At 52.8% G+C, this 57671-nt stretch carries 53 protein-coding genes, 3 tRNA genes and 1 pseudogene (1 of these 57 running past the window's edge); 32 read left to right on the top strand and 25 right to left on the bottom strand.

What is annotated here, in order from left to right:
* The 6 genes from opgB to ACK5JN_RS02510 all read right to left on the bottom strand — a co-directional run.
* On the bottom strand, positions 1-80 hold the beginning of the coding sequence (opgB, locus tag ACK5JN_RS02535; protein WP_416868709.1) for a phosphatidylglycerol--membrane-oligosaccharide glycerophosphotransferase. 2215 nt of this gene lie to the left of the window's left edge; 80 of the gene's 2295 nt are visible here — the first part of the coding sequence; its start codon is at positions 78-80; its stop codon lies beyond the left edge, outside the window.
* A 186-nt stretch (positions 81-266) separates the two neighbouring features.
* Positions 267-758: a DUF2501 domain-containing protein gene (locus tag ACK5JN_RS02530; RefSeq protein ID WP_416868708.1), complete on the bottom strand. Its 492-nt coding sequence runs from the start codon at positions 756-758 to the stop codon at positions 267-269.
* Between the two features lie 69 nt (positions 759-827).
* On the bottom strand, positions 828-1565 hold the full coding sequence (gene dnaC / locus ACK5JN_RS02525; protein ID WP_416868707.1) for a DNA replication protein DnaC: 738 nt from the start codon (positions 1563-1565) through the stop codon (positions 828-830).
* A gap of 2 nt (positions 1566-1567) precedes the next feature.
* Positions 1568-2107: a primosomal protein DnaT gene (dnaT, locus tag ACK5JN_RS02520; RefSeq protein ID WP_416868706.1), complete on the bottom strand. Its 540-nt coding sequence runs from the start codon at positions 2105-2107 to the stop codon at positions 1568-1570.
* 113 nt (positions 2108-2220) lie between these two features.
* Entirely contained in the window at positions 2221-2694 is a 474-nt protein-coding gene (locus ACK5JN_RS02515; protein ID WP_416868705.1) for a threonine/serine exporter, read from the bottom strand.
* Positions 2685-3461 (bottom strand): threonine/serine ThrE exporter family protein, encoded by a 777-nt coding sequence (locus ACK5JN_RS02510; RefSeq protein WP_416868718.1) that lies wholly within the window; start codon positions 3459-3461, stop codon positions 2685-2687. The genes ACK5JN_RS02515 and ACK5JN_RS02510 overlap by 10 nt, the downstream gene beginning before the upstream one ends.
* A gap of 279 nt (positions 3462-3740) precedes the next feature.
* On the opposite strand from ACK5JN_RS02510, the gene pobA reads away from it, so the two are divergent.
* The 4 genes from pobA to bglJ all read left to right on the top strand — a co-directional run bounded on the left by pobA (position 3741) and on the right by bglJ (position 7471).
* Complete coding sequence (gene pobA / locus ACK5JN_RS02505; protein ID WP_416868704.1) at positions 3741-4925, top strand: 4-hydroxybenzoate 3-monooxygenase; 1185 nt, start codon at positions 3741-3743, stop codon at positions 4923-4925.
* Between the two features lie 3 nt (positions 4926-4928).
* Positions 4929-5819: a helix-turn-helix domain-containing protein gene (locus ACK5JN_RS02500; protein WP_416868703.1), complete on the top strand. Its 891-nt coding sequence runs from the start codon at positions 4929-4931 to the stop codon at positions 5817-5819.
* Positions 5820-6101: 282 nt separating this feature from the next.
* Positions 6102-6827 (top strand): helix-turn-helix transcriptional regulator, encoded by a 726-nt coding sequence (locus ACK5JN_RS02495; protein WP_416868702.1) that lies wholly within the window; start codon positions 6102-6104, stop codon positions 6825-6827.
* Positions 6828-6835: 8 nt separating this feature from the next.
* Complete coding sequence (bglJ, locus tag ACK5JN_RS02490) at positions 6836-7471, top strand: DNA-binding transcriptional activator BglJ (RefSeq protein WP_416868701.1); 636 nt, start codon at positions 6836-6838, stop codon at positions 7469-7471.
* Here the strand turns inward: bglJ and ACK5JN_RS02485 are convergent.
* On the bottom strand, positions 7468-7938 hold the full coding sequence (locus ACK5JN_RS02485; RefSeq protein WP_416868717.1) for a YbaK/EbsC family protein: 471 nt from the start codon (positions 7936-7938) through the stop codon (positions 7468-7470). The two genes, bglJ and ACK5JN_RS02485, sit on opposite strands and share 4 nt — an antisense overlap.
* Positions 7939-8275: 337 nt before the next feature.
* Here ACK5JN_RS02485 and ACK5JN_RS02480 point away from each other — a divergent pair, with 337 nt between their 5' ends.
* Positions 8276-9619: a PTS sugar transporter subunit IIC gene (locus ACK5JN_RS02480; protein WP_416868700.1), complete on the top strand. Its 1344-nt coding sequence runs from the start codon at positions 8276-8278 to the stop codon at positions 9617-9619.
* Positions 9620-9654: 35 nt separating this feature from the next.
* Here ACK5JN_RS02480 and fhuF read toward each other — a convergent pair whose 3' ends face one another.
* A complete protein-coding gene (gene fhuF / locus ACK5JN_RS02475) occupies positions 9655-10443 on the bottom strand; it encodes a siderophore-iron reductase FhuF (protein WP_416868699.1) in 789 nt (262 codons plus the stop codon).
* 102 nt (positions 10444-10545) lie between these two features.
* Complete coding sequence (locus ACK5JN_RS02470) at positions 10546-11610, bottom strand: GGDEF domain-containing protein (RefSeq protein ID WP_416868698.1); 1065 nt, start codon at positions 11608-11610, stop codon at positions 10546-10548.
* A gap of 191 nt (positions 11611-11801) precedes the next feature.
* Here ACK5JN_RS02470 and ACK5JN_RS02465 point away from each other — a divergent pair, with 191 nt between their 5' ends.
* Positions 11802-12080 carry a DUF1435 domain-containing protein gene (locus ACK5JN_RS02465; protein ID WP_416868697.1) on the top strand — a complete coding sequence of 93 codons (279 nt, stop codon included), beginning with the start codon at positions 11802-11804 and terminating at the stop codon, positions 12078-12080.
* A gap of 36 nt (positions 12081-12116) precedes the next feature.
* Here the strand turns inward: ACK5JN_RS02465 and ACK5JN_RS02460 are convergent.
* The 4 genes from ACK5JN_RS02460 to rsmC all read right to left on the bottom strand — a co-directional run bounded on the left by ACK5JN_RS02460 (position 12117) and on the right by rsmC (position 13648).
* Positions 12117-12203 (bottom strand) — tRNA-Leu (locus ACK5JN_RS02460).
* Between the two features lie 35 nt (positions 12204-12238).
* Positions 12239-12324: transfer RNA gene (locus tag ACK5JN_RS02455), tRNA-Leu, on the bottom strand.
* 27 nt (positions 12325-12351) lie between these two features.
* A tRNA-Leu gene (locus ACK5JN_RS02450) sits at positions 12352-12438 on the bottom strand.
* A gap of 178 nt (positions 12439-12616) precedes the next feature.
* The gene (gene rsmC / locus ACK5JN_RS02445) at positions 12617-13648 is read right to left on the bottom strand and encodes a 16S rRNA (guanine(1207)-N(2))-methyltransferase RsmC (RefSeq protein WP_416868696.1); all 1032 of its coding nucleotides are present in this window, start codon (positions 13646-13648) and stop codon (positions 12617-12619) included.
* Positions 13649-13874: 226 nt separating this feature from the next.
* Between rsmC and ACK5JN_RS02440 the strand changes: the two genes are divergently transcribed.
* From ACK5JN_RS02440 to ACK5JN_RS02400, 9 genes are all read left to right on the top strand, one after another.
* Positions 13875-14282 (top strand): DNA polymerase III subunit psi, encoded by a 408-nt coding sequence (locus ACK5JN_RS02440; RefSeq protein ID WP_416868695.1) that lies wholly within the window; start codon positions 13875-13877, stop codon positions 14280-14282.
* On the top strand, positions 14251-14697 hold the full coding sequence (gene rimI / locus ACK5JN_RS02435) for a ribosomal protein S18-alanine N-acetyltransferase (RefSeq protein WP_416868694.1): 447 nt from the start codon (positions 14251-14253) through the stop codon (positions 14695-14697). The genes ACK5JN_RS02440 and rimI overlap by 32 nt, the downstream gene beginning before the upstream one ends.
* Positions 14698-14714: 17 nt before the next feature.
* Positions 14715-15392 (top strand): pyrimidine 5'-nucleotidase, encoded by a 678-nt coding sequence (yjjG, locus tag ACK5JN_RS02430; protein ID WP_416868716.1) that lies wholly within the window; start codon positions 14715-14717, stop codon positions 15390-15392.
* A gap of 92 nt (positions 15393-15484) precedes the next feature.
* Complete coding sequence (gene prfC / locus ACK5JN_RS02425; protein WP_416868693.1) at positions 15485-17074, top strand: peptide chain release factor 3; 1590 nt, start codon at positions 15485-15487, stop codon at positions 17072-17074.
* A gap of 399 nt (positions 17075-17473) precedes the next feature.
* Positions 17474-18070 (top strand): molecular chaperone OsmY, encoded by a 597-nt coding sequence (gene osmY / locus ACK5JN_RS02420; RefSeq protein ID WP_416868692.1) that lies wholly within the window; start codon positions 17474-17476, stop codon positions 18068-18070.
* 128 nt (positions 18071-18198) lie between these two features.
* The gene (locus ACK5JN_RS02415) at positions 18199-18360 is read left to right on the top strand and encodes a DUF1328 domain-containing protein (RefSeq protein ID WP_416868691.1); all 162 of its coding nucleotides are present in this window, start codon (positions 18199-18201) and stop codon (positions 18358-18360) included.
* Positions 18361-18482: 122 nt separating this feature from the next.
* Entirely contained in the window at positions 18483-19544 is a 1062-nt protein-coding gene (locus ACK5JN_RS02410) for a patatin-like phospholipase family protein (protein WP_416868690.1), read from the top strand.
* Entirely contained in the window at positions 19541-20320 is a 780-nt protein-coding gene (locus ACK5JN_RS02405; protein ID WP_416868689.1) for a TatD family hydrolase, read from the top strand. Before ACK5JN_RS02410 ends, ACK5JN_RS02405 begins: the two co-directional genes overlap by 4 nt.
* Positions 20321-20467: 147 nt before the next feature.
* The gene (locus ACK5JN_RS02400; RefSeq protein ID WP_416868688.1) at positions 20468-21745 is read left to right on the top strand and encodes a NupC/NupG family nucleoside CNT transporter; all 1278 of its coding nucleotides are present in this window, start codon (positions 20468-20470) and stop codon (positions 21743-21745) included.
* On the opposite strand, the gene ACK5JN_RS02395 is transcribed toward ACK5JN_RS02400, so the two are convergent.
* Together ACK5JN_RS02395 and ACK5JN_RS02390 are read right to left on the bottom strand one after the other, a co-directional pair.
* Positions 21740-22603 (bottom strand): YjjW family glycine radical enzyme activase, encoded by an 864-nt coding sequence (locus tag ACK5JN_RS02395; protein ID WP_416868687.1) that lies wholly within the window; start codon positions 22601-22603, stop codon positions 21740-21742. The genes ACK5JN_RS02400 and ACK5JN_RS02395 overlap by 6 nt on opposite strands.
* On the bottom strand, positions 22575-24125 hold the full coding sequence (locus ACK5JN_RS02390) for a YjjI family glycine radical enzyme (RefSeq protein ID WP_416868686.1): 1551 nt from the start codon (positions 24123-24125) through the stop codon (positions 22575-22577). The genes ACK5JN_RS02395 and ACK5JN_RS02390 overlap by 29 nt, the downstream gene beginning before the upstream one ends.
* Positions 24126-24383: 258 nt before the next feature.
* Here ACK5JN_RS02390 and deoC point away from each other — a divergent pair, with 258 nt between their 5' ends.
* From deoC to ACK5JN_RS02365, 5 genes are all read left to right on the top strand, one after another.
* A complete protein-coding gene (gene deoC, locus ACK5JN_RS02385; RefSeq protein ID WP_416868685.1) occupies positions 24384-25163 on the top strand; it encodes a deoxyribose-phosphate aldolase in 780 nt (259 codons plus the stop codon).
* 137 nt (positions 25164-25300) lie between these two features.
* Complete coding sequence (gene deoA / locus ACK5JN_RS02380) at positions 25301-26623, top strand: thymidine phosphorylase (protein WP_416868684.1); 1323 nt, start codon at positions 25301-25303, stop codon at positions 26621-26623.
* Positions 26624-26675: 52 nt separating this feature from the next.
* A complete protein-coding gene (gene deoB, locus ACK5JN_RS02375; protein ID WP_416868683.1) occupies positions 26676-27899 on the top strand; it encodes a phosphopentomutase in 1224 nt (407 codons plus the stop codon).
* Between the two features lie 58 nt (positions 27900-27957).
* Entirely contained in the window at positions 27958-28677 is a 720-nt protein-coding gene (gene deoD, locus ACK5JN_RS02370) for a purine-nucleoside phosphorylase (RefSeq protein ID WP_416868682.1), read from the top strand.
* Positions 28678-28889: 212 nt separating this feature from the next.
* Entirely contained in the window at positions 28890-29381 is a 492-nt protein-coding gene (locus ACK5JN_RS02365) for an REP-associated tyrosine transposase (protein WP_416868681.1), read from the top strand.
* A gap of 84 nt (positions 29382-29465) precedes the next feature.
* Here ACK5JN_RS02365 and lplA read toward each other — a convergent pair whose 3' ends face one another.
* Positions 29466-30482 carry a lipoate--protein ligase LplA gene (gene lplA, locus ACK5JN_RS02360; RefSeq protein ID WP_416868680.1) on the bottom strand — a complete coding sequence of 339 codons (1017 nt, stop codon included), beginning with the start codon at positions 30480-30482 and terminating at the stop codon, positions 29466-29468.
* Positions 30483-30500: 18 nt separating this feature from the next.
* Positions 30501-31163 (bottom strand): YtjB family periplasmic protein, encoded by a 663-nt coding sequence (locus ACK5JN_RS02355; RefSeq protein WP_416868679.1) that lies wholly within the window; start codon positions 31161-31163, stop codon positions 30501-30503.
* A 104-nt stretch (positions 31164-31267) separates the two neighbouring features.
* Between ACK5JN_RS02355 and serB the strand changes: the two genes are divergently transcribed.
* The 8 genes from serB (at position 31268) to ACK5JN_RS02315 (ending at position 43173) form a co-directional block, all read left to right on the top strand.
* A complete protein-coding gene (serB, locus tag ACK5JN_RS02350; RefSeq protein WP_416868678.1) occupies positions 31268-32239 on the top strand; it encodes a phosphoserine phosphatase in 972 nt (323 codons plus the stop codon).
* 10 nt (positions 32240-32249) lie between these two features.
* On the top strand, positions 32250-33632 hold the full coding sequence (gene radA, locus ACK5JN_RS02345) for a DNA repair protein RadA (protein ID WP_416868677.1): 1383 nt from the start codon (positions 32250-32252) through the stop codon (positions 33630-33632).
* Between the two features lie 107 nt (positions 33633-33739).
* Positions 33740-34966: a multifunctional transcriptional regulator/nicotinamide-nucleotide adenylyltransferase/ribosylnicotinamide kinase NadR gene (gene nadR, locus ACK5JN_RS02340; RefSeq protein ID WP_416868676.1), complete on the top strand. Its 1227-nt coding sequence runs from the start codon at positions 33740-33742 to the stop codon at positions 34964-34966.
* A 468-nt stretch (positions 34967-35434) separates the two neighbouring features.
* Entirely contained in the window at positions 35435-36211 is a 777-nt protein-coding gene (locus tag ACK5JN_RS02335) for an ABC transporter permease (RefSeq protein WP_416868715.1), read from the top strand.
* Positions 36208-36879 (top strand): ABC transporter ATP-binding protein, encoded by a 672-nt coding sequence (locus tag ACK5JN_RS02330; RefSeq protein ID WP_416868675.1) that lies wholly within the window; start codon positions 36208-36210, stop codon positions 36877-36879. Before ACK5JN_RS02335 ends, ACK5JN_RS02330 begins: the two co-directional genes overlap by 4 nt.
* Positions 36880-36921: 42 nt before the next feature.
* Entirely contained in the window at positions 36922-38013 is a 1092-nt protein-coding gene (locus ACK5JN_RS02325) for a stealth family protein (RefSeq protein WP_416868714.1), read from the top strand.
* A gap of 30 nt (positions 38014-38043) precedes the next feature.
* Positions 38044-41880, top strand: coding sequence for a CDP-glycerol glycerophosphotransferase family protein (locus tag ACK5JN_RS02320; protein WP_416868674.1), 3837 nt, complete (start codon positions 38044-38046; stop codon positions 41878-41880).
* A gap of 27 nt (positions 41881-41907) precedes the next feature.
* Positions 41908-43173 (top strand): hypothetical protein, encoded by a 1266-nt coding sequence (locus ACK5JN_RS02315; protein ID WP_416868673.1) that lies wholly within the window; start codon positions 41908-41910, stop codon positions 43171-43173.
* Between the two features lie 81 nt (positions 43174-43254).
* Here ACK5JN_RS02315 and ACK5JN_RS02310 read toward each other — a convergent pair.
* The 5 genes and pseudogenes from ACK5JN_RS02310 to ettA form a co-directional block, all read right to left on the bottom strand.
* Positions 43255-44506: pseudogene (locus ACK5JN_RS02310) on the bottom strand (capsule biosynthesis protein).
* An 18-nt stretch (positions 44507-44524) separates the two neighbouring features.
* Entirely contained in the window at positions 44525-46546 is a 2022-nt protein-coding gene (locus ACK5JN_RS02305) for a capsular polysaccharide biosynthesis protein (protein ID WP_416868672.1), read from the bottom strand.
* Between the two features lie 62 nt (positions 46547-46608).
* Positions 46609-48279: a polysaccharide biosynthesis/export family protein gene (locus ACK5JN_RS02300; protein ID WP_416868671.1), complete on the bottom strand. Its 1671-nt coding sequence runs from the start codon at positions 48277-48279 to the stop codon at positions 46609-46611.
* Between the two features lie 31 nt (positions 48280-48310).
* Entirely contained in the window at positions 48311-49480 is a 1170-nt protein-coding gene (locus ACK5JN_RS02295; RefSeq protein ID WP_416868670.1) for a capsule biosynthesis protein, read from the bottom strand.
* Positions 49481-49922: 442 nt separating this feature from the next.
* Positions 49923-51590, bottom strand: a complete 1668-nt coding sequence (gene ettA, locus ACK5JN_RS02290; protein WP_416868669.1) for an energy-dependent translational throttle protein EttA — start codon at positions 51588-51590, stop codon at positions 49923-49925.
* Between the two features lie 213 nt (positions 51591-51803).
* On the opposite strand from ettA, the gene sltY reads away from it, so the two are divergent.
* Positions 51804-53741: a murein transglycosylase gene (gene sltY, locus ACK5JN_RS02285; protein ID WP_416868668.1), complete on the top strand. Its 1938-nt coding sequence runs from the start codon at positions 51804-51806 to the stop codon at positions 53739-53741.
* Between the two features lie 62 nt (positions 53742-53803).
* On the top strand, positions 53804-54127 hold the full coding sequence (trpR, locus tag ACK5JN_RS02280) for a trp operon repressor (protein ID WP_416868667.1): 324 nt from the start codon (positions 53804-53806) through the stop codon (positions 54125-54127).
* Positions 54128-54206: 79 nt separating this feature from the next.
* Here trpR and yjjX read toward each other — a convergent pair whose 3' ends face one another.
* Positions 54207-54725 carry an inosine/xanthosine triphosphatase gene (gene yjjX / locus ACK5JN_RS02275; protein ID WP_416868666.1) on the bottom strand — a complete coding sequence of 173 codons (519 nt, stop codon included), beginning with the start codon at positions 54723-54725 and terminating at the stop codon, positions 54207-54209.
* A gap of 53 nt (positions 54726-54778) precedes the next feature.
* Between yjjX and gpmB the strand changes: the two genes are divergently transcribed.
* A complete protein-coding gene (gene gpmB / locus ACK5JN_RS02270; protein ID WP_416868665.1) occupies positions 54779-55426 on the top strand; it encodes a 2,3-diphosphoglycerate-dependent phosphoglycerate mutase GpmB in 648 nt (215 codons plus the stop codon).
* Here the strand turns inward: gpmB and robA are convergent.
* Positions 55423-56292 carry an MDR efflux pump AcrAB transcriptional activator RobA gene (gene robA / locus ACK5JN_RS02265; protein ID WP_416868664.1) on the bottom strand — a complete coding sequence of 290 codons (870 nt, stop codon included), beginning with the start codon at positions 56290-56292 and terminating at the stop codon, positions 55423-55425. The two genes, gpmB and robA, sit on opposite strands and share 4 nt — an antisense overlap.
* Before the next feature lie 211 nt (positions 56293-56503).
* On the opposite strand from robA, the gene creA reads away from it, so the two are divergent.
* Positions 56504-56986, top strand: coding sequence for a protein CreA (gene creA / locus ACK5JN_RS02260; RefSeq protein ID WP_416868663.1), 483 nt, complete (start codon positions 56504-56506; stop codon positions 56984-56986).
* A 39-nt stretch (positions 56987-57025) separates the two neighbouring features.
* Here creA and arcA read toward each other — a convergent pair.
* The coding region (gene arcA / locus ACK5JN_RS02255) for a two-component system response regulator ArcA (RefSeq protein ID WP_416868662.1) at positions 57026-57671 on the bottom strand (646 nt) is incomplete at its 5' end.

Genomic DNA, 57671 nt, shown 5'->3' with positions numbered 1-57671 from the left:
CACCATTTATTGCGCCCCGCCTTCCAGGCATAAATTGCGATGGAAGCCAGGAACAGAACGAGGGATAACAACTCTGACACTACACGTCCTCAACAGCGCCAGTTTTTCTGGCTGCACACAAAGTAACTTCACAATGTAATTGTGCCGTCATCTGTCTGCAATTCTAACGTAGTGAAAGTGTGCTGTTATTCAGAATTGGTTTAGAAATGGACGATATTTGAGCGGTTTTTGACGGCGGGTGCGAAACCCGCCGCGAAAAGAGGCGATCAGGAAATGTAGCTAACGCCTTGTTTCAGAACGAAATCACAGGCTTTGGCTTTCACTTTTTTACCCAGTTCGGTGTTACCCAGGCTGTCGAGGTCGAGCTTCTGGCCGTCTTTGGCGTTCAGCAGCCCCTCAAGCCCTTCCATATAGCCGGTATCCTGCTTCTGCTCTGCCGCCGTGTTGAGGCCGAGCTTATCCAGCACCTGGCTTTTTACGTTATCCACGTTAGCGACGGAGGTCAGTTTCTGTTTGGCGCAGTACCCCATGATCCCGGCGGCGTTGTTCATGCTGCTGGAACTCAGCGACTGGCTGCCGCCGTTAAGCAGGCTGGTCAGCGAAGAGAGGGAGGTCCCGCTGCTCTGTGACGAACTGCTGCTGCCCGCCAGCGAACTGGCCGCGCTGCTCAGGTCATTCAACGATACGGCGCCCGCAGCGGTAGAAACAAACGCGCTGGCAATGATTACGCGGCAAAGCATCGATTTTACAGATTTCATGGGGTCTACTCGTGTGTGCAATTATAAATGGACATGATGAGTATACGCCTGTCATTCATAGGATGTATCTTAATACTCTTTCCCAGTGACCCGGCTGCGGTAACTTTCCCAGTTAAAAATCACCCACAGGCTGTTGCCGAGACGCATGCGATCCATCACTCGCTCGCCGAGCAGCTTGTTCATTTCATCCAGATTGCTGTTGGTCAGCATCCCGGTCGGGCGCTTGGACGACGAACGGCGGTCGACGATCTGGTTAATGATTACCTTCTCATAGCGCGATTCGGTCTGCATGCCGATTTCATCGATGACCAGCAGGTCAACGTTGCTTAAGTCGCTCAGCAGCTGTTCTTCGCTGGTTTCACGATTGCCGAAGGTCTCTTTCATCGCCGACATAATATCGGCGACGGTGATAATCAGCACCGACTTGCCGCGCAGCAGCAGCTCGTTGCAGATGGCGGCGGCGAGATGGTTTTTACCGGTGCCCGGCTTGCCGGAGAAGATAAAGCTCGCGATATTGCCGTCGAATTCGTCAACGTACTGTCGCGCCTTCGCCAGCGCGTTCATCTGGCCTTCATTTTCCACACGATAGTTATCGAACGAGCAGTTCTGATGCAGCGGGCGAATACCGGAGCGGTTAAAGGTGCGCTGCATTTTCATCGCGCGGTTTTCGCGCGCCAGCGCCGCCGCGCGGATCTCGCCCTGCTCTTTCTGCCAGGCCAGCAGCTCTTCGCCCGTTTTAAAGGCCGGTTCAATATGCGCCGGCATCATCTTCTGCAGGCGCTTCATCAATTCGCCAACGTCTTTCATGCTCAACCTCTGAAACCCGGTGGAATCTGACGGTCAGGTTCGCTGACCGCGTTCACGTCACGCCGCATCTGGCCATTATTATTCGCCCGGCCCATCTGTATGCTGCGCGCTAATTTTTGCTGCCACTGTACGTGGTGGAACACTTTGCCCTCGGCCTGCCAGTAGGCGACGAACGAGGCCAGCTCTTCCGGCGTGACCGGCTCGCTTAAGGCGATGCCCCATAGCGCGGAAAGGCGCAGGAACTCGGCGTCGGGCTGCCAGCCCGCGTACATGGCGAATTTCCCCATCGGCACGGAGACCGGCGCCGCCGTCGGTTCTTCAAAGAACTGGGCATCCAGCGTCACGTCGCTGCCCGGGCGGGCGAGTTTTTCTTCCAGCGCCAGCAGCTGCGCCAGCCGTTCCGGCGTGACGGCATAGAACGCGGGCGTATTATTGGCAAACACGGCCACCGCGCCGTTCTGGGTTTGCGCAAGAATGGCCGCGGGATCGGCGACGAAGGCGTCAATACCAATCACGTTGGGCGTTAAAATACGAGAAGACATAACACTATCTCAATACTGAAAAAAACGGGAAGGGTGCGTGAAATCCGCACGAATACTGCACATAGTAGCACAAGCCGGGGGAAGGGCGGCACTCTCCCGTACCGCCCTCAGGATCATACCCGCGGGCGCTTGCGATACAGCCACAGCCCGGGAATCGACAGGCCGATGGAGAGCGCGCCAACGATCGACGACGCCTTCAGGAAGTTGCTTAACAGGGTGATCATCATCTCTTCAGAATAGCCAAAATGGCTGATTTTGACCGCCGAGATCATTGCCGTGTAGGCCGAAATTCCCGGGAACATCGGGATCACGGCGGCCACGGTGAATATTTTCGGATGCGCCAGATACCAGCGCGACCACTGAATGCCGATGCTGCCCACCAGCATGGCGGCCAGGAAGGTGGCCCATTCGATATTGAATCCCGCGGTCATCATGCAAAAGCGCGAAGCGTGGCCGATGGCCCCCAGCAGCGCGCACCACGGCAGCGCGCGGTGCGGCACGTTAAAGACCATGGCGAAACCGACCGCCGGAATGGCCGACAGCACCATGTCCTGCGCCAGCAGCAGTACAAAATCGATCACACCCATCCGCGCAGCCCCCATAATGTCATGGCCATGACCACGCCGACGCAGGTCGCCAGCGTTAACAGGCTGGCAATCGCCCAGCGCGCCAGGCCGGTGTTGATATGCCCTTTGAACATGTCGGCGACGGCGTTAATCAGCGGGAAGCCCGGCACCAGCAGCAGAACGCTGGCCGCCATGGCGACGGTCGAGGTCTGATGAAAGGCGGGCAGCTGTAGCATCAGGCCGGAGACGGTGGTCGCGGCGAAGGCGGTCAGGCCGAAGTTGATCTGCGGATGCATGGAGCGATGCGTGAGCAGCTGGCGAATGTACATGGCGATCGTGCTGGCGCAGAAGGTGACCAGCGCGCCGTCCCAGCCGCCGTTGTTCAGCTTGCAGAAGCAGGCGCATGACAGCCCAACCATCAGCACGACCAGCCAGCGCGGGTAGCGCAGGGGTTTTATCTGCGCAAAGCGTTTACCGACATCTTTGTAGTCCAGCAGCTTGTGCTCGGCCATGATGACGATGTGCTGAACTTCGGTGACCACGTGCATGTTGATGCCGCGGTCGCTGTTTTTGCGCGTGGAGGTGAGGCAGAGCCCGTCCTTGATGGTGGTCAGCACAATGGCGTTTGAGGAGATGGCGCTTTCGACGCTATCCATCCCCAGCGCGTGCCCCAGCCGCGTGGACAGCTCCTCTACCAGGGCGCTCTCTGCGCCATGCTGTAATAAAAAAAGACCGCACTGAATACATAATCGCGTGACGATACGTTGTTCTGACTGATCGACGTCTATAAAGCCCCTGGTACCCAAAACGCCTGCGTAATGACCTACTTGTACCCGAAGAGTTGCTTTGCGCTCTCCGCGCCGGATCAAACAATGTGCAAAAATTCGACGTCCGCTGCGAAGGCGCAAAGAGTTGATGTCGCCCACACTTTTGCAAAACTGTTCGAAAGTGCAAATTTTGAACGGATTCTGGCCTTCTTTTTCGTTACTGACTTATCAAAAATGCATCATGAAACTTTATTGATACACAAAACAAACAAATAATTAACCATTACGTGAGGTCACCCTATGAACACGCAAGTCGCCATTATCGGTGCCGGGCCTTCGGGGCTGCTGTTAGGCCAGCTGCTGCATAACGCCGGGATTAAGACCGTCATCCTCGAACGTCAGACGCCGGAGTATGTGCTGGGGCGTATTCGCGCAGGCATCCTGGAAAACGGCACCGTCGAGCTGCTGCGTGAAGCGGGTGTCTCTCGCCGGATGGATGCCGAGGGGTTGATTCACCACGGCGTGGAGTTTCTGTTTGCCAATCAGCGCATCCCGGTGCCGCTGAGTGAACTGACGGGCGGTAAAAGCGTGATGGTGTACGGCCAGACCGAAGTGACGCGCGACTTAATGGAAGCGCGCCAGGACTGCGGCGCCCAGACCATTTACGGCGTTGAGCAGGTCGAGCTACACGATCTCAAGAGCGATAAGCCCTTCGTCACGTTTGTGAAAAACGGCGAAACCTGCCGACTGGAATGTGATTTTGTTGCGGGCTGCGACGGCTTCCACGGCGTTTCTCGCCAGAGTATCCCACGGGAGATTTTGCGCGAATATGAAAGCATCTGGCCCTTTGGCTGGCTGGGGCTGCTGGCGGATACGCCGCCGGTCAACCCGGAGCTTATCTACGCGCACCACGATCGCGGGTTTGTATTGTGTAGTCAGCGCTCACTAACCAGAAGCCGCTACTATCTTCAGGTTCCGCTCAGCGACAAGGTGGAGCAATGGTCTGATGAACGCTTCTGGGAGGAGCTGAAGCGTCGCCTGCCGGACGATTTGAGCCAGAAGTTAGTGACTGGTCACTCACTTGAGAAGAGCATTGCGCCGCTGCGCAGCTATGTGGTCGAGCCGATGCAGTATGGCCGCATGTTCCTCGTTGGCGATGCGGCACATATCGTGCCGCCGACGGGGGCCAAAGGGCTGAACCTGGCGGTGTCAGACGTGAACTATTTGTGGCGAATTTTGCGTCAGTACTATCGTCATGGCCGTGAAGATCTGCTTAGCCATTACTCGCAGCTGGCGCTAAATCGGGTGTGGAAAGGCGAGCGTTTCAGCTGGTTTATGACCCATCTGCTCCACGATTTCCAGGACAAGAGCGCCTTCGACAGAAAAATGCAGGAAGCGGACCGCCAGTATTACCTGGGGTCGCGCGCCGGACTGACAACCATTGCGGAGAACTACGTTGGGCTACCTTATGAAACGGTGGAATAAAACATGAAGCGGGCGGGTGTGGCGACACCGCCGCCGGACATCGTGCCGGTCTTTAAGCTCTATGGCGAGCAGATGGGCTGGCCCACGCCCGACCTGCTGCACTGTGAGTCGATACTTCAGCGTAGCAGCCTGTATGAGTGGCATATCCGCGTGCATCAGCATGCCGAGCTGGTGCAGCTGTTGTATCTGCACAAAGGGCAGGCGGAAATTGAAGTTGAAGGCGAGCGGCACCTGGTGAGCGAGTCGAGCATCCAGGTTGTACCGTCGCTGTGCGTGCACGGTTTTCGTTTTTCGCCCGGTACGCAGGGCTACGTGCTGTCGCTGGCGCTTCCGCTATTGAGCCAGCTGGAGGCGCAGTTTGGCGGCCAGCTGGATGTGCTCAGCCGGCCTGGCTGTATTCCGGTTAAGCGCTCAAGCCGCCATATTCGCTCGGTGTTCGCGACGCTGCTGGAGGAGTATACCCATGAGAACGACGCGCGTGAGATGATGCTCTATTCGCTGCTCGGCGCGCTGCTGGTCTGGCTCAATCGTCAGGGCACGCCGCCGAGGCCGCTTGAGGACAAAAGCGAACGCAAACGCGGGGTATTGCGGCAGTTTGCGCGACTCATTGAAAGCCATTACCGTGAACACCTGTCGCTGGCGGAATATGCGCAGCGGCTTGGCGTATCAACGACCCATCTGAACTGTCTGTGCCGCGAATTCCACGGCACCAGCGCGCTCGGCGTGCTGCATCAGCGGCTGCTGCTGGAGGCGAAAAGAAGCCTTCAGTACACCAGCATGAGCATCACCCAGGTGTCCGACTATCTGGGGTTTAGCGATGTGACCTACTTTTCGCGCTTTTTCAGAAAACGAGGCGGCATGACGCCAAAAGAATTCAAAGTGAAAATGGAATAGCGGCGAGAAAATATTAACCGTGAATTTTTAATTTTTCTTATAACTTAATTAATATTTTCTAAGTTAGTGCTTTTCAGACAGCATGCCATACTGCTCTCGTCAATCCTGCCAGTACATCCATGTAGCAACATTTTTTATTGGTTCGGTAACGACAAGATAATAATAATATTATTGCGTTAAAGGGAATAGAAACGGATGGGTTCAGTTTCCTGTTAATACTTCGCACAGTATTAAATAATTTTATATTCAGGAAATGAATCTTCGAATGGATACGGAGGTTTTATGTCGCCAGAATTCTGCAAGTTCGCGGTGATTATCAGCAAAATACCGGTAATGCAGTCTGGGCTCAGCACGATAATGGGAACGCATTTTCCGGATTATGAGCTCAATTTTTGCCAGTCTCTGGAAGAGCTAACGTTACTTCAGCTTCGGCGAACAGACGTCGTTATTATTGATTTTTCAGGAGAAATAAGGCATCCACGTGCGCTATGCGAACAGTACTATACGCTGTTGTCACAGTATCGGGATATTCACTGGATCTTTCTGATTAGCCGGCAATATTATGCGCTGGCCGTTGAGTTTTTAATGCGCCCGGAAAGTACCTTACTTTCAGATTCAGACTCCATTGAGCGCGTCATCAAAGCCGTCCAGCAGGGGGGCGTCAGCACGGAAAAAATTAGCCAGACGCTGCTATCTATGCAAAACAGCGATGATATTGATGGCGAAAATGACCGACTAATTATGCTGACGCTGTCAGAACGCAAGGTACTGCGTCTGCTGGCCAAAGGCTGGGGAATTAATCAAATTGCCGCCTTGCTGAAAAAGAGCAACAAGACGATCAGCGCGCAGAAAAATAGCGCGATGCGTCGACTGTCTTTACGCAGCAATGCGGAAATGTATGCCTGGATTAACAGCAACCAAGGGATGAAGGAACTGAATCTCTACTCAGCTTACGGAGAACAAGCGGAATGGAAAAGCACAGCAGGAAGCAGTGCGTCGCTATCATAGAACATTGCATGATGACGGAGATGGGGCTGCGTCATCTGTTAACGCATTCTCATCATGGGAATTTTACGTTGCACTTTTACCGCTCTATCGGCGAATTCAAGCTGGCGCTTCGTCAGACTCCGTTTGATATGGTGATTTGCTGTCTGCCCGGCACGCGGGAGCCACGCATTGAGTGCCTGTTTACGATGGAGGACGTTGCGCGTCATCATGCCGGAATGGTCCGTATTATTCTGGCGAACGACAGCGTTGAAGCGGAGCTAATTAAGCACCTTTCACCCACCTACCTGCACGGCGTGCTGAGCAAATCCAGCCCGTTAGCGGAGCTGCAACAGAGTATGCTGGAGCTGCTGCAAGAGGCGGCGCTGGGGCATGTATGTGCCGATGCCTCTTTATCACATCAAGAAAGCCGTTTTTTGAGCCCGACCGAGAATATGATCCTGCGCTACATGACCTACGGCTATTCGCTGATGGAAATTGCGCAGCGGCTCGACAGGAACATCAAAACTATTCGCGCCCATAAATTCAATGCCATGACCAAGCTTGGTGTGAATTCGGACGTTGACCTGCTGAGCGCCGCAGACCTGCTGGTTTCTCTACCCGACAGAAACATCGCCTACCGGCAGACGCTGCTTCGCTCTGCTTAGCTGGGTGATGATAGACAGACGTCAACCCACGTGGCGTCGGTGAGGCTGGCCAGCCTGTGCGGCGAAATACGTACTGCGCTATGAATAGCGCCTGCGGCTGGCAGGACCTCATCATACGCCTGCAGCGAGATATCGCAGTAGACGTCCAGCGGGTTTTCCAGGCCAAACGGGCACACGCCGCCGACCGGGTGTCCGGTCAGCGTGACCACTTCGTCGCTGCTGAGCATCCGCGCCTTCGCCCCGAAGGCCTCTTTAAGCTTTTTATTGTCCAGGCGGGCATCGCCTTTGGCGACGACCAGAATGACGCGGTCTTTGACCTTCAGCGACAGCGTTTTAGCAATTTGTCCGGGTTCAACCTGATGAGCGGCTGCAGCCAGCGCGACGGTGGCAGTACTTTGCTCAAGCTCAATAATATTGATGTCGGGCGCGCGCTCGGCAAAGAATTCTCGTACGGACTGTAGGCTCATCATGCTCTCCTGATTTTTCGGCGAGTCACTCTGTCATAAAGCTACCTGAGTTGTAAATAAAGCGACGAAGTTGTGCAAAAATTGTTTGATTTCTGGATCTCCTTCACAATCACTGCAACCGGTTACTGTAACCGGTTGCGGTTCATCTTCAGGCGATTGATACTGCGAGGGTAACTTCCTTTGTATCCATAATAAGAGCCATATATGAACGGTATTCCTATGAACATGATGTCGGGTCGCGTTGCTGCAACCGCAGAGCGTTCACAGTTTGCCCAGTCGTATGTCGGCAAAATTGTTGTTGCTGTGCTTACGTCTAAAGCCTGTCAGGAGGGCTGCTATGTCTGCTAATCACGCTGCATTTAATCTGATATTTCGCTTTGTAGAAAACTATGTTAGTCCAGTTGCTGGCCGTATTTCATCTCAGCGCCACGTCATGGCCATCCGTGACGGTTTTATCTCTGCTATGCCATTTATGATTGTGGGGTCGTTCCTGCTGGTCTTCGCCTATCCGCCGTTCTCGCCGGATACCACCTGGGGCTTTGCCCGCGCGTGGCTGGATCTGGCGAAACAGTTTGAAGGCCGAATTCTGACGCCGTTTGATATGACGATGGGCATCATGTCTATCTATATCTGCGCCGCCATCTCCTATAACCTTGGCAAACATTACGAAAAGAGCAATCAGCTCGATCCGTTTATGTGCTCCATGCTGTCAATTATGGCGTTTCTGCTGGTTGCCGCACCGAAAACCAACGGCAACCTGCCGGTGGATAGCCTCGGGGGGACCGGGATCTTCACCGCCATTCTCGTCGCCGTTTACTGCGTGGAGATGATGCGTTTTCTGAAAATCCGCAACATCGGCATCCGTTTACCGGACCAGGTACCGCCGATGATCAAAAACTCCTTCGACCTGCTGATCCCGGTGCTGGTGGTGGTGCTGACGCTCTATCCGCTGAGCCTGTTTATTCAGAGCCAGTTCGATATGCTGATCCCGCAGGCCATTATGTCGGTGTTCAAACCGCTGGTCTCCGCGGCTGATTCCTTACCGGCGATTCTGCTGGCGGTACTGATTGGCCACCTGCTGTGGTTCGCAGGCATCCATGGCGCGGCGATTGTCTCGGGTATGCTGCAAATGTTCTGGCTGACCAACCTCGGTCTGAACCAGACTGCACTGGCACAGGGCGCGCCGCTGCCGCATATCTTTATGGAAGCCTTCTGGACGTTCTTTATTGTGGTGGGCGGTTCTGGTGCCACTATGGGCCTGGTGTTCTGCTATCTGCGTAGCCGCTCGGCGCACCTGCGCTCCATTGGCCGTCTGAGCGTGGTGCCGAGCCTGTTCAACATCAACGAACCGGTGATTTTTGGTACGCCTATCGTGATGAACCCGGTGTTCTTTATTCCGTTCCTGCTGGCCCCGATGGTGAACGCCATTCTGGCCTGGGCGGCAATGAAGCTCGATCTGATTGGCCGCGTGATCTCCGTTGTGCCATGGACCGCACCGGCGCCTATCGGCGGCGCGTGGGCGCTAGGCTGGGATTTCCGCGCGGCGATTCTGGTGGTGGTGCTGGCCTGCGTCTCGGCGATTATCTACTACCCGTTCTTCAAAGTGTACGAAAAACAGTTACTGGCACAGGAAGAGGAAGAAGCGCAGCGTGCGGCTGAAGAGAGCCAGCAGGTTGCGTAATCAGTAGGATATCGGCGGGGCGTTTGCCCCGTCGGTTATTTCAGGGTGCAGTCACCGCACTGCTGAACGTCAGGCAGGCGGTAGCGCTGGCAGCAGGTTCGGCGCACCAGGCGGCCTTCACGTACCACGACGGTACGCCACAGCGGGTTATCCTGGCCATCGGCCAGCGTTTTGCCAAAGAAGTAGCGCTGGCGCAGCTGGTTCACCTGATCTTCGCCCAGCAGCGCAATCATCTCTCCGAGATACCAGTTAATCAAATAGCCGGTATTGCTCCAGATAAGCTTAGCGTTAATCTCGCCCGTGGCCTCCAGCGCCGCAATCACCGGCATAATGCCTTGCGTCACCAGGTTATCCATACGTTCGACGAGCGGTTTCTGCGTGGCGCGCAGATCGTGGCGTACGTCAACCCAGAAGCAGGCCGCGCGGCCGGTTTCGTGGAACTCGACGTGGAAATGCTCGGGGGAGACGGCGATGGCGGACTCTTCGGTCAGCAGCGCCAGCATCAGCGGCGGCACCATCAGGCCGATATACCACTGGGCCCACAGCGAAATCAGCGGCTTGTTTTCACGCGCCTGCGTCGGCTGGTTGCGGTAGATATGATCGGAGTAGATAGCCAGCAGAGAGCTCAGTTCCGTCGGCTTAGACCATTCGGCCAGCGTTCTGGCATTGTCCGGGGCGGTTTCATCCAGACGAAACAGCTCCAGCATGTGCGGGCGATGCTCGGCGATTTTCGCGCGTACCGATTCCGCGAACGCATTTTCCCTGCCGGGAAGCGGCGTACGCCAGATGAGGTCATCAGCGATCGGTGCGGAGCGATAGGCCATAGGATTAGCTAGATACAAAACTAAATGATAATGATTAGCAATCCTAGCGATAGATAAAAGCAAGCGCAAGCGGTTTGTCGCCTGCGCTTGCTTTTTGTGAACTCAGGCGGCGGGCACCCGTTCGCCGATCAGCGTGTTGTTGCGCCCCTGTTTTTTGGCCTCATACAGCGCGTTATCCGCCATGCGGATCGCGGCGTCAATATCGTTATCCTCAAGCGGCGCCACGCCGATGCTGACGGTAACGTGGGTCGCTACCGTGGCATTAAACATATGGGGGATCTTCAGATCGTAAACCTGCTGGCGGATGCGTTCTGCCGTCAGCATGGCGTTCTGAATATCACACTGCGGCAGCAGCACCATAAACTCCTCGCCGCCGTAGCGGGTAACAATGTCGCGAGAGCGCACGGCGTTGCGAATGGCGGCCGACACGCGCATCAGGGCCTGATCGCCCATCATATGGCCGTAATGGTCGTTGTAGGCCTTAAAATGGTCGATATCCAGCAGCAGCACCGAGTGCTGGGCCGGGCCGAGCGCTTTTAGCGAATCCAGACGGAACTGAAAACCACGCCGGTTATACAGGCCAGTGAGGGGATCGAGCATGCTCAGGCCGTTCAGCGTCTCGCGCTCTTCCAGCAGTTTATACATCAGCCCCTGGGCAAATCGGTCGTTGCGGCGCTGGATGACGTGCTGAATCGCAATGCCGATTAACGGTAGCGCGAAGCAGTAGGCCATTCGCCACCACTCCTCAGAATTGCTGGTGAACAAGCAGATAATAAAGGTGGGTAATGAATGCAGGGCAAACGCGATGATATTATTTGAAAAGGCAATAGTTCCCACGAATAACACGCTAAATAGTGCCACCATTTGAAAGTTTTCATTAACGGTCGGCAGCACAAAAGTTTTACTTAAAATATGCCAGCCCCACAGACAGCCAAATATTGCTGAGACGATGGGCAGGTTCAGCTTTATGCGGGCGTATCGCCAGTTCCACAGCAGCATAGCACCGCTACCCACCGCGATGAGCATTGCCGGCAGGGGAAATATATGTACATCATATATCGGGCTGAACACTGACAGCGCCGATGAAACCAAATTGAGAAACAAAAACAGCCGGAACGTGAGCTGATATTTTTGTGCACGCAGGGCGCGCCAGGATTGTACAGTCATTGTTTGAAGTTGTAGTCAGCCTTAAATAAATAAGTAACTGCATCAAAAGCAACAATAATGCAGGAAGAGTTGTGCGCTTACTTTATATTTGACATGTCGGTTATTCAGACAACTTAACACCATATAATAATCATGTCATTAATGAATATGAAACCTTAGCGCAAGAGCAGACAAATGACAAAAAACCTTATATGATATTGGTAATCATTATCATTTGGAAAGGTAAGGTCATGTTGCGAAACACGTTGGGCAGCGGCTGGGGCGTACTGCTTCCGGGCATCGTCATTGCGCTAATGAGCACCATGGGACTTTCAGCCGACGTCTGGCGTGCAGTGATTGTGTGTGGGCTGCTGCTGAGCGGTGGCATGATCTGGCATCGTCAGTTGAGACACTTTGTGCTGTTGCCGTCTTGCATTGCGTTAATTGGCGGTATTGTACTGATTACGATGAATTTAAAGCTGATGGGATAAAGCAGGAGAAGAAAACCAGGGAAGGAACGAGAAGACTGGTGCGAGGGGGGGGACTTGAACCCCCACGTCCGTAAGGACACTAACACCTGAAGCTAGCGCGTCTACCAATTCCGCCACCTTCGCACAGATATCTCATTACTTTTGTTATATCGCCTCGTTGGTGCGAGGGGGGGGACTCGAACCCCCACATCCTAAGGACACTAACACCTGAAGCTAGCGCGTCTACCAATTCCGCCACCTTCGCACAGTGCGAGCGATATAACGTGGATTATGGTGCGAGGGGGGGGACTTGAACCCCCACGTCCGTAAGGACACTAACACCTGAAGCTAGCGCGTCTACCAATTCCGCCACCTTCGCATACCATCGACTCTTTATGAAAGAATCGTTACCACGGAGGCGAATTCTAGAGATTTTACGCCGGGCGTCAACAGTTAATTAGCGAACTCAGCGTGATTGCCGAAAAAAAAGACGTTTCTGCGGGGTTTGCTGTTTTTGCAGGCCGGATGGCGCTAACGCCCGATCCGGCCTGCAACAATCAGGCTTTTTTCGCCTGACGGGTCATCACGGTGCGGTACACCTTGAAACGACCGGTTTGGGCAATCACTTCGTGGAAGCCAAAGGTTTCGTCGAGCACCGCCGGATACGGCAGGAAGGCGTTAGCCACGATGCGCAGCTCGCCGCCGCTGTTCAGATGGCGAACGGCACCGCGAATCAGCGTTTGCGCGGCGTCCAGGCTGGTCTGCATCCCATCGTGGAATGGCGGGTTGGAGATGATCATATCAAAACGCCCGTTGACCTCAGAGAAGACGTTGCTGGCCAGCACTTCGCCTTCAAAACCGTTGGCGGCAAGCGTCGCACGGCTGGCTTCAACCGCGGGTGCGCTGACGTCGCACAGGGTCAGGCGAACCTTCGGCGAGTGGCTCGCCAGCGTCGCTGCCAGCACGCCCGCGCCGCAGCCGACGTCCAGCACCTTACCTTTGGTGTGCGGCGTCAGGGTCGAGAGCAGCAACTGGCTGCCGACGTCCAGACCGTCGCGGCTGAAGACGCCCGGCAGGGTCTTAATGGTTAAGTTTTCGAGCTGATATTCGCCCCAGAATTTTTCTGCATCGAACGCGGGCTGTTTCTCCAGACGGCCGTGATACAGGCCGCAGCGGCGGGCGCTGTCGACTTTGTTCAGCGGCGCGAATTCGGCCAGCATCTGCTCGGCGCTGCGCACGCCGCTGCGGTTTTCGCCAATGACGAAAATATCGGTGCCCACTGGCAGCAATGACAGAATGTTCATCAGCTGGAACTGGGCTTCCGGCTTGTTTTTCGGCCAGTAGTAGATAAACGTGTCGCTGTCGGCCACGTCTTCCGCCTGAGCCACAAGGCCAAAGCGGACGCTGTCGCCCATCTGGCGGCTCAGCATCTGCCAGTGGTGAAACTGCTGGGTATGCGCGCGACTTGCGGCGGTCTCAAGGCGTGCGGGCAGGTCATCCTGCAAATCGCCGGCAAAGAAAATACGGCTCTGTTCGAAATCGTCACTGTGGCGCAGCAAGACTTCACTTGCCGGGGTAAAAGCAGACATGAATGGTTCCTCATTAAACTCAGGCCGCGATTATACACGTCATCCTTCAAGTTGCCTCTATGTTGGCTGCACTCATTCACCCCAGTCACGTACTTTTGTACACTCCTGGGGTTCATTCGCTTGCCGCCTCAATGCAACTCGAATGATTTTGTGTAGATAGAGTGTAATTGGCGCAGTTTCGATGAATTTGCTATATTTGCGCCCTTGATAGACAGGAGCGTTGCACATGACATCCCGGCGGGACTGGCAATTACAACAGTTGGGTATTACTCAGTGGTCACTACGTCGCCCTGGGGCGCTGCAGGGTGAAATTGCGATTACGCTTCCGCAGCACGTTCGTTTAGTGATTGTCGGCGAGGATCTACCCGCGCTGACGGAACCGCTGATGGGCGATATTCTTCGCGCGCTGCGCCTGACGCCGGACCAGGTTTTACCGCTGACGCCCGACCGCGTGGCGATGCTGCCACAGCAGAGCCGCTGCCACTGCTGGCGGCTCGGTAACGATGCGCCCGTCATGCTGGAAGGGGCGGTGATTTCCACGCCGCCGTTTAATGAACTGCAAGCCAGCGCGCGCGCCGCGCTTTGGCAACAAATTTGCGCCCATGAACACGATTTCTACCCTCAGCTCGACTGATTTACCCCGCGCCTTTCAAATCGAAACGCGCGCCCATGCGTTTCCCTGGAGTGAAAAAACCTTCGCCAGCAACCAGGGCGAGCGCTATCTGAACTTCCAGATGTCGGTCGACGGTGAAATGGCGGCCTTCGCCATCACCCAGGTGGTGCTGGATGAAGCCACGCTGTTCAATATTGCGGTTGACCCGGCGTATCAGCGCCGCGGCCTGGGGCGCGAGCTGCTTGAACATCTCATTGATGCGCTGGAAGCGCAGGGTGTGGTGACGCTATGGCTGGAAGTGCGCGCGTCGAATCACGCGGCCATCGCCCTGTATGAGAGCTTAGGCTTCAATGAGGCGACCATTCGCCGCAACTATTACCCCACGGCGGAAGGCCGTGAGGATGCCATTATTATGGCGCTGCCCATCAGTATGTAAGACAAGGTGAAAAGATGATGAAGTGGGACTGGATTTTCTTCGATGCCGACGAGACGCTGTTTACGTTTGACTCGTTTAGCGGCTTACAGCGGATGTTTCTCGACTACAGCGTGACCTTTACCGCGGAAGATTTTCAGGACTACCAGGCGGTGAACAAGCCGCTGTGGGTTGATTACCAGAACGGTACGATCACCTCGCTTCAGCTCCAGCATCAGCGTTTTACCAGCTGGGCGGAGCGTCTGAACGTTCATCCGGGCGATCTGAACGACGCCTTTATGAACGCGATGGCCGAAATCTGCGCGCCGCTGCCGGGTGCCGTGTCGCTGCTGAACGCGCTGAAAGGCAAGGTGAAGATGGGCATCATCACCAACGGTTTTACCTCGCTGCAGCAAATTCGTCTGGAGCGCACTGGCCTGCGCGATCACTTTGATCTGCTTGTGATTTCTGAAGAAGTCGGCGTCGCAAAACCGGATCGCCGAATCTTTGATTACGCCCTTGAACAGGCCGGTAATCCGGACCGTTCCCGCGTGCTGATGGTCGGCGATACCGCCGAGTCTGATATTCGCGGCGGGATGAACGCCGGTCTGGCAACCTGCTGGCTGAATGCGCACCAGCGCGCGCTGCCGGAAGGCATTACGCCTGACTGGACGGTGACCTCACTGCCTGAACTGGAGCGACTCCTGTGTAAACAGTGATTGCCAGCCCCCCTTTGATGGGTAAAATAGCCGCAATTTTTTCGTATTCAACATGCGCGGCGCGTCGTCGCGTTTACTAAGAAGATTGAATTATGACGTTGTCTCCTTTTTTGCAGGAGGTGGCCAAGCGCCGCACTTTTGCCATTATTTCTCACCCGGATGCCGGTAAAACGACGATCACTGAAAAGGTCCTGTTATTCGGACAGGCTATTCAGACCGCCGGTACGGTAAAAGGCCGTGGCTCCAGCCAGCATGCGAAATCCGACTGGATGGAGATGGAAAAGCAGCGTGGTATCTCCATTACCACGTCGGTGATGCAGTTCCCGTACCGCGATAGCCTGGTGAACCTGCTGGACACCCCGGGGCACGAAGACTTCTCCGAGGATACCTACCGTACGCTGACGGCGGTGGACTGCTGTCTGATGGTTATTGATGCCGCAAAAGGCGTTGAGGATCGTACCCGCAAGCTGATGGAAGTTACCCGTCTGCGCGATACGCCGATCCTGACCTTTATGAACAAACTCGACCGCGACATCCGCGATCCGATGGAAGTGCTGGATGAAGTCGAGCGCGAGCTGAAAATCGGTTGCGCGCCGATCACCTGGCCAATTGGCTGCGGCAAGCTGTTCAAGGGCGTTTACCATCTCTACAAAGATGAAACCTATCTGTATCAGACCGGCCAGGGCCACACCATCCAGGAAGTGCGCATTGTTAAAGGGCTGAACAGCCCTGAGCTGGACGCGGCGGTGGGTGAAGAGTTGGCCCAACAGCTGCGCGACGAGCTGGAGCTGGTGCAGGGCGCGTCGAACGAGTTCGATAAAGAGCTGTTCCTCGCGGGCGAAATCACCCCGGTCTTCTTCGGTACCGCGCTGGGTAACTTCGGCGTTGACCATATGCTCGACGGTTTAGTGGAGTGGGCGCCAGCGCCGATGCCGCGTAAAACCGACACCCGTCTGGTGGAAGCGCAGGATGAAAAATTCTCCGGCTTCGTGTTTAAAATTCAGGCCAACATGGACCCGAAACACCGCGACCGCGTAGCGTTTATGCGCGTGGTGTCGGGGAAATATGAAAAGGGCATGAAGCTGCGCCAGGTGCGTATTGGTAAAGACGTGGTCATCTCCGACGCGCTGACCTTTATGGCCGGTGACCGTTCGCACGTGGAAGAAGCCTATCCGGGCGACATCATCGGTCTGCACAACCACGGCACTATCCAGATTGGCGATACCTTTACGCAGGGCGAAATGATGAAGTTCACCGGTATCCCGAACTTCGCGCCGGAACTGTTCCGTCGTATTCGCCTGAAAGATCCGCTGAAGCAGAAGCAACTGCTGAAAGGGCTGGTACAGCTGTCGGAAGAGGGCGCGGTGCAGGTGTTCCGTCCGATCGCCAACAACGACCTGATCGTTGGCGCCGTCGGCGTGCTGCAGTTCGACGTGGTGGTTGCGCGTCTGAAAAGCGAATACAACGTTGAAGCGATTTACGAATCGGTGAACGTCGCCACCGCCCGCTGGGTGGAAGGCAAAGACGTGAAGAAATTCGAAGAGTTTAAGCGTAAAAACGAAGTGCAGCTGGCGCTGGACGGCGGCGATAACCTGACCTATATCGCCCCAACGATGGTGAACCTGAACCTGACTCAGGAACGTTATCCTGACGTTGAGTTCCGCAAAACTCGCGAGCACTAATATTCCCTCCAGGGCACGGCTCCCGCCGCGCCCTGACACTTTTCCTTCCTTTTTAGCCGGTTAAGGAAAGTTCTTAATTCCTCCCCTTTTTCCACTAACTGTCTATTTTTTGCGCAACGAAGCGGGCGATATCAAAATTGTGATCTATATTTAACAAAGCGATGACATTTGTGTCGGCTTTAAATTCTGATGGTCACTCGCTTGATAGTGCTTAAAGCTGATACTTATTCATATCGCAATATTAATAACTGGATAAGGACGCCATTTCACGGTGATTGATGATCCCGCTGTGTTGAGGGTAACCGTGATATTACGTGGTCAGGGGCTTCGTTCCCTATTCAGCAATGCAACCTGCGTGTTGCACATGCTCAAATTGCGGGCAAAACATACAGGAATATATTGACGATGAAAAAACTGACGATCTCTAAAACGCTGCTTGCCGTGATGCTGACTTCTGCTGTCGCCACCGGTTCCGTCTACGCTGAAACGTCTACGATGGATAAGGCGCAGGCGAGTGCGGAAAATACAGGGAATAAAGTGGGTAACTTTATGGATGACAGCACCATCACGGCAAAAGTTAAAGCTGCCCTGCTGGATAACGACAGCATCAAGAGCACCGATATCTCGGTGAAAACCGACAAAAAAGTGGTGACGCTGAGCGGCTTTGTACAAAGCCAGGCGCAGGCCGAAGCGGCCGTCGCGGCGGCGAAAAAGGTTGAGGGCGTCACCTCTGTCAGCGACAAGCTTCACGTCCGTGACAGCAAAGAAAGTTCGATGAAAGGCTATGCCGGCGATGCGGCAACCACCAGCGAAGTGAAAGCGAAGCTGCTGGCTGATGACATCGTACCGTCGCGCAACGTAAAAGTTGAGACAACTGATGGCGTTGTACAGCTGTCGGGTACCGTGGAATCTCAGGCGCAAAGCGATCGTGCTGAAAGCATCGCCAAAGCGGTTGACGGCGTGAAAAGCGTCAAAAACGATCTGAAAACGCAGTAATAAGTGGTCATTTTGTCTCCTGATATTTGGCAGGAGACAAAATGTGCACCACACTAAAAAAAGTACCGATGAGTGGCCTGGACGCTCATAGCAAGCGGTCGACATTAACTATGGTAAAGGAGAAGCTTATGTTACGTTGGGGCATTATATTTCTGGTTATCGCGTTAATTGCCGCCGCATTAGGATTTGGTGGACTGGCAGGTACGGCTGCATGGGCAGCGAAAGTCGTGTTCGTTGTGGGGATTATCATCTTCCTGGTGAGCCTGTTTACCGGGCGTAAACGGCCCTAGAGCACCACGCGCAAAGTAGCATGCACGCAAAGCCAGTCCAGAGGACTGGCTTTATTAGTTTTAGCCGACGTGAATTTAGGCTACTTTGTCAGTCTGAGGAATAACAAAACAGGTAGGCAGAGGTGGGGCAGCGTATACCCGTCACGCTTGGCAATATTGCGCCATTATCACTAAGACGTTTCACTCCTGGTCGCATGGCGCTGGTCTGCGAGGGGGGGGGGCAGCGCGGTATCTTCACGGCCGGGGTGCTTGACGAGTTTATGCGGGCACAGTTCAACCCCTTCGATCTCTACTATGGTAGCTCGGCGGGGGCGCAAAATATTTCCGCCTATCTGTGTAACCAGCCGGGGTACGGGCGCAAAGTCATTATGCGCTATACCACCCGGCGGGAGTTTTTCGACCCGGTACGTTTTGTCCGCGGCGGCAATCTGATCGATCTCGACTGGCTGGTCGGCTCTACCGCAGGGCAAATGCCGCTCGCAATGGACACGGCCGAGCGCCTGTTTGAGCGGGGGAAATCCTTTTATATCTGTGCCTGCCGCAGCGATGACTATACGCCCAGCTACTTCTCACCCACCCGACAGAACTGGCTCGATATTATTCGCGCGTCCAGCGCCATTCCGGGCTTTTATCGCCCCGGCGTCGCGCTGGATGGCATCAGCTACCTTGATGGCGGCGTGAGCGATGCGATCCCGGTTCGCGAGGCGGCAAAGCAGGGGGCAAAAACGCTGGTGGTGATCCGTACCGTGCCGTCGCAAATGTATTACACGCCGCAATGGTTTAAGCGCATGGAGCGCTGGCTGGGGGAAAGCAGCCTGCAGCCGCTGGTGAATCTGGTGCAGCATCATGAAACCAGCTATTCCGAAATTCAGAAGTTCATTGAGAACCCGCCGGGGAATCTGCGTATTTTTGAAATTTACCCGCCGAAACCGTTGCTGAGCATGGCGCTGGGCAGCCGCATTCCGGCGCTGCGGCAGGATTACAAAACAGGGCGCCTGTGCGGCCGCTATTTTCTGGCGACTATTGGCAAACTGTTAGCGGAAAAGCCGCCGATCGCCCGCCATCTCTCGCTCGACGCGGGCGTTATTCCCGCGCAACCGGCTGCCAACGATATCCCTGCGGCGGCGATGAACGCCGCGCCGCCGGTCAACGATACGCTGTTTAATGATAAGGATCTGGCGTGAACGGCAGCTTCATTGATACCCATTGCCATTTTGATTTTCCGCCGTTTACCGGTGATGAAGCGGCCAGTATTCAACGGGCGGCGGCGGCCGGAATCGACAAAATCATTATCCCCTCCACCGAAGCTGACAATTTTTCCCGCGTGCTGGCGCTGGCCGAACGGTTTCCAGCGCTGTATGCCGCGATTGGGCTGCATCCGATTGTGGTGGAGCGCCATACCGATGACAGCCTGGCGCAGCTGGAGGCTGAACTCGCGCGCAAGCCGCCCAAATTGGTTGCGGTGGGGGAGATTGGCCTCGATCTCTACCGGGAGAACCCGCTGTTTGAGCGTCAGGAGTACCTGCTGGACGCGCAGCTGCGGCTGGCCAAACGTTACGATCTGCCGGTGATCCTCCATTCGCGACGTACGCACGATAAGCTGGCGCTGCATCTGAAACGGCACTGCCTGCCGAGAACCGGCGTGGTGCACGGCTTTGCCGGCAGCCTGCAGCAGGCGGAGCGCTTTGTGCAGTTAGGCTATAAGATTGGCGTCGGCGGTACGATTTCATACCCGCGAGCCAGCAAGACGCGCGATGTCATGGCGCGGCTGCCGCTGTCGGCGCTGGTGCTGGAAACTGACGCGCCGGACATGCCGCTCAATGGCTATCAGGGGCAGCCCAATCGCCCTGAGCGCATTGCCGAGGTGTTCACCCACCTGTGTTCGCTGCGCCCGGAGTCACCGGAGCAGATAGCCCACGCCATTCACCAGAATACCCGCGCGCTCTTTCCCGGCTTGTAGGGTGACTTAGATCTCATTATCAGTTTTTCGTCTGTTACCGTTTCGTAAAACTTGTGATTTAGAACAAAAAAGATAATTACGGAACGTTATAATCGGCCCCGCTGGTTTGCCGCACTATTTATATTTTTCAATACACAGGGACTCTGTATGCAAATCCTCATGGGACTTATCGGCATGGTGGTGCTGCTCGCCATTGCCTTACTTCTATCGAGTAACCGTAAAGCAATTAATCTCCGCACCGTGCTGGGCGCCTGGCTTTTGCAGGTGGGTATCGGTGCATTAATCCTCTATGTTCCTGCCGGGCGCACGGTACTGTTGGCAATGTCTGAAGGCGTGGCTAACGTTATCGCATACGGCAACGAAGGGATCGGCTTCCTGTTCGGCGGCCTGGTCTCCGATAAGATGTTCGAAGTGTTCGGCGGCGGCGGCTTCGTCTTTGCGCTGCGCGTTCTGCCGGTTATCGTCTTCTTCTCCTCGCTGATTGCCGTTCTTTACTATCTCGGCATTATGCAGTTTGTCATTCGTATTCTCGGGGGCGGTCTGCGTAAGGTGCTCAAAACCTCGCGTACCGAATCGCTTTCTGCGACCGCTAACATCTTCGTCGGTCAGACCGAAGCACCGCTGGTGGTGCGTCCGTACATTGCCACGATGACGCGTTCTGAGCTGTTCGCCGTGATGTGCGGCGGCCTGGCATCGGTAGCCGGTTCGGTGCTGGCGGGCTATGCGCAGATGGGCGTGCCGCTGGAATACCTGATTGCCGCGTCGTTCATGGCGGCGCCGGGCGGCTTGCTGTTCGCGAAAATCATCGTGCCGGAAACGGAAACGCCGCACGACTCGCCGACGCTGGAAAAAGACACCAAAGATCCGGAAGCGCCGGCGAACGTGCTGGATGCTGCGGCATCGGGCGCGGCCTCCGGTATGCAGCTGGCGCTGAACGTGGGCGCGATGCTGCTGGCGTTTATCGCGCTGATTGCGCTGCTGAACGGCATTCTGTCCGGCGTGGGCGGCTGGTTCAACTATCCGGAGCTGTCGCTGCAGCTGATCCTCGGCTGGGTGTTCTCACCGCTGGCGTGGGTGATTGGCGTACCGTGGAGCGAAGCAACGGTAGCCGGCTCGTTTATCGGCCAGAAGCTAATCATCAACGAATTCGTGGCCTACATGAACTTTGGTGAATATCTGAAGGCGGATGCGGAAGTGGCGGCGGCAGGGCTGCAGGTGATTTCCAGCCACACCAAGGCGATTATCTCCTTCGCGCTGTGCGGCTTTGCTAACCTCTCGTCGATCGCAATTCTGATCGGCGGTCTGGGCGGTATGGCGCCAAATCGTCGCCAGGAAATCGCTCAGCTCGGCCTGAAAGCGGTGGCTGCCGGGACGCTCTCTAACCTGATGAGCGCCACGATTGCCGGCGTGTTCCTCGCCCTATAAGTACAGCGCCGGGGGAATAATTCGCGTTATTCCTCCGGCCCGTAGCGCCTGGCTTAAGGCTTCAATATCCTGCGGCCCGGCGCTACGCCACGTTTTTGCCTCACCATAAACCCCATGCGCATGAAAGGCGTTCAGACGAACGGCCACGTCTCCCAGCCCGGCGATAAAGGCGCATAGCGCCGCCGCTTCTTGTTGATAGTCCGTCTGCTCGGGGATCGCCAACAGCCGCAGTTCCGCCAGCATACCGTGCGCCGCCAGCCATTGGATGCTGTGCTTAATCCGCACGTTGCTTCGGCCGGTCAGCGCCCGATGGCAAGCATCATCCCATGCTTTTAAATCGACCATGACGCCGTCGCACAGCGGGCGTAGCCGTTCCCAGCCGCTGATGGATAGCTCGCCGTTGCTGTCGACCAGCCGGGTCAGGTGCTCTAGCCCCGGCGTGGCCTGCATCTGCATAAACAGCTCGCACACGAAAGGCAGTTGGGTAGTCGCTTCACCGCCGCTAACGGTGATGCCTTCAATAAACGGCGCCACCTTGCGGATGTGGGCAATCACCTGCTCGACGCTCATCGACTGCGCCATCGGCGTGGCCTGCTGCGGACACAGGTGCAGACAGGTATCGCACTGCTGGCAAACATCGGCCTGCCACACCACGCGGCCGCCTTCAAGGCTGAGCGCCTGATGCGGGCACTGCGGCACGCATTCGCCGCAGTCGTTGCAGCGCCCCATGGTCCACGGATTGTGGCAGTTTTTACAGCGCAGGTTGCAGCCCTGCAGGAACAGGGCCAGGCGGCTGCCCGGCCCGTCGACGCAGGAGAACGGGATAATCTTACTGACTAAAGCGCATCTGCTGTTCATGGCTCACGACACGAGGTTGACGTTCCAGAATACGGGTATTACGCGCGGCTTCTTCACCGAGCCAGGTGGTATTGGTGCGTGAGCCTACCGCGCGATATTTTTCCAGATCCGACAGGCGCACCATATAGCCGGTAACGCGCACCAGATCGTTACCGCTGACGTTGGCGCTGAATTCGCGCATCCCGACCTTGAACGCGCCGAGGCACAGCTGCATCACCGCCTGCGGGTTACGTTTCACCGTCTCATCGAGCGTCAGGATGTCGCTGATCCCGGCGGCGTAATAGGCGTGGTGCGGCGCAACGGTTAACAGATGGCTGATGGGGTCCGGCTCGTCGCCGTACGGCAGACGCGCGCCCGGAGTGGTGCCGGTATCGGAGCTGATGCCCGACTGCGCGTGCAGCAGCGCGCGCTGCTGCCAGCCGTACTGCACCGGCGTTTGCGCGACAAACTCGGCCAGCGCGGCGCTGATGCGCCAGGCAAGCTGATTGGCCTGCTCATCTTTGCCGTAACGCCCGGCAATGCCGTCGCGTTCACAAAGGATATTGACCGCTTCCGCCAGCGAGTAGATCCCGAACATCGGCAAAAAACGGTCCGGGCTAATCAGCCCTTCGCTGACCAGGAAGCTATTCTCAAAGAAGTGAGACTGTTCGTACAGGAAGCGGCAGCGGGCATCGATGATATCGATTTGCAGTTGGCAGTAGCGTGGCAGGACGCGGCTGAAGAAATCATCAATAGAGTCGCTGCGCTGGGCCACCTGCTGCAAATTCATGCGCACCAGCGTGCTGCCGCCGCCGGCAACCGGCAGAGAGTTGTAGCAACTTACGATGCCATACTGGCCTTTTGTGAAAATTTTATCATTTACCGGGCCGTTGGCGATATGCGGTTTGCTGCACTCGCAAATATTCTGTGCCACCTGTAACAGCAGATCGTCAGGCGTGATTTGCTGATCGTAGATAAAGGTCAGATTCGGTGCGATCTGCTTTAATTCGGCGTCGGCGCGTAAAATAGCGCGGGTCACCGGCGTGTCGTGCGGGCCGATATTGACGTGGGTGAAGGCATCCGGCAGCGTGCGATCGAGATAGCGCCAGAAACGTTTTATTCGAATATCGATTTCATCTTGTGTTAGAATTCTAACATATGGTGACAGCAGCGCATCAAGATGACCCAGATAGACCGGCATCGCCGTGACGGAGGGCACGTGGTGGTACAGGATGGTCAGCAGCGACAGCGCGTCGTCCAGATCCTGCGCGCCTTCCAGCTCCAGCCACTCAGAGCCGTTAGCGAGAAAACGTTCGTAGTCTGGCAGGACATAGCGCGGCTTGTACGGCGCGTGCCCTTCGAACATATCGCAGATAACGCCCTCGGCCAGCGCGGCTTGCGCCTCCTCTGATAACTCAGGGTACGGCAGGGCGTTTTCGGCTTCTAAGGCCAGAAAATGGCGTTTTTGTTCGGGGGATAACACGGAGCTTGTCACAATTTGCTGGCAGTGTTGCAGCAGTGATGAATCTTGCGAAGTAGGCATGTTCAGTTCCTCAGACGAGCGATGCGCGAAGTGTATGAGAAACGCTGAGCGGATCTTTTGATCCGAGCGGTCGAAGTGGCGCTTTATGGATCTTCTTTGAAGGAAAAATTTGATGAAGATCCCGTTGTTGTTATGCAAATTTGTACGAAGTTTTCACTAAGTGTGATGAAAGTCGAAGTGTGAGCGCGGGGCGGTGTTACAATAATCACAGACCCGCAAGGTAACGATTTAAACGGCAATGCGCCGTTGGAGAGCAAAATGACTGATTTAAAGGCAAGCAGCCTGCGTGCACTGCAACTGATGGACTTAACCACCCTGAACGAAGATGACACCGATGCGAAAGTGATCGCCCTGTGCCATCAGGCGAAAACCCCGGTGGGCAACACTGCCGCTGTCTGCATCTATCCGCGTTTCATCCCGATTGCGCGTAAAACGCTGAAAGAGCAGGGCACGCCTGACATCCGCATCGCTACCGTCACCAACTTCCCGCACGGTAACGACGATATCGATATCGCGCTGGCGGAAACCCGTGCGGCGATTGCCTACGGCGCTGACGAAGTGGACGTCGTATTCCCGTACCGCGCGCTGATCGCCGGTAATGAGCAGGTTGGTTTCGATCTGGTGAAAGCCTGTAAAGACGCCTGTGCGGCGGCTAACGTGCTGCTGAAAGTGATCATCGAAACCGGCGAACTGAAAGAAGAAGCGCTGATTCGTAAAGCGTCTGAAATCTCCATCAAGGCCGGTGCGGATTTCATTAAAACCTCTACCGGTAAAGTACCGGTGAATGCCACCCCGGAAAGCGCGCGCATCATGATGGAAGTGATCCGTGATATGGGCGTGGAAAAAACCGTGGGCTTCAAGCCGGCGGGCGGCGTGCGCAGCGCCGAAGACGCGCAGCTGTTCCTGTCTATCGCTGATGAACTGTTCGGCGCCGACTGGGCTGATTCCCGTCACTACCGCTTCGGCGCTTCCTCTCTGCTGGCCAGCCTGCTGAAGGCGCTGGGCCACGGCGACGGTAAGAGCGCAAGCAGCTATTAATGCATTATCGTAGCCCGGACGAGGCGCATGCGCGCCGACTCCGGGATCTCCCCGGCGGCGCTACGCTTGGCCGGGCTACAGGAACGTAGCGCGGGCGCAAGCTCGCTGCATTTAACCTGATTCATCAGGAGGGTACCTTGTTTCTCGCTCAAGAAATTATTCGCAAAAAACGTGATGGCCTGGCGCTGAGTGATGAAGAAATTCGTTTCTTTATCAACGGAATTCGCGACAACACTATCTCTGAAGGGCAGATTGCCGCGCTGGCGATGACCATTTTCTTCCATGATATGAGCATGCCGGAGCGTGTCTCGCTGACCATGGCGATGCGGGATTCAGGCACCGTCCTCGACTGGAAGAGCCTCAACCTCAACGGCCCGATCGTCGATAAGCACTCTACCGGCGGCGTGGGCGACGTGACCTCGCTGATGCTTGGCCCGATGGTGGCGGCCTGCGGCGGCTACATTCCGATGATCTCCGGGCGCGGCCTCGGCCATACCGGCGGTACGCTCGACAAACTGGAAGCCATTCCGGGCTTCGACATCTTCCCGGACGACAATCGCTTCCGCGAAATTATTAAAGACGTGGGTGTGGCGATTATTGGGCAGACCAGCTCGCTCGCACCGGCGGACAAACGTTTTTATGCCACCCGCGACATTACCGCGACGGTGGACTCCATCCCGCTGATCACCGCCTCTATTCTCGCCAAAAAGCTGGCGGAGGGCCTGGATGCGCTGGTGATGGATGTGAAGGTAGGCTGCGGCGCGTTTATGCCGACCTACGAACTCTCTGCGGCGCTGGCGGAAGCGATCGTTGGCGTTTCCAACGGCGCGGGCGTGAAAACCACCGCGCTGCTGACCGACATGAACCAGGTGCTGGCCTCCAGCGCCGGTAACGCGGTGGAAGTACGTGAAGCCGTGCAGTTCCTGACCGGCGAATATCGCAACCCGCGTCTGTTCGACGTCACCATGGCGTTGTGCGTGGAGATGCTGATCTCCGGCAAGCTGGCGAAAGACGACGCCGAGGCGCGCGCTAAACTGCAGGTGGTGCTGGATAACGGCAAAGCGGCGGAGATCTTTGGCCGCATGGTCGCGGCGCAGAAAGGCCCGACCGATTTCGTGGAAAACTATGCCAAATATCTGCCGACCGCGATGCTCAGCAAAGCTGTCTATGCTGATACTGAAGGCTTCGTCAGCGCGATGGATACCCGCGCGCTGGGGATGGCGGTCGTGTCGATGGGCGGCGGCCGTCGTCAGGCATCGGACACCATTGATTACAGCGTCGGCTTTACCGACATGGCCCGTCTGGGCGACAGCATCGACGGGCAGCGCCCGCTGGTGGTGATTCACGCGAAAGATGAATCAAGCTGGCAGGAAGCGGCGAAAGCCGTCAAAGCGGCAATTAAACTGGACGATAAAGCCCCAGAAATTACACCGACAGTCTATCGTCGTATCACTGAATAGCGATATACTGATCTGATCGCTTTTTTGCAGCGCAAGATGTATGGAGAACAAGATGAAACGTGCATTTATTATGGTGCTGGACTCCTTTGGGATTGGTGCAACGGAAGACGCTGACCGCTTTGGCGACGTTGGCGCGGATACCATGGGACACATTGCTGAAGCCTGCGCCAAAGGCGAGGCTGACCACGGCCGTAAGGGCCCGCTGAACTTACCGAACCTGACCCGCCTGGGCCTGGTGAAAGCGCATGAAGGCTCTACCGGTAAAATTGCCGCCGGTATGGACGGCAACGCGGAAGTGGTTGGCGCATACGCCTGGGCGCATGAGCTCTCTTCCGGTAAAGATACGCCGTCAGGCCACTGGGAAATCGCCGGCGTGCCGGTACTGTTTGACTGGGGCTATTTCAGCGACCACGAAAACAGCTTCCCGCAGGAACTACTGGATAAACTGGTTAAGCGTGCCAACCTGCCGGGCTACCTCGGTAACTGCCACTCTTCCGGTACGGTGATTCTGGATCAGCTCGGCGAAGAGCATATGAAAACCGGCAAGCCGATTTTCTACACCTCTGCCGACTCCGTGTTCCAGATTGCCTGCCACGAAGAGACTTTTGGCCTGGATCAACTCTACGAGCTGTGCGAAATCGCCCGTGAAGAGCGGACCGAAGGCGGCTACACCATTGGCCGCGTCATCGCGCGTCCGTTCGTCGGCGACAAAGCCGGTAACTTCCAGCGTACCGGCAACCGTCACGACCTGGCCGTTGAGCCGCCAGCGCCGACCGTGTTGCAGAAGCTGGTGGACGAGAAAAACGGCCACGTGGTTTCCGTCGGTAAAATCGCGGATATCTACGCTAACTGCGGCATCACCAAAAAAGTGAAAGCCACCGGCCTGGCCGCGCTGTTCGACGCCACCATCAAAGAGATGAAAGAAGCGGGTGATGAGACCATTGTCTTCACTAACTTCGTGGACTTCGACTCTTCCTGGGGCCACCGCCGCGATATCGCCGGCTATGCCGCCGGTCTGGAACTGTTCGACCGCCGTCTGCCGGAGCTGATGGAGCTAGTGGGTGAAGATGATATTCTGATCCTTACCGCCGACCATGGCTGCGACCCGAGCTGGAGCGGTACCGACCATACCCGTGAGCACATTCCGGTGCTGGTTTACGGCCCGAAAGTCAAACCGGGCTCGCTGGGCCACCGTGAAACCTTCGCGGATATCGGCCAGACGCTGGCGACCTACTTTGGTACGTCGCCAATGGAATACGGCAAAAACATGCTGTGAGTATTTGGGCGGGAGGATTTCCCGCCCTTCGTCTATTTAAAAAATAAAGGATATTACGATGGCTACCCCACATATTAACGCTGAAATGGGCGATTTCGCTGATGTTGTGCTGATGCCGGGCGACCCGCTGCGCGCTAAGCACATTGCTGAGACTTTCCTCGAAGATGTCCGTGAAGTGAACAACGTTCGCGGCATGTTAGGTTTCACCGGCACCAATAAACGCCGCAAAATGTCCGTGATGGGCCACGGTATGGGCATCCCGTCCTGCTCCATCTACACCAAAGAGCTGATCACCGATTTCGGCGTGAAGAAAATCATTCGCGTCGGCTCCTGCGGCGCGGTACGTGCTGATGTGAAACTGCGTGACGTGGTTATCGGCATGGGTGCCTGCACCGACTCCAAAGTGAACCGTATTCGTTTCAAAGACCATGATTTCTCTGCCATTGCCGATTTCGACATGGTGCGTAACGCCGTTGACGCGGCCAAAGCGCTGGGCGTAGACGCGCGCGTGGGCAACCTGTTCTCCGCCGACCTGTTCTACTCCCCGGACGGTGAAATGTTCGACGTGATGGAAAAATACGGCATCCTGGGCGTGGAAATGGAAGCGGCGGGCATCTACGGCGTGGCGGCGGAGTTTGGTGCCAAAGCGCTGACTATCTGCACCGTGTCCGACCATATCCGTACCCACGAGCAGACGACTGCCGCTGAGCGTCAGACGACCTTCAACGATATGATCAAAATCGCGCTGGAATCTGTGCTGCTGGGCGATAAAGAATAAGACCGTGTTGTGCCCGGTGGCGCTTTGCTTACCGGGCCTACAACAGCTTGCGATTGTTACCGGACCGACGATCTGTTGTAGGCCGGATGAGGCGTAGCCGCCATCCGGCAATCTGCTATCTATACTGCGAGCCTCATTCCCAAATTCCCCTCTCCGCATTGCCTTTTGCTATTAACCAGTTATGTTTGGATTTTGTTTAAGAAATGAACAAAATGTCGAACTATCGTCGTTATTACATCAACGGTGGAACCTGGTTTTTCACGGTTAATCTGAAAAATCGGAAAAGTGATTTACTTGTCCGCCAGATTGCGGAATTACGCTCTGCTATTCGCCGAGTGAAAAATACGAAGCCTTTTCACATCGATGCTTTTGTCGTGCTGCCTGAGCATTTGCATTGCATATGGACGCTTCCTGAGAACGACTGTGATTTTTCATCTCGCTGGCGGGAGCTTAAAAAGTTGTTTACCAAATCGATAATGCGCCATGAAGTGTGGCAGCCACGATTCTGGGAGCACGCGATTCGCGATGATGAAGATTATCGCCGCCATAAAAATTACATCTACATTAACCCCGTGAAGCACGGATGGGTAACTCGGGTGCAGGATTGGCCGTTTTCGACCTTTCATCGCGATGTTCGCAATGGGGTTTACCCGCTTAATTGGGCGGGGGATGTGAGGACTCTTGACGCTGGTGAGCGGCGGTAATGCCGGATGGCGCTTCGCTTATCCGACCTACATTGGGTGCTTTCTGTAGGCCGGATAAGGCGTAGCCGCCATCCGGCAATTCTCTTAGCGTACCGCTCCTGCTACCCAATTCGCCAGCTCCCGCAGCTCATTCTCCTGTTCCGGAAACTCAGCAACTAGCGATTCGCAGGTCTGCTCCAGCACGTCCGCCCGGTACTGACAGCCGTGCAGTCGCTCGGCCAGCGCTTCCAGCGGCGTGGGGTTAAGGCTGTCGGTAAACACCTGTGCGCGGGTAATCACGCCTTTTTCGACGTCGAAATGCAGCTCTACACCGCCCCAGGTAAAGCGCTCATCCAGCAGATGGCTGAATGCAGGAGCCTGACCGAAATTCCACTCCCAGCTGCTTTGACGGGCAAAGGTTTCGGCGAAATTGGGCAGATCCGGCGCTTTATCCGGCGAAATAATTTCCGCATCGACGCGCTCACCGTAGTGGCGGAAAAACGCCTCGGTGACGGCTTCGCAAATCTGTTCGTGGGTGATATCCGGCAGCAGCTCGACGAGGTTGGCTACGCGCCCGCGCACGGAGGTGATGCCTTTTGCCTGGAGCTTTTTCTTATCCGGATTCAGATAGTTCGCCAGACGGCTGAGATCGGCGTTCAGCAGCAGCGTGCCGTGGTGGAATCCGCGATCTTTGGTTTCGCGATAGGCCGAGCCGGAGACTTTACGATCGCCTTCGTCGGTTTTAACGATCAGATCGTTACGCCCGGAGGCCTCGGCCGAAATACCCAGTGAATTGAGCGCCTCAAGCACGATAGCGGTAGAGATCGTTTTATCGTATTCCGGTTTCCCCGCCATAAAGGTAAAGCAGGTGTTGCCCAGATCGTGGAACACCGCGCCGCCGCCGCTGCTGCGACGGGCCAGGCGGACGTTATCTTCTTCCATGCGCCGGGTATTGCACTCTTTCCACGGGTTTTGCGCGCGGCCAATGACCACCGTGTCCGCGTTGCGCCACAGGAACAGTACCCGCTGGGTGGCGGGCATCTGGCGAAAAATACACTCCTCAACGGCGAGGTTAAACCACGGGTCGTGGGAGTCCGAAAGCAGCAGGCGCAGCGTTGTCATGGCGATTTCCTTTTCTGATTAATCTTTATCTTCGTCTTGCACCGGTTTGTTCGCGGTGAGCAGGAACGGCGACTGCTGCCAGCGGGTGCGTTTACCGCGCAGCAGCGTGCGGGCCAGCACCACGCCAATGGCCAGCGACAGCAGCAGCATCAGGCGTAAAATATTGGTGGTGTTATCCACCTGACGGGATTCGGTGGCGATGGTGTGCGTGTCGAGGGTCAGGCGCACATAGCCGAGCGGGCCATTTTTCCCCTGAATAGGTTCAACAATCTGCTGGTTGAAGTAGCTACCGGCCTTTTTACCGTCCAGCGCCAGACGGTCACGCAGCTCAACCTGCTCACCGGCACGGGCGATCAGGCTGCCCTGCTCACCGGCACGGGCGATCAGGCTGCCCTGCTCATCGTAGACGCCCGCGTCCAGAATGCGACTTTTGGCGGTGAGCTGCTTCAGCAACTGACCGATCTTTTTCTCGTCCGGCGTTTCGGCTCTCATCATCGGCGCGAGATTGAGCGAGACCTGATACGCCAGCGTTCTCGCGAGATCTTCAAGCTGAGGATTGCGTTGTTTCTGGCTTTGCTGGCTGAACCAGGAGGCCCCCTGCATCAGCGCGACGAGCAGTGCGAGACAGATCAGCACAATCACCGTGCGATGCAGTCGAAATTTCAGTTTTGCGCGAACCATATTCCACCTTTGAAAATTTACGACTTAATGTTGCCAGAAGCGTTGGTTACAGGGTAGCCTCATGCGTTATTTTCCTGGGCTTAATAAAGAAGATTGGAGCTGTAATGCCAAACAGTTTGACCTGGTGCGACCTGCCTGAAGATGTCTCCTTGTGGCCTGGGTTGCCGCTTTCGCTCAGCGGCGATGAAGTGATGCCGCTGGATTACCACGCCGGCCGTAGCGGCTGGCTGCTGTATGGACGCGGCCTGAATAAAGAACGTGTCACAACCTATCAGCGCAAGCTGGGGGCGGCCATGGTGATTGTGGCGGCCTGGTGCGTGGAAGACTATCAGGTCATTCGTCTGGCGGGTTCGTTAACGCCGCGGGCGACGCGTCTGGCGCACGATGCCGGGCTGGACGTCGCGCCGCTGGGGAAAATTCCGCACCTGCGCACGCCGGGGCTGCTGGTGATGGACATGGACTCCACGGCTATTCAGATTGAGTGCATTGATGAAATCGCCAAACTGGCGGGCACCGGCGAACTGGTGTCTGAAGTGACCGAGCGCGCGATGCGCGGCGAACTGGACTTTAGCGCCAGCCTGCGCCAGCGCGTCGCTACGTTGAAGGACGCGGATGCCGATATTCTGCGCCAGGTGCGCGAAACGCTGCCGCTGATGCCGGGGCTAACCCAGCTGGTGCTGAAGCTGGAAACGCTGGGCTGGAAGGTGGCGATCGCCTCCGGCGGCTTCACCTTCTTTGCGGAATACCTGCGCGACAAGCTGCGCCTGACCGCGGCGGTGGCGAACGAGCTGGGGATCCGCGATGGCAAGCTGACCGGTGAAGTGGTTGGCGACATCGTCGACGCGCAGTACAAAGCGAAAACGCTGCTGCAGCTGGCTGAAAAATATGAAATTCCGCATGCGCAAACCGTGGCTATCGGCGACGGCGCCAATGACCTGCCGATGATCAAAAAAGCCGGTCTGGGGATTGCGTATCATGCCAAACCGAAAGTGAATGAACAGACGGAAGTCACTATCCGTCATGCCGATTTGATGGGGGTGTTCTGCATCCTCTCCGGCAGCATGAATCAGAAATAAAGAGGTTAACGTGGCGAAAGCTCCTAAACGCGCATTTGTTTGTAATGAGTGCGGTGCGGACTACCCGCGCTGGCAGGGGCAATGCAGCGCCTGTCACGCGTGGAATACCATCACCGAGGTGCGCGTAGCGGCTTCCCCCACGGTCGCGCGTAATGAGCGCCTGAGCGGCTACGCCGGTAACGCTGGCGTGGCGAAGGTGCAGAAACTGTCGGATATCAGCCTGGAAGAGCTGCCGCGCTTCTCGACCGGCTTTAAAGAGTTCGACCGGGTGCTGGGCGGCGGCGTGGTGCCGGGCAGCGCGATCCTGATTGGCGGTAACCCGGGGGCGGGGAAATCGACGCTGCTGCTGCAAACGCTGTGCAAGCTGGCCGAGCAAATGAAAACGCTGTACGTCACCGGTGAAGAGTCGCTACAGCAGGTGGCCATGCGCGCGCACCGTCTCGGTCTGCCGACCGCCAACCTGAATATGCTCTCTGAAACCAGCATCGAGCAGATTTGCCAGATTGCGGATGAAGAGCAGCCGAAGCTGATGGTGATCGACTCCATCCAGGTGATGCACATGGCGGATATCCAGTCGTCGCCGGGCAGCGTGGCGCAGGTGCGCGAAACCGCAGCCTATCTGACGCGCTTTGCCAAAACGCGCGGCGTGGCGATTGTGATGGTCGGCCACGTCACCAAAGACGGCTCGCTGGCGGGGCCAAAGGTGCTGGAACACTGTATCGACTGTTCGGTGCTGCTTGATGGCGATGCCGACTCGCGTTTTCGTACGCTGCGCAGCCATAAAAACCGCTTCGGCGCGGTGAATGAGCTGGGCGTGTTCGCCATGACCGAGCAGGGGCTGCGCGAAGTCAGCAACCCTTCCGCTATTTTCCTGAGCCGCGGCGACGAAGTGACGTCCGGTAGCTCGGTGATGGTGGTGTGGGAAGGCACGCGGCCGCTGCTGGTGGAGATTCAGGCGCTGGTGGATCACTCCATGATGGGCAACCCGCGGCGCGTGGCCGTTGGCCTGGAGCAGAACCGCCTGGCGATTCTGCTTGCCGTTCTGCACCGCCACGGCGGTCTACAGATGGCGGATCAGGATGTGTTTGTCAACGTCGTCGGCGGCGTGAAGGTGACCGAAACCAGCGCCGACCTTGCGCTGCTGCTGGCGATGGTCTCCAGCCTGCGCGACCGTCCGTTACCGCAGGATCTGGTGGTGTTTGGCGAAGTGGGCCTGGCCGGTGAAATTCGTCCGGTGCCTAGCGGGCAGGAGCGTATTTCAGAAGCGGCGAAGCACGGCTTCCGTCGGGCTATCGTCCCGGCCGCCAACGTGCCGAAAAAAGTGCCGGAAGGGATGAAGGTCTTTGGGGTGAAAAAGCTCTCTGACGCGCTAAACGTTTTTGACGATCTATAATGTCTATCCCGGCCATGCCGGCTTCTTTCCCCGGATAGTACCGTGAGTGCATCCGGGTTTTTTGTATAATGGGTAGATGATTTACCCCCATTCAGCAGGAGGCTCTTGTGTCGTCGTTCGACTATCTCAAAACCGCAATCCGTCAGAAAGGCTGTACGTTGCAGCAGGTCGCAGACGCTAGCGGCATGACCAAGGGCTATTTAAGCCAGCTTCTGAACGCCAAAATTAAAAGCCCCAGCGCACAAAAACTGGAGGCGCTGCACCGTTTTCTTGGCCTTGAGTTTCCGCGCCAGCAGAAGAATATCGGCGTAGTCTTCGGTAAATTTTATCCGCTGCACACCGGCCATATTTATCTGATTCAGCGCGCCTGTAGCCAGGTGGACGAGCTGCACATCATTATGGGCTATGACGACACGCGTGACCGCGCGCTGTTTGAGGATAGCGCGATGTCGCAGCAGCCGACCGTCTCAGACCGCCTGCGCTGGCTGCTACAGACCTTTAAATACCAGAAGAACATCCGCATTCATGCTTTCAATGAAGAGGGCATGGAGCCTTACCCGCACGGCTGGGACGTGTGGAGCGCGGGGATGAAGACCTTTATGGAAGAGAAGGGGATACAGCCTAACTGGATCTACACCTCCGAAGAGTCGGACGCGCCGCAGTATCTGGAGCATCTGGGCATTGAAACGGTGCTGGTCGACCCGAAGCGTACGTTTATGAACATCAGCGGCGCGCAGATCCGCGAAAACCCGTTCCGCTACTGGGATTATATTCCCACGGAAGTGAAGCCGTTCTTCGTGCGTACGGTGGCGATTCTTGGCGGTGAGTCCAGCGGTAAATCGACGCTGGTGAACAAGCTGGCCAATATCTTCAACACTACCAGTGCGTGGGAATATGGCCGCGATTACGTCTTCTCACATCTGGGCGGCGATGAGATGGCGCTGCAATATTCCGACTACGACAAAATTGCTCTCGGCCACGCGCAGTACATCGATTTCGCGGTGAAATACGCTAACAAGGTGGCCTTTATTGATACTGACTTTGTCAGCACTCAGGCTTTCTGTAAGAAGTATGAAGGGCGTGAGCACCCGTTTGTGCAGGCGCTGATTGATGAATATCGCTTTGACCTGGTGATTCTGCTGGAGAACAACACGCCGTGGGTTGCGGACGGCCTGCGCAGCCTGGGAAGCTCGGTTGACCGTAAAGAGTTCCAGACGCTGCTGGTCACGCTGCTTGAGAAGAACAATATTGAGTTTGTGCACGTTGAGGAAGCGGACTACGACTCACGGTTCCTGCGATGCGTAGAGTTGGTCAGGGAGCTGATGGGGGACTGACCGGAGAAGGGCTTTTCAAAGAAAAGCCCTTTATATGTAATATCAATGTCTATGCTTTAATTTGAATTATATCTTTTATTACTATATTTAATTCATTGCGTATTCATTACTTAGATGTTTTAAGTAAATGATTAGGTGCTAAATATTTTTATAATTTATCCATCCTAGTAAAATCCTATCAAATGTGATTTATTTTAAAATGTAATTTTAATTTAATTAAATCACATGGGCTACGAAATAATTTGATATTGAGTACAATACAGCAGGGCACTCATGCCTTCTGAAATGTTCAATGGAGTGATATTTCGGGTCTCTTCAATAGCTGAAATATATAATGCAAGTATTTAATATATTTGTATCTCACCGGTTTAACATTTCCAAACAATATAATTCCAACATCTTTTAGCGCATTGGTAGCTGTAAGCCACGGGCGGTAGCATGTCAAGATTAAAACCATCAATTTGTATAATGACAAGAAGTGGGTTTGAGGTTCAAAAAGCCGTTATCAAAGCCCTATTTATGCGGGAGATTAGAACTCGTTTCGGAAAATATCGTTTAGGTTACCTTTGGGCAATCCTGGAGCCTGCATCTCATCTTGTTATTTTATTAACAATATTTGGCTATATAATGAAAAAGACAATGCCAGATATATCATTTCCAGTTTTTATATTGAATGGGTTAATACCATACTTCATTTTTACAAATATAAGTAATAGATCAATAAAAGCCATTGATGCAAATGCTGGATTATTTAATTATAAACCCGTTAAACCGATAGATACGATCTTTGCACGAGCAATACTTGAAAGTTTTATTTATGCATCAGTCTATATCATTTTGATGGCGATGGTTGGTTTGCTCGGTGAAGAGTATGCAGTTAATCAGTTAATAAATCTTGTCATGGCGTGGTTCTTTCTTATTATTTTTGCATGTGGCATCGGTACTATTTTTATGGTTATAGGTAAAACAATCAAAGAAACGGAAAAATTCTTACCTATTATGCTCAAACCACTTTACTTTATTTCATGTATTATGTTTCCTCTGCACTCGATTCCGGAAGATTACAGGAAATATATTCTTATAAATCCTATAGTACATGCAGTTGAGATAAGCAGGGATTCCGTTGTTGCTGGATACTCAAGTGATGGTGTCAGTATGGGGTATCTGGCATTTAGTTCTTTACTTATATTTGTTATAGGTATTGCGTTGTATAAAACTCAGGAAGAGGCAATGCTAACATCATGATAAGAATTGAAGGGTTAACCAAGAGTTACAAAACTCCTTATGGCCGGAAGTACGTATTCAAAGATGTAAACTTAGAGTTGCCTGAAAATAAAAGTGTGGCATTGGTCGGTAGGAATGGAGCCGGCAAGTCGACGTTACTAAGAATTATTGGTGGTATAGACAAACCAGATCAAGGCCGGATTGTTACTAGTAAAAGAATATCCTGGCCAGTTGGCTTATCGGGAGGATTCCAGGGAAGTCTTTCTGGGCGTGATAATGTTAAATTTGTAGCCAGGGTCTATGCTAAGAATGAGAATGTATCTGAGGTGATTGATTTCGTGGAACAATTCTCAGAATTAGGTAAGTACTTTGATATGCCAATAAATACGTATTCTTCAGGTATGCGCTCAAGACTCGGCTTCGGTTTAAGTATGGCTTTTAAATTTGACTATTATTTAGTTGATGAAGTTACTGCTGTAGGAGATGCGAGATTTAAACAAAAGTGCGCTGAGCTTTTTAAAAGCAGGGGGAATGAATCCAATATATTAATGGTGTCACACAGTTTTCATTCTTTGGTTGAACATTGTGATGTTGCATTATTTCTGGATCGTCAGAATAGAATAACTTATTTTGATACTGTCATCGATGCTATAAAAAAATATAGGTTCGAAGAGTTTGGTATAGCTTAGTTATGTCAAATTGTTCGTATTAAATATGATGAAGGTGTCATGATGAGAAAAATAATAAAGCTTATAAAAACCCCCGGCCTTTTTTTTCGTGATTATTTGAATAAAAAATATCCTATAATCAGAAATGAAATAGCATGTCCGCTTTATGATGAAAAGGTTCTTATTAAGCATGATATGTTCCTTGAAAATAAACTCCCTACAGAATTCCCAATTGATGTTGTATATACATGGGTAGACAATAATGATAAAAAATGGCAAGAAAAATTTAACAATTTTAATTTAAACAATTCAGTTGAAGTAGGACGACATGCAACTGATAAGGCTCGCTTTGATAATCACAATGAAATTTATTATTCAATTAAGAGTGTCCTTATCAACATGCCCTGGGTTAGGAATATTTTTATTGTAACTGACAATCAGGTTCCTGATGTTCTTTTCTTATCAAGTAAAATTAAAGTTGTCGATCATCAGGATATTATTGATAATACATTTCTCCCTACGTTTAATTCACATGTTATTGAGGCTCATCTACATAACATTAGAGATTTGTCAGAACATTTTATATATTTTAATGATGATGTTTTTGTCGCTAGGCCACTTATGGCATCTCATTTTTTCAGGAGTAATGGGATTGCCTCGATTTTTTTATCCGCAAAAGATTTGAATGAGCTTAAAAAAAGAGGTGTTGATACACCGACGCTTTCTGCATCGATAAGTTCCCGAGCTCTGCTTAATTCTGATTATGATGTTTCGATTGGTGGTCCCTTCGTTCATACATACATACCTTTAAGGAAAACTATATTTTGTATGGCTTGGGAATATTATGCCGATGAAATTATTAAGTTTTTAGATAATCGATTCAGGACAAATAATGATCTGAATCTTGCTACATTTCTTGTTCCATGGTTAGCATATATAAAAGGTCAGGCTGTTCCTGCGAGGGATATTTGCTATTATTTTAATATTAGGTCAAATGCAGCCACTGATAATTACCGAACATTAGGAAGTGCGTTAATTAACGAAGCGCAACCCCATTCGTTTTGCGCTAACGATTTTCATACAGAGAGGGAAGCTATTAAGAATTACAAAGGTCTATTAATAACAGCGTTAGATAATTATTTCAAAGAAAGTTAATGTATTTATAACTAATGGAACTAGTAACGTATGAATAAGAAACTAAAGAAGTTGATAAGAGATCCAAAACTTTTTTTTAATGATATGCTTTCTAAGAGAAAAATATCTGTACAAAAGAAAACCATAACAGAAACTACTCTCGAACCCAGCAGAAAAAAAAACGTTCAACCGAAAACTAGATATACATATGAAGTTGTTGTGGTTATTAATGATAAAGTATCAGAGCTGAATAGATGTATCTCTTCTATATATGAGCAACAAAATTTAGATTTTGAACATATCAATATAACCATACTTGATCTTGGCGTCACGGATGAACAGAAAGAATACCTAATCTCTCTAGGTGAAAGTGTGAAGATATTCTCTGCTAATGATCAATTATCATATTTATCCTTTACATCATCACTGCAACACAACTATACGCTATTCTTGTGGGGCGATGATTTTCTTGATATGAATTTCATCCACTCTACGGATAAATTTTTATTGTCAGATCCGAAGAAAGTTCGACGTGGCTCTATTATTTGTTCTTCTGTCTTGAAAGCAAATTCAAATAGCGAAGTCGGGCGTAACTATAACCCAATAACTGCATTACATTCCAAGTTGCCAGCGGATAATGTTTTGCCTGCACAAATGGCTGTCGAATCTATCTATGGTTGTTTATTCCCATCAGGGGTTCTAAAGGCCATATTGCGCAAGCAGGGTGGGTTCTATTGCTTAAAATTTGATGGAATAGGGCTGTTTTTTGATATTTTTAGAAGTCTTCCAGATACAAGACGATTAACTATTTCAGCGAAATCTAAATATTTAGTACATGAAGATAATGTATCACATCCCTTTAAAGAAAACCTTTGGGATGAATCTGTACTATTTACAGAGTATTTTGTATTGCTTTGCAATAAATTTCATACAAATCTTTCCGGTGCAAAAAAATGGCAGGAGTTATTACGGCGTTCTTTCTTCCATTTTTTATTGAAATATATAAAGAAAGGGCTTGCTAATCAATCATTGCTTGATAATATTTCGAGTGATGAAAAAGAATTTTTTCTTGATTCACTCAGGAGTTCATTAACGCTAATTGGTGTTAATACTATCAATAAATTCAATATAGCATGCGCGGAACAATTTAAAGTCGGCTGCCTCAACTTTATTGGTAAAGAACGGATTAGTAGTACAGTTGATATTCTCCAGTATGATGTTAATAAAGATATGTTTATGCTTCGATATTATACATCATCATTAGTAACAGAATACTTTATGCTTAAAAGCACGGATGTTATCCCCGTTGTAGATAAAAACATATCGCATAATTTATTCGGTCAGGTCTTCTTTTTTGAACGGGTTGTCTGGCTCAATACTTGCAAGGAAACAATCTCTAGCCCACTTTCGATTAGGTTAGATAATAAAACTATAAAAATACGTGGGTTAGATAAAAAAGTAGTTAATACTATCTCACCTATCGCGATTAAAAAACAACATAATAGCCTTAAACCTAAGTTTAAGAATGTTGCCTCATATCGTGATGCATGGATCTTTATGGATCGTGACAATCAGGCTGATGACAATGCTGAACATTTATATCGATATGTCAAAAATACGCGACCTGATATCCCTGCGTGGTTCGTGCTCCAGCGAGAGTCTCATGATTGGAAAAGATTAAGTGAGGAGGGGTTTAATCTACTTGCTTTTGGCGAACCGGAACATGAAAAAGCATTAGAGTCATGCTCACGAGTCATTAGTTCACATGCGGCACAGTTTGCAACGGATTACTTCAAAGACAAACGTATGACCTGGAAAAAATTTATTTTTCTCCAGCATGGTGTCATACACAATGATCAGTCTGCATTGTTTAAACCCGACTGGAAGAAATTTGATCTATTCGTAACGTCAGCCATCGATGAATATAAATCAATTGTTGATGATATGAGTTCTTATAAATTCACAGCAAAAGAAGCGGTCCTTACTGGATTGCCAAGACATGATGCATTAATTAACTCTGACATTGAAGCAGAGAAAATGATTTTGGTTATGCCTACGTGGCGCCCATCCTTGTTAGGGAAGGTTATCTCAGGAACGGAGAGAGAGTTACTTCCTGACTTCGTCCAAAGTGAGTATGCCAGAGCATGGTATGACTTTCTCTCTAATGAAGCACTGAAAGTTGCTGCTGAACGTGAAGGATATAAGATTGTCTTTTTCCCTCATGCCAATATCCAACCATATTTAGAACAATATATTTTACCTGAACACGTGACAGTATTAAGCCATTCCAGCGGTAGTATTCAGGAATTATTCCTGCGAGCCAGTATCATGGTTACAGACTATTCATCCGTTGCTTTTGAAATGGCATATCTCAACAAGCCTGTATGTTATTATCAGTTTGATGAAGATGCTTTCTTTAATAAGGGACATTATAATAAGGGGTATTTTAGCTATCGTGATAACGGATTTGGTCCTGTTTATAACGATGAAAACGAGGTTGTAGATTTTGTTATTGATACAATACACAATAATTGTGTAATGCAACCTTATTATGCTGAGAAAGCTAATTGTTTCTTCCCTTATCGTGATGGCCGATGCTGTGAACGGACTGTAGCTGCTATTGAGTCTCTTGACAATAAAGAACTTGATAATGTTATTTTCGAAAATGCTAGCATAACTACAGGGAAGGTCAAAACCGCTGAATGGGCAATGAAGGCCTATGACGTTGGAAATATTATCCTTGCTAATAAAAGATACTCTTCCATTTTTACGATAAAAAATGACGAAGAGCTTTTTAATGACACAGATGCTAAGTATATTTATAATTATATAGATATACTGCTGCATCTCGGTTATTTAGATAAAGCTAAAGTGATTATGGAGTTAACGATAAACCTATCTAATGAAGAGTTGGCTAAGTTAAACTCAAAAGCTAATTTGATCAGCTGTATTTTAATGGAGTCTGGTAACGTTTTACCGTTGACGGATGAATATGATACGGAAGTTTTTTATTATAATAAGTTATTTGCTGTAGATCATTCCTTTGATGTAAATAAACCTGATATTGCTTTAAGAGAATGTGATGAGTCGTTTCTTGAACTTTATAATGAAAAAGCAATGTATGCTGCAAAGTATTTGTCAGAAAATGTCGAGCTTTTTAACTTCAATACGTTAAGTGTAACTGTTTTAAGATATCGAATTTTTGAGCTAAACGGACGATATGAATATATTGTTCAAAATTATCTCAAGTTATCTATGATGGATAAACAAAACATCCTGATAAAATGTATCTATTTACGTGCTCTATATAAGTTAAATAAATGGGGCATGATTTTGAAATTCATTGGCGCATCTTCTATTCTGCAGGGAAGGACGTGTATTCCTTTATTTGCCTCATGTTATTTTTTCGGAATGAGAGGAGCACGTAAAAAGATTAATAACATTGAAGACTTTTCTTTTTTATATTTACATCCAACATCATTAAGTGATACCTATAAATTAGATGTTTTAAAATATCTTTTATATATTGAATGCGATTTGCCTAAATCAAAATTTTTTATTGATGAATGCTTCGGATTTATTCCTGTCAGGATAATAGAAGACTTTGCATATAAATTATGTACTAATAATTTTTCTGATGAGTCATATTCATATTTCAAAAAAGTGAATATGGCTGAATTGTCAATAAAGAGCCTTACTCTGTTTGGTGAGTTAGCTATGTCATATGGTGAATATGACATGGCAGTAGCTTGCTTCCAGCAAGCTTGCCTCTCCAGATTGCCCATCGTTGATTATGGTCTTAAAAAACGGCTTGCGGTAGCAAGAGTTTGGGCTAATGAAGAAACTAAACTACTTATTCGGATGTCCTTAGGCGAAACCGATAACTAATATTTTATATTTATATTAAGGACTTTTATGTCGTTATATGCAAATGTTAAATTTGATGGTTCTGTTACTTCGATAAAATCTATCTTAGTTATTAATGATATTGAGGTGCCCATTTCTGGGCGAAAGGAAAAATGGTTTACTAACCTCCCAATAAAAAATAGTGACAAAGTAGAGTTAGTTGGTAATACGGAGCATGTTTCTTTAGAAATTCTCTCACATAAAATATTCCATCCAGATCAGATTTCGTTTGACATAAAATATGGGATTAAAGAATTTGTCTATGAAGGGGAGTCAATTTTTTATTCCCTGACTGGTAATATTACAAACCCACGGAAATGCCTTATAACTTTTCCTGGTGTTAGTAATTTTGATAATGTGAATTATCGATTGAGTGCTATGACCTCTCTTCAATCCAGATTACATGATGTACTTATTCTTGCCTTCCAGGATAAGGAAAGTGTTTATGGTAACTATATGTATGAGACTGAAAATGGGATCCGTATTAAATCAATTGCTACAAAATTAATTAGGGAGTTGAATGTTCGATATAACTTTAATCAGAGTGACTTGATTTTTTATGGCAATTCTAAAGGAGCATCTATTGCTATCGATTATATAGATGAATTTCCTGATTCTAGATATTTTATCGATATTCCTCAGTTGGATTTATACAATTATGCACCACAAAATCCATTAATGAGATATAGCCTGGGTGAAAAAGCAAGACATTACTATAATTATATGGAAAGTCTTCCGGCATTAAAAAACAAAAATGTAACATACTCCTTTGCCGAAAACGACTTTGATGCTTCCAGAGGAATGCCGATGAAATTATTCTCCGGTATGAATGTAGTTATGCTTAAAGATATGCCTCACTCTGGCTCAGCGATGGAGTTCGTTAAGCGACAGTTCTCTAAAGTCATCCAGATTATTGCAAGTAGAGGTGCTGTATATAAGAAAAGTATTGATATGCGATTTGCTTTTGTTAATGGGAAGTTGTGTGCATCGAGAGTTCTGGGTGCTTTTAAAGAAGAAGCAATGATCAGTAAGATCTACGCTGAAATTGAATTTTATAACTCAGATGCTAGTTACTCTGTCTCATTGAATAAAAAATTCAATAACATGGTCTGTATTTATTGGCAGAAAGGATTTGATATTCTCAAACATATACCTGTAGGTCATTATGGAATGAAGTTACATGTTTACTTCGATTTTAAAGAATTTGTTTATCCTTTAAATCAATCTATTGAGGTGAATGATTCAGATGTGATTATTGCCACAGTTCAGAAATAATTAATATTCCCCCATACTAACATGGGGGAATACATTATTTGAACGACGAATGGAGGTATGTTCTTAGTATATCTGAAGTTTTTATTGTAAAAACCATTTTCCTTGCGTGATTTTAGCTTTATGGTGAGTCACCTGATACTGCACCATCTCAGGTGACTTCCTCCCATAAAACACCGCATTAATCTGTGTATTCGCCCGTAGATACACGCTAAATTTCTTAAACAACTTCGCATCCGGCTTAAACTGTGCACTCCAGTACTGGTTCAAATGCCCCTGATACGTTAACCCCTTAATGTCATACAACGCCCGTCCCATCACCTTCAGCGGCTTGTTGTGGATCAGCGCAGAAATGCCAGCTGTGCTGTTAATGGTGATAACCGCCTTAGCATGTGTCAGCATTTTAGGCATTGGCAGATCGTGAACATAAATAATCCGGTTGCCCACGCCATATTGCTTACCTAGCTTTTTAATCAACGGCCCATACAGACGGTGCCCACGATCCATTGGATGGTGCTTAAACACCAGAAAATCCGTCGGTGACGCCTTCCTTGAGAAAGAGTACATCACGTCATTGATGTAATTACGCACGTCCTTATACGGACTGTGGTTTCGAATCTGGCTGTCGTTATAAACCTGCAAAATGGCCAGAAAGTAACGCTTATCGAGCTTGGTCTTCAGAAGATCCATCACATGCCGTTCTTTGTAGCGATACCACTGCTTTCGCCAGCCGGCACGGATCCAGCATTTACCTTCGTACCATGGTGAAAAGACCTTGTGATGGCGGTACAAAGGAAACTGAGTGCGGTGATACCAGCTTACCAGGTAATACCACATTGCGTGCCAGATACGCAGTTTGGTTGAGGGCTTTAAGCTCTGTACCTCCAGTTCTGGTTGTTCGGGGAGATTACGATAAAACTCCGGATCGCGCGGAAGGGAGGAATACGCATTAACCCCCCCCGCTTTCCAGAGTAATGAAATGCGGCCGCAGATAACCTTCCTCAAAAGCCAGAAAGCGAACGCCCTTAGACTGCGCCCAGCGTTTCGCGGCCTGATGTAACTGGCGGCAGTCGCCAAAGCACAGGATGGTGTCGAAGGGATATTCCTGCCACGTCTCTTTTAACCAGTGTGGAAACTCTTTCGGCGTCTGTTGATACGTCAGATATGCACGCTTTCGGCAGTAAAAACGGTCGCCGGCGTTGAACACTACGTTTTTCGCTTCGCGCCCCTGCGACTCGAGCCATTCCGCCATATCGTTGAAGAACGGTCCCATAGGCCCCTGCAAAAGCAGATAACGTTTTCCTGAGAGGAGCGTGTTGATGGTATTGCTATTCATAGAGATTCCCTCTCAACGTTAGTTCTTCATTGCTTTGATCAGCATCCGCAACTTGCGACCCTGCCGCTGCAGATACTGGCCGGAGCCACGTTTTATCCCCAGATCCTGCCTTTTTTGTGCCAATAACCAGCTCATAGCCATTTCTGGCGAGATGCACAGCTTCGTTTCGGGATGGATGTAGGTGGGATAGCTAATGAGCGTTTGATACAGCAAATCGCCAATCGTCAGGCGACGTTGACGGCGTTCACAAACATACTCATCTGTCGTTAGCCCCCAACCGGCATAGAACGGCACGCCATAACAAAAAACTTTTTTGCCATGCATCAGGGCTTCAAACCCTGACAGCGAGGTCATGGTATGGACTTCTTCAACCTGTTGAATACATTCAATGATGTCGGCATCCAGCGCGATGCAGTCGGCAAGGTAGGACATCTCCTCATCGGAGATGTGGCCGGGGCGATTGCCGACCAGAACGTCCGGATGCGGCTTATAGATGATAAACGCCAGCGGGTTGCGCTCCCGCACGGTCCGCAGCAGCGTCAGATTGGTTCGGATGGTCGCTGTGCCCCGCGCAATGGAAGCATCGTTCTCAACCTGGCCCGTCACCAGTAGCGTGCGTTTCCCGGCTGCGCTGGCCGGAATTTTCCAGCTCGCGCCCAGGTTATATTTACTGAGTTTGCTCGCGATAAGCTCTTGCCGTAATGCCTCCGCGCGCTGTTGCTGCTCAGCTGTTAGCTGCGAATGCGCCAGTAAATTCTCGAGATCGCTGGGACGACTGGCATCGTAGTAAATACCGGTTTTATCCAGCACCAATGACAGCGGTGGCTGTAAATCAGAGCCCAGCCCAGAGGAACGCAGGAAGCCATCTTCCATGCGCCAGATGGGAATATCATACTGCGCGGCTTTCTGCCGCCAGCGAGCTTCGCCTTTCACGCCCCATACGACGCAAGCGCTGGCCTCTCGTCCTTTATGCGAGAAATCGACGTGGTTGCTTGTCGTTTTCAGAAAAGGTTTAACGATGCTGCTTTTCCATAGCGTCATACCCGGAGCCCAGAGCTGCCCGCTACGCGCAAGCAGGTGTTGGCGCTGTTGGCTAAGATACTCAAGCACATCGAATAATGTGCCCGGTTGCCCGGTATACGGATTGACGTAGCGCGCATAGCGTAGCCAGGCGGCGGCGACCAGCGCGCTTAGGGGGGCATGGCCGCGGCGAGCCGCTATTTCGTGCGCCTGCGGGTGACGGTCATCGGTCAACCCCCATCCGGCGTACCACGGCAGGCCAAAGCAGACGACTTTTTTCCCCGCCATCAGCGCTTCAATGCCATATTGCGACGTCACGGTATACACATGTGAAACCTGGCGCAGCAGGGACTGCGGGCTAAAATCCCGGGTAATTAGACGAACGCGCGGGTCGGCTCCCAGCGATTCAAAATAGCCCTTCTTTTTGCCCGTCAGCACGTCCGGATGGGTTTTTACCCAAATCTCCCCGTGAGGATGTTCTCTTTTGGCGCAGGAAAGCATGGCCGCGAACTGGTGCTCCGTTGCCCCGCCGAGCGTAACGGAGACATCACCGTAAGTTTGGTCAACAACCAGCGTGACATCCGTATGGTGGCTTTCTTTGAACCGTGGGGCGTGGTTGTATTTTGACAGATCGTGATTGACGATAAAGTTGATGGCCTGAAGCGCCTCGTGGTGCAAACCAGGCGCTTCGGCTTCTTGCTTGATTAACATTTCCAGACGGCTGGGGCGACGGGCGTCGTAGTAAATCCCCAGATCGTCGACGATCACGCCTAGCGGCGGCGCGCCGTTAACCCCCAGGTCTAATGAGCGTACAAAACCGTCTTCCAGGCGTAATATTGGTAGCCCCGCTTTATGCGCGCGCTCTATGGGGCGCTGGGCGGAAGGGCGCTCACCCCATACGGCAATGGCATCCACTGCGCCCGGAAGGGGGAATAACGGGGTTAGTTTGCAGTACGCTTCACCTAAAAAGTGCTCAAGGTGTGGGATCTGCCAGATACCTGAAGAGTAGATGCCTATCATCCTGAACGGCTTCCGTGTTGGTGTTCCGTTGGTGGCGGAGACTCTCCGCCACGCCCCTGTTGTTACAGATCCAGAATGACTTTCGCCGCCACCGCCATCTGGTAAAGGATGGTGGAGATACCGCGCGTGACTTCCAGATTTTTGGTTTCGTACTTCGGCAACACCATAATTTCATCGCCGGGACGAACGTCATCCACGTCGTCGGCGTCCACGGCGGAGCCATCCTGATGAATGACGATAATTTTCGACTGCCCGGATTTTTGCGTCAGGCCGCCGCACTTCTCGATGTAGTCATCCACATCCAGCTTTTGCTTCCAGGAGATGGCGTTGGGGAACAGCACCGAGCCGTGGATCATCACCAGCGACGTTTTTTCCGGGATGGTCACGACGTCGCCGTCTTCCAGAATCACGCTGTCGAGGTTGCTCTCGTTCAGCACCACCTGGCCTTTAGGCACCACGTTGCGCGCCTTGGCGACGAAGCGGCTGACCAACTGCGCTTCCTGTACGCGCAGGCGCGCCTCTTCCTGGGTGGCCGACTGTGAGGAGAGGGAGGCTTCTTCCAGCTTTTGCAGGGAGGTGTTGAGCATCTCTTTCTGGCGTACCGCGACCGAGTGGCGATACAGCTGGATGCTGCTGAGCTGCGACATGCTGTTGGTTTTGAGCTGTGCCAGCACCTGCTTCATGGTGGAACCGTACGGCAGCACCACCGCGTGCTCACCCGAATGTGCGCCTTCAATCCTTACCTGGATGGTGCCCGCGTAGCGGTCGGAGCTGATGATCAGCTTATCGCCGTCCTGCAGCATTTTTCCTGAGGCGCTGCTGAGCGGATAGTACTCCGTGCGCTTCATCGCGCCCTGCTGGCGGATGATGGTAAAGTGCGTCGCGCCCGGTTTAGGTCGCGACCAGGTCAGCGCTTCCGTCACCGGAATGCTGCTGTCGCGGAATTCGAAGTCGTAGCTGTTGTACACATCGCCTTCGACGCTAAAGGTATATTTGCGCGGTCCAACCACGATGGTGTCGCCATCGGCGAACTGCGACAGGTTCAGCGAGCCGTTGAGCAGGAAGTCGTACAGATTGACGCGCGAGCGTACGGTTTTACCGCTCTTGACGGTGATATCGACATAGCTACCGCGATCGCTATCGACGCCGCCCGCCTTGCTGAGATAGGAGAGCAGAGAGTCGGAAGCCACGCCGCCGTACAGCCCTGGGTTTCTGACGTAGCCGGTTACGAACACTTTGACCGGCTGCGCCTGAAGCAGAGAGGCATAAACGTTAACGTTAGACTGATAGACCTCTTTGATTTTGGTCGTCACCAGGCTGTTGAGCTGGCCGTTGCTGACGCCGTTGACCTTCAGCGGGCCGACGTTCGGGACGAAAATGTTGCCTTTGGGATCGACGGGCAGCGCGCCGTCAAAATTAAACGCGCCCCACAGCCGAATCTGGATAGTATCGCCGAGGCCGATCACGTAGTTCGGGTTGAAACCGATGCTGCTGCCGCTGTCGGCGGTAGAACCGTTGAACAGCTGAGCGCCAAACATGCGGCTTAATGGCGGGGCCGGAATAGGGACTGGCGTATTATCAAAGCCGTTGCTATCTACACTCTGAGCCCTGGCCGCCAGCATCTGCGGCAAGCCTGCCGCACCGGTAAGCTGCGGGTCAGCGGTAATGCCCACCGCCAGCGCCTGACAGGATTGCAGAATACTCAACACAAGAATCGTTTTAACTAATTTCATAATAGACTCTGTTAATGATATTGGCGGTTAATTAGTCTTTGTGATCTTCAATAATGGCGATCAATAATTTGGCCGTGCCAAAGAGCAGACAACACACCAATAACCAGCTGGCTAAGAGATACGGCACGTTCGGGAAACGCGATTCTTGCGGTAGCTGCGGTGAACTAATAACGGACAGCGTTTTTAATTTCCGCGCGCTTTCCAGCCGGGTTTTTTCGATAGCCTGCAGCGCGAGCGCATACAGATCGTTATCAAATTTCACCGTGGTTTTAAGATCTTCAAAATCTGCCGCCATGCTGTTGAGCTTTTTGCCATCCGGTGCGGTAATTTTATTTTGCTCAACGTCGATCTGGGCTTGTAACGATTTAATGGCGTTTTTGGTGCTGACCACCTGCGGGGCATCTTCGCGTAAATAGGTCAGCAGGTTGCGCAGGTCGGCTTCCATCTCAATCTTTTTAGCAATCAGCGTGTTGACCAGCGTGGTAGCCGCTTCAGCGGAGGCCGCAGGGTCCAGCACGTTATTGCTGTTCTGATAGGCCAGCAGCTGACTTTTGCTGGTATTCAGCCGCGCTTTGGTTTCTTCTAGCTGCTGCTCGGCAAACTGCATCTGCTCGCGGGCTATTCGGTGCGACAGTTCGTTGATAAAGCGCTCAGATTCCTTCAGCACCGCCTGGTTAAACGCCTGGGCGAACGCTGGCGTAAAGCCCTGCGTCTGAATCGACAGCAGCCCGGTCTTCTCGTCATAGTCGACGGTCAGGCGAGAGCGGTAGTACTCGAGGTAGCGTTCGGCGGTAATGTCGGCGGGGAGATGGAACAGAAAATCCCAACCGCTCTGGCTAAACGCCTGGTGAAAATCGAGCTTTTTATCCAGCGTTTGCAGCATATCCGGTGAGTTGATGTACTCTTTCAGGTACAGCGAATCCTCGGCAGAAGAGGGGTTAGAGGCCCCCAGCAGCAGGCCGAAATTAAGGCTGGAGCTGTCGAGATCGTTAGGGCGTTTGACCGCGACCTTAGACTCGCTGACGTAGCGCGGCTGGCTGAAAATGACCAGATAGATAATCAGCAGACACATCGGCGCTGCGATTATCCCCTTCCACAGATGGCGCTGAATATCGATTTGCCGACACTTTTTCAACGCCGCACGGGCCAGTCTTTTTTTCCTGGCAATAAATCGGCCAGACAGCACTTTATTTATTTTCATAAGATATTCAGTGAACTTAATTAATGGGGTGAATATATTCCTGACGAGATAAACGGATGTTCATCGGCACCATTCATTACGTTTGTTTAAATCTGAATATCCCATGCAGGATAATGTGATAAAACATTGTATTCCTTTATGTATTATCAAGTGGCTTTTTATATTCGATGGATTCCTGTCCATGAATAACTACCATGAATAATAATCAACTAAAATTCATGCGGCATTTTTAGCACAGTCGCTAAAGCATCACAATAGTGATTATATATGATGGGATTTTCTTAATGAGGTTGTATTTGATGGGGCTATGTTTAGATAAAAGAGAAGTGTGTTTATTGATTAAAAAATGAAAATCCAGCGTTTCGCTGAATATTTTTATTATTTCTTTATTGCAGGTTAAGTATTATTAAAGCGGATGGCCCATGCCATCCGCTTGAGGAAATTACTTCGAAATACGCTTGTACTTGATACGCTTCGGCTCCAGCGCATCCGCGCCCAGCGTGCGTTTCTTATACTCTTCGTATTCGGTAAAGTTACCCTCGAAGAATTCCACTTTACCCTCATCCTGGTAATCCAGAATGTGGGTGGCGATACGGTCGAGGAACCAACGGTCGTGCGAGATAACCATCGCGCAGCCCGGGAATTCCAGCAGGGCGTTTTCCAGCGCGCGCAGGGTTTCGATATCCAGGTCGTTGGTCGGTTCATCGAGCAGCAGCATATTGCCGCCAACCTGCAGCAGCTTCGCCAGGTGCAGACGACCGCGCTCACCGCCGGACAGCTCGCCAACGCGTTTGCCCTGATCGACGCCCTTGAAGTTAAAGCGGCCCACGTAGGCGCGGCTTGGCATCTCGGTGTTGCCGATCTTCATGATATCCAGCCCGCCGGAAACTTCTTCCCACACGGTTTTGCTGTTATCCATTGCGTCACGGAACTGGTCAACGGACGCCAGCTTCACGGTTTCACCCAGGGTGATTGTGCCGCTGTCAGGCTGTTCCTGGCCGGACATCATACGGAACAGGGTCGATTTACCCGCGCCGTTTGGTCCGATGATGCCGACAATCGCGCCTTTCGGTACCGAGAAGCTCAGATCGTCGATCAGCACGCGATCGCCGTAGGATTTACGCAGGTTGGCGACTTCAACGACTTTATCGCCCAGACGCGGTCCTGGTGGAATAAACAGTTCGTTGGTTTCGTTACGTTTCTGGTATTCGGTGTTGTTCAGCTCTTCAAAGCGCGCCAGACGGGCCTTGCCCTTAGACTGACGGCCTTTCGCGCCCTGACGCACCCACTCCAGCTCTTTCTCGATAGACTTACGACGGGCCGCTTCCTGAGAAGCTTCCTGCGCCAGACGCTGATCTTTCTGCTCCAGCCAGGAGGAGTAGTTGCCTTCCCATGGAATACCTTCGCCGCGGTCCAGCTCCAGAATCCAACCCGCCACGTTGTCGAGGAAGTAACGGTCGTGGGTAATCGCCACAACGGTACCTTCGAAGTCGTGCAGGAAGCGTTCCAGCCAGGCGACGGATTCGGCGTCCAGGTGGTTAGTCGGTTCGTCGAGCAGCAGCATGTCTGGTTTTTCCAGCAGCAGGCGGCACAGCGCGACGCGGCGGCGTTCACCACCGGACAATTTTTCGATTTTGGCATCCCAGTCCGGCAGACGCAGCGCGTCAGCGGCACGTTCGAGCTGCACGTTCAGGTTGTGACCGTCGTGCGCCTGGATGATTTCTTCAAACTTGCCCTGTTTCGCGGCCAGCTTATCGAAGTCAGCGTCTGGTTCAGCGTACTTAGCGTACACTTCGTCCAGGCCTTTCAGCGCGTTAACCACTTCGGCGACCGCTTCTTCAACGGATTCACGGACGGTATGTTCCGGGTTCAGCTGCGGCTCCTGCGGCAGGTAGCCAATCTTGATGCCCGGCTGCGGGCGCGCTTCGCCCTCGATATCAGTATCGATACCGGCCATGATTTTCAGCAGGGTAGATTTACCGGCGCCGTTCAGACCCAGAACACCAATTTTTGCGCCAGGGAAGAAGCTGAGCGAGATGTTTTTCAGAATATGACGTTTCGGCGGTACCACTTTGCCGACACGATGCATGGTATAAACGAATTGAGCCACGTTGGACTTCGCCTCTATGTTTATCGTGATGATGAATAGTTTTCAAAGGCGAAGTGTAGCCTTTTTCCCTGTCTAAGCCCAGCCAGCAGATCTCACGGGCCGTAAAAGTAAAAAAATGTTCATAACGTGGCGCATTTGCCAATGTCTGGTTAGCATGAATTGATTACGCGGCATGATGCTGCACCGACGTAACGCGACAACGAGGAAGAGCTTGTGCAAAAAGCCCAACAATTTACGTGGCGTCTGCTGGCGGCCGGAGTCTGCCTGCTGACGCTCAGTAGCGTTGCCCGCGCCGATTCGCTGGATCAACAGCGCAGCCGCTATGCGCAAATCAAGCAGGCCTGGGATAACCGCCAGATGGATGTGGTTGAGCAACTGATGCCAACCCTGCGGGATTACCCGCTGTACCCGTACCTGGAATATCGCCAGATAACCAGCGACCTGATGAATACCCCGACGTTAACGGTCAGCAACTTTGTGCAGGCCAACCCAACGCTGCCTCCGGCCCGCACCCTTAAAAACCGCTTCGTCAACGAGCTGGCGCGTCGCCAGGATTGGCGTGGCCTGCTGGCTTTCAGCCCCGATAAACCCGGTACCGCCGAGGCGCAGTGCAACTATTACTATGCCAAATATAATGTGGGTGACACCCAGGGAGCCTGGGAGGGCGCGAAAACCCTGTGGCTGACCGGGCAGAGCCGCCCAAACGCCTGCGATCCGCTGTTCAGCGCCTGGCGCGCGTCCGGCACCCAGGATCCGCTGGCGTATCTTGAACGCATTCGTCTGGCGATGAAGGCCGGCAATACCGGGCTGGTGAAGGTGCTGGCCTCGCAGATGCCGGCGGAATATCAGACTATCGCGGCGGCCATTACCGATCTGGCCAATAATCCGAACAACGTGCTGACCTTTGCGCGTACCACCGGGGCGACCGACTTCACGCGCCAGCTGGCGGCGGTGGCGTTTACCAGCGTTGCCCGTCAGGACGTGGAAAACGCGCGCCTGATGATCCCTTCGCTTTCCCAGGCGCAGAAGCTCAATGATGAGCAGACTCAGGAGCTGCGCGATATCGTCGCCTGGCGTCTGATGGGGACGGACGTGACCGATGAACAGGCGCGCTGGCGTGACAACACCATTATGCGTTCGCAGTCCGTCTCGCTGGTTGAACGCCGCGTGCGTATGGCGCTCGGCACCGGCGACCGTACTGGGCTGAATACCTGGCTGGCGCGGCTGCCGATGGAAGCCAAAGACAAGGACGAATGGCGCTACTGGCAGGCCGACCTGTTGATGGAGCGCGGGCGTGATGATGAGGCGCGCGGCATCCTGCTGTCGCTCATGCAGCAGCGCGGCTTCTACCCGATGGTGGCGGCGCAGCGTCTGGGCGAGCCGTATACGCTGCGCGTGGAGAAAGCGCCGGGGTCAATCTCCTCAGCGCTGACCAGCGGGGCAGAAATGGCGCGCGTGCGTGAATTAATGTACTGGAATCAGGATAATACGGCGCGTAGCGAGTGGGCCAACCTGGTCAGCAGCCGCAGCCAGACCGAGCAGGCGCAGCTCGCCCGCTATGCTTTCGACCAGCACTGGTGGGATCTGAGCGTGCAGGCCACCATCGCCGGTAAACTGTGGGATAACCTGCAGGAGCGCTTCCCGCTGGCCTATAACGATCTGTTTGTGCGCTATACCTCCGGCAAAGATGTACCGCAGAGCTACGCGATGGCGATAGCGCGTCAGGAAAGCGCGTGGAACCCGAAGGTGAAATCACCGGTCGGCGCCAGCGGGCTGATGCAGATTATGCCGGGTACCGCGACGCACACGGTGAAGATGTTCAACCTGCCGGGCTACAGCAATCCGGCGCAGCTGCTGGATCCGGAGACCAACATCAATATTGGCACCAGCTACCTGCAGTACGTCTACCAGCAGTTTGAAAATAACCGTATCTTTGCCTCGGCGGCATATAACGCCGGGCCGGGTCGCGTGCGCACCTGGCTGGGTAACAGCGCCGGGCGTATCGATGCGGTGGCGTTTATCGAGAGCATTCCGTTCTCAGAAACCCGCGGCTACGTGAAAAACGTGCTGGCCTACGACGTCTACTATCGCCACTTTATGGGCCAGAAAGATGACGTGCTCAGCAGTAATGAATGGCAACGGCGTTACTGATAGGTTAGACCTGTGTTATGCTTGTACTCGTTTAAGAGTACATGCATAACATGGTGGCCGACATGACCCAACAATCCCCTTATTCAGCGACGGTTGCTGAACAGCGTCACCAGGAGTGGCTTCGCTTTGTGGAGCTTCTGCGTCTGGCCTATACCGACGACCTGGCGCTGCCGCTGCTGAATTTAATGATGACCCCGGACGAGCGAGAGGCGCTGGGCACCCGCGTGCGGATTATCGAAGAGCTGCTGCGCGGAGAAATGAGCCAGCGTGAGCTGAAAAACGAGCTGGGGGCGGGGATCGCCACGATTACCCGTGGCTCGAACAGCCTGAAATCAGCGCCGGTTGAGCTGCGCCAGTGGCTGGAACAAACCCTGCCGAAAACGTGATCGTCCAGGCCGGATAAGGCGAAGTCGCCCTCCGGCAATGTGCACCGTTGTGCCTGATGGCGGCTTCGCCTTATCCGGCCTACTGGCGGTAGAGCTCGTTATGGAACGGGCTTAACGCCAGCACCACCGCCTGGTGGTACACGCTGCTGCGGGTTAGCACGCCGGCGGTGAAGACGCCGATCGCCCCTTCTTTATTGCCAATCTTATCAATGCCGGTGTACTTCGACATCACCGGGCCGAGCGCTTCGCCCGCGCGTACCTGCTCAAGAATCATCTCCGGCAGCGGTAGCGTGGCGGACCGCGCCTCGCCGCGCTGGCTACGGCTCTCAATCACCACCCAGCTGAAGGTGGCGCCTTCGTCAATTCCGGCTTCAATGGCTACCCAAAAATCCGCATCCGGACGAGCTTCCCTGGCATTGGCGACGCGATTACGCGCCCCGGCGCGGGTTTCCTCGCTGCCAAACGGCTGTTCCGGCACGCCCGTTTCGACGGAGATCGCATCGATTTGGCAGGATCCTTCGCCAAAGATCTGGTCAAATGCCGCAAGAATTGCCTGAATTTTGGCAGGATTGGTGGTAGCGGAGACAACTTGATGCATAATCTACACAACTCAGATAATAAAATGTCATCGCAGTATAACGGATAAAAAACATGTTACAGGTATATCTTGTTCGCCATGGCGAAACTCGCTGGAACGCCGAGCGGCGTATTCAAGGCCAGTCCGATAGCCCCCTGACGGCTAAAGGAGAGCAGCAGGCGGTGCAGGTAGGGGAGCGCGTGCGCACCTACGGCATTACCCACGTTATCGCCAGCGATCTGGGCCGTACGCGCCGTACCGCCGAGATCATTGCCGATGCCTGCGGCTGCGGCGTCACGCTGGACGCGCGTCTGCGCGAGCTGGATATGGGCGTGCTGGAGCAGCGCCATCTTGATTCTCTGACCGCAGAAGAAGAGCAATGGCGTCGGCTGGTGGTCAACGGCACGCCGGATGGCCGTATTCCGCAAGGTGAGTCGATGCAGGAACTGAGCGAACGTATGCATGCGGGCCTGGCCGCCTGTCTGGACCTGCCGCCGGGCAGCCGCCCACTGCTGGTGAGCCACGGGATTGCGCTGGGATGTCTGGTGAGTACGATTCTGGGGCTGCCCGCGCACGCGGAGCGTCGTCTGCGTCTGCGTAACTGCTCTATTTCACGGGTGGACTATCAGGAAAGCCTGTGGCTGGCGCCGGGATGGGTCGTGGAAACGGCAGGGGATATCTCGCATCTCGATACCCCTGCACTGGATGAGCTACAGCGTTAGCGACGAATCGGGATCAGGTACTCGCAGCGCAGCATAATCGGCGGTTCCTGATGTCGGGCTTCGTCCTGCGGGAAGAAGCGCTCGATATCCTGACCCTTACGGCGGGTCAGGTTGAGCATTGGCATGCAGGTGCCGTACAGCGTCAGGATAAACTCCTGCAGGCCCGTTCCCAGCCCTTCATAGGTGAACATCACGTACTCGCCGCCTTCCAGCGTGACCGGATGGGCATCGTTCAGATGTCCGTTGGCCAGCTCTGGCGTGAGCGCCGTGGTGTAAAACACTTCCTGCTCGTCATCTTTTTCCAGGCTTGGACGCGGCTCGTGCAGCCCGTACAGAATCGGCGGAATAGACGGCGAGTTGCCGAGGAAATCGGTCCAGAACTGGACGCGCATCTGCTGGCGGAAATCGGAGATCTCTTCCAGCTTGCAGGTATAGCTCTGGGTCACGCCCATCAGATGAGTCGACGGCAGGGTGATGAATTCGTATTTTGGCATGGTGAACTCGCCCAGGCGCAGCGGTGGACGCATCCCGAAGGAGCTCCAGTCTGGCGAGCGGCGGTACAGCGCAGGCGTCAGCGTAAACTGTTTTTTGAACGCGCGGGTAAAGGTCTGCTGCGAGTCAAAACGATACTGCAGCGCAATATCCAGGATAGGGCGTGCGGTCAGGCGCAGGGCGACGGCGGATTTAGACAGACGACGGGCGCGAATGTAGGCGCCGATGGCGTGGCCGGTGACATCTTTGAACATGCGTTGCAGGTGCCATTTAGAATAACCCGCTTTTGCCGCCACATTATCCAGCGATAAAGGCTGATCCAAATGCCCTTCAAGCCAAACGAGGAGATCGCGAATAATTCCAGCCTGATCCATAAAATGCCCTCATCCTTAAAATCTTATGTGCCTGTTACCAAAGTAGCGGATAATAGCATCTTTTGCTGTTTTAGCATTCAGTGTTTTTTTTATGCATAAATGCGTTTTTACATTAGATTTGGCCCAATTTTTTGTAAAGCTGTGATCTTTAAACACTTTCTAAATGAATGTTGAATAATCACACAACTCAATCGACGGAAATGGTAACAATATGAAATACAAGAAATTAATGGCAGGCCTGTTACTCAGCGTCTCCAGCCTGGCGGTTCACGCGGAGCAGATTGGTTCTGTGGATACGGTGTTCAAAATGTTTGGGCCGGATCATAAAATTGTGGTGGAGGCCTTTGACGATCCCGACGTTAAAAACGTCACCTGCTACGTGAGCCGGGCGAAAACCGGCGGTATCAAAGGGGGGCTGGGGCTGGCTGAGGACACCTCTGATGCGGCTATCTCCTGTCAGCAGATTGGCCCGGTTGAGCTGAGCGACAAGATTAAGAGCGGTAAAGCGGACGGCGAGGTGGTCTTTAAGAAGCGCACTTCGCTGGTGTTTAAATCGCTACAGGTGGTGCGTTTCTATGACAAAAAGCGCAACGTCCTCGCCTATCTGGCCTATTCCGACAAGGTGGTTGACGGTTCGCCGAAAAACGCGATTAGCGCGGTGCCGATTATGCCATGGGGAACCGCGGCAAAATAAGGGCAAAAAAAACGGCGCTGAATGCGCCGTTTTGTCTTCTTATTCCTGCAGCTCGCCGCAGAAGCGGTAACCTTCGCCGTGAATGGTGGCGATGATTTCCGGCGTATCCGGCGTAGACTCGAAGTGTTTACGGATGCGACGAATGGTCACGTCAACCGTACGGTCGTGTGGCTTCAGCTCACGGCCGGTCATTTTCTTCAGCAGTTCAGCGCGGGACTGAATTTTGCCAGGGTTTTCGCAGAAGTGCAGCATGGCGCGGAATTCACTGCGCGGCAGCTTGTACTGCTCACCGTTCGGGCTCACCAGAGAGCGGCTATTGATGTCCAGCTCCCAGCCGTTGAACTTGTAGCTTTCTACGCTACGGCGTTCTTCGCTGACGGTACCCAGGTTCATGGTACGGGACAGCAGGTTACGTGCACGGATGGTCAGTTCACGTGGGTTGAACGGCTTGGTGATGTAATCATCTGCGCCAATTTCCAGACCGAGGATCTTGTCGACTTCATTGTCGCGGCCGGTCAGGAACATCAGGGCGACATTCGCTTGTTCACGCAGTTCGCGCGCCAGCAGAAGGCCGTTTTTGCCCGGCAGGTTGATATCAATGATTACCAGCTTGATATCATTTTCAGACAGGATCAGATGCATTTCCGCGCCATCGGTCGCTTCGAAAACATCGTAGCCTACTGCT

The organism is Kluyvera sp. (genome assembly GCF_047971185.1).
In the GTDB taxonomy this organism is placed as follows: Bacteria; Pseudomonadota; Gammaproteobacteria; order Enterobacterales; family Enterobacteriaceae; genus Kluyvera.
This window is presented reverse-complemented; position numbering and strand designations above follow the sequence as displayed.

Bases quoted from the DNA above. Each gene is read 5' to 3' on its own strand.
- ACK5JN_RS02530 (WP_416868708.1), bottom strand. From the start codon at position 758: ATGAAATCTGTAAAATCGATGCTTTGCCGCGTAATCATTGCCAGCGCG.
- dnaC (WP_416868707.1), bottom strand. From the start codon at position 1,565: ATGAAAGACGTTGGCGAATTGATGAAGCGCCTGCAGAAGATGATGCCG.
- dnaT (WP_416868706.1), bottom strand. From the start codon at position 2,107: ATGTCTTCTCGTATTTTAACGCCCAACGTGATTGGTATTGACGCCTTC.
- ACK5JN_RS02515 (WP_416868705.1), bottom strand. From the start codon at position 2,694: ATGGGTGTGATCGATTTTGTACTGCTGCTGGCGCAGGACATGGTGCTG.
- pobA (WP_416868704.1), top strand. From the start codon at position 3,741: ATGAACACGCAAGTCGCCATTATCGGTGCCGGGCCTTCGGGGCTGCTG.
- ACK5JN_RS02500 (WP_416868703.1), top strand. From the start codon at position 4,929: ATGAAGCGGGCGGGTGTGGCGACACCGCCGCCGGACATCGTGCCGGTC.
- ACK5JN_RS02495 (WP_416868702.1), top strand. From the start codon at position 6,102: ATGTCGCCAGAATTCTGCAAGTTCGCGGTGATTATCAGCAAAATACCG.
- bglJ (WP_416868701.1), top strand. From the start codon at position 6,836: ATGATGACGGAGATGGGGCTGCGTCATCTGTTAACGCATTCTCATCAT.
- ACK5JN_RS02485 (WP_416868717.1), bottom strand. From the start codon at position 7,938: ATGAGCCTACAGTCCGTACGAGAATTCTTTGCCGAGCGCGCGCCCGAC.
- ACK5JN_RS02480 (WP_416868700.1), top strand. From the start codon at position 8,276: ATGTCTGCTAATCACGCTGCATTTAATCTGATATTTCGCTTTGTAGAA.
- fhuF (WP_416868699.1), bottom strand. From the start codon at position 10,443: ATGGCCTATCGCTCCGCACCGATCGCTGATGACCTCATCTGGCGTACG.
- ACK5JN_RS02470 (WP_416868698.1), bottom strand. From the start codon at position 11,610: ATGACTGTACAATCCTGGCGCGCCCTGCGTGCACAAAAATATCAGCTC.
- ACK5JN_RS02465 (WP_416868697.1), top strand. From the start codon at position 11,802: ATGATATTGGTAATCATTATCATTTGGAAAGGTAAGGTCATGTTGCGA.
- rsmC (WP_416868696.1), bottom strand. From the start codon at position 13,648: ATGTCTGCTTTTACCCCGGCAAGTGAAGTCTTGCTGCGCCACAGTGAC.
- ACK5JN_RS02440 (WP_416868695.1), top strand. From the start codon at position 13,875: ATGACATCCCGGCGGGACTGGCAATTACAACAGTTGGGTATTACTCAG.
- rimI (WP_416868694.1), top strand. From the start codon at position 14,251: ATGAACACGATTTCTACCCTCAGCTCGACTGATTTACCCCGCGCCTTT.
- yjjG (WP_416868716.1), top strand. From the start codon at position 14,715: ATGAAGTGGGACTGGATTTTCTTCGATGCCGACGAGACGCTGTTTACG.
- prfC (WP_416868693.1), top strand. From the start codon at position 15,485: ATGACGTTGTCTCCTTTTTTGCAGGAGGTGGCCAAGCGCCGCACTTTT.
- ACK5JN_RS02415 (WP_416868691.1), top strand. From the start codon at position 18,199: ATGTTACGTTGGGGCATTATATTTCTGGTTATCGCGTTAATTGCCGCC.
- ACK5JN_RS02400 (WP_416868688.1), top strand. From the start codon at position 20,468: ATGCAAATCCTCATGGGACTTATCGGCATGGTGGTGCTGCTCGCCATT.
- ACK5JN_RS02395 (WP_416868687.1), bottom strand. From the start codon at position 22,603: ATGAACAGCAGATGCGCTTTAGTCAGTAAGATTATCCCGTTCTCCTGC.
- ACK5JN_RS02390 (WP_416868686.1), bottom strand. From the start codon at position 24,125: ATGCCTACTTCGCAAGATTCATCACTGCTGCAACACTGCCAGCAAATT.
- deoC (WP_416868685.1), top strand. From the start codon at position 24,384: ATGACTGATTTAAAGGCAAGCAGCCTGCGTGCACTGCAACTGATGGAC.
- deoB (WP_416868683.1), top strand. From the start codon at position 26,676: ATGAAACGTGCATTTATTATGGTGCTGGACTCCTTTGGGATTGGTGCA.
- deoD (WP_416868682.1), top strand. From the start codon at position 27,958: ATGGCTACCCCACATATTAACGCTGAAATGGGCGATTTCGCTGATGTT.
- ACK5JN_RS02365 (WP_416868681.1), top strand. From the start codon at position 28,890: ATGTCGAACTATCGTCGTTATTACATCAACGGTGGAACCTGGTTTTTC.
- lplA (WP_416868680.1), bottom strand. From the start codon at position 30,482: ATGACAACGCTGCGCCTGCTGCTTTCGGACTCCCACGACCCGTGGTTT.
- ACK5JN_RS02355 (WP_416868679.1), bottom strand. From the start codon at position 31,163: ATGGTTCGCGCAAAACTGAAATTTCGACTGCATCGCACGGTGATTGTG.
- serB (WP_416868678.1), top strand. From the start codon at position 31,268: ATGCCAAACAGTTTGACCTGGTGCGACCTGCCTGAAGATGTCTCCTTG.
- ACK5JN_RS02335 (WP_416868715.1), top strand. From the start codon at position 35,435: ATGACAAGAAGTGGGTTTGAGGTTCAAAAAGCCGTTATCAAAGCCCTA.
- ACK5JN_RS02330 (WP_416868675.1), top strand. From the start codon at position 36,208: ATGATAAGAATTGAAGGGTTAACCAAGAGTTACAAAACTCCTTATGGC.
- ACK5JN_RS02325 (WP_416868714.1), top strand. From the start codon at position 36,922: ATGAGAAAAATAATAAAGCTTATAAAAACCCCCGGCCTTTTTTTTCGT.
- ACK5JN_RS02320 (WP_416868674.1), top strand. From the start codon at position 38,044: ATGAATAAGAAACTAAAGAAGTTGATAAGAGATCCAAAACTTTTTTTT.
- ACK5JN_RS02315 (WP_416868673.1), top strand. From the start codon at position 41,908: ATGTCGTTATATGCAAATGTTAAATTTGATGGTTCTGTTACTTCGATA.
- ACK5JN_RS02305 (WP_416868672.1), bottom strand. From the start codon at position 46,546: ATGATAGGCATCTACTCTTCAGGTATCTGGCAGATCCCACACCTTGAG.
- ACK5JN_RS02300 (WP_416868671.1), bottom strand. From the start codon at position 48,279: ATGAAATTAGTTAAAACGATTCTTGTGTTGAGTATTCTGCAATCCTGT.
- ACK5JN_RS02295 (WP_416868670.1), bottom strand. From the start codon at position 49,480: ATGAAAATAAATAAAGTGCTGTCTGGCCGATTTATTGCCAGGAAAAAA.
- trpR (WP_416868667.1), top strand. From the start codon at position 53,804: ATGACCCAACAATCCCCTTATTCAGCGACGGTTGCTGAACAGCGTCAC.
- yjjX (WP_416868666.1), bottom strand. From the start codon at position 54,725: ATGCATCAAGTTGTCTCCGCTACCACCAATCCTGCCAAAATTCAGGCA.
- gpmB (WP_416868665.1), top strand. From the start codon at position 54,779: ATGTTACAGGTATATCTTGTTCGCCATGGCGAAACTCGCTGGAACGCC.
- robA (WP_416868664.1), bottom strand. From the start codon at position 56,292: ATGGATCAGGCTGGAATTATTCGCGATCTCCTCGTTTGGCTTGAAGGG.
- creA (WP_416868663.1), top strand. From the start codon at position 56,504: ATGAAATACAAGAAATTAATGGCAGGCCTGTTACTCAGCGTCTCCAGC.